Source organism: Acidaminobacter sp. (assembly GCF_030247605.1).
Lineage (GTDB): Bacteria > Bacillota > Clostridia > Peptostreptococcales > Acidaminobacteraceae > Acidaminobacter.
Genome location: NZ_JAOTSB010000005.1, coordinates 115344 through 161082 on the forward strand (window position 1 = coordinate 115344; position 45739 = coordinate 161082).

47 protein-coding genes (1 of these 47 running past the window's edge) are annotated in these 45739 nt (G+C 49.6%); 9 read left to right on the forward strand and 38 right to left on the reverse strand.

Annotation, left to right across the window (positions count from 1 at the left end):
• From OEL90_RS04120 to OEL90_RS04185, 14 genes are all read right to left on the reverse strand, one after another.
• On the reverse strand, positions 1-1117 hold the 5' portion of the coding sequence (locus OEL90_RS04120) for a V-type ATP synthase subunit A (RefSeq protein WP_291403129.1). 656 nt of this gene lie to the left of the window's left edge; the window shows 1117 of its 1773 coding nt (coding positions 1-1117); its start codon is at positions 1115-1117; the stop codon falls past the left edge of the window.
• A gap of 41 nt (positions 1118-1158) precedes the next feature.
• On the reverse strand, positions 1159-1467 hold the full coding sequence (locus OEL90_RS04125) for a V-type ATP synthase subunit F (protein WP_291403127.1): 309 nt from the start codon (positions 1465-1467) through the stop codon (positions 1159-1161).
• Complete coding sequence (locus OEL90_RS04130) at positions 1460-2461, reverse strand: V-type ATPase subunit (RefSeq protein ID WP_291403125.1); 1002 nt, start codon at positions 2459-2461, stop codon at positions 1460-1462. The genes OEL90_RS04125 and OEL90_RS04130 overlap by 8 nt, the downstream gene beginning before the upstream one ends.
• A gap of 3 nt (positions 2462-2464) precedes the next feature.
• Positions 2465-3067: a V-type ATP synthase subunit E gene (locus tag OEL90_RS04135; protein ID WP_291403123.1), complete on the reverse strand. Its 603-nt coding sequence runs from the start codon at positions 3065-3067 to the stop codon at positions 2465-2467.
• Positions 3068-3080: 13 nt separating this feature from the next.
• Complete coding sequence (locus OEL90_RS04140) at positions 3081-3569, reverse strand: V-type ATP synthase subunit K (protein WP_291403265.1); 489 nt, start codon at positions 3567-3569, stop codon at positions 3081-3083.
• A gap of 22 nt (positions 3570-3591) precedes the next feature.
• A complete protein-coding gene (locus OEL90_RS04145) occupies positions 3592-5514 on the reverse strand; it encodes a V-type ATP synthase subunit I (protein WP_300687226.1) in 1923 nt (640 codons plus the stop codon).
• Positions 5515-5826, reverse strand: a complete 312-nt coding sequence (locus OEL90_RS04150; RefSeq protein ID WP_300687228.1) for a hypothetical protein — start codon at positions 5824-5826, stop codon at positions 5515-5517.
• A gap of 89 nt (positions 5827-5915) precedes the next feature.
• Positions 5916-7778, reverse strand: coding sequence for an aldehyde ferredoxin oxidoreductase family protein (locus OEL90_RS04155; protein WP_300687230.1), 1863 nt, complete (start codon positions 7776-7778; stop codon positions 5916-5918).
• Between the two features lie 12 nt (positions 7779-7790).
• Positions 7791-8204, reverse strand: a complete 414-nt coding sequence (locus OEL90_RS04160) for a 4Fe-4S dicluster domain-containing protein (protein WP_300687232.1) — start codon at positions 8202-8204, stop codon at positions 7791-7793.
• Between the two features lie 128 nt (positions 8205-8332).
• Positions 8333-8563: a MoaD/ThiS family protein gene (locus OEL90_RS04165; protein ID WP_291403113.1), complete on the reverse strand. Its 231-nt coding sequence runs from the start codon at positions 8561-8563 to the stop codon at positions 8333-8335.
• Between the two features lie 394 nt (positions 8564-8957).
• Complete coding sequence (locus OEL90_RS04170; RefSeq protein WP_291403111.1) at positions 8958-9470, reverse strand: SOUL family heme-binding protein; 513 nt, start codon at positions 9468-9470, stop codon at positions 8958-8960.
• A 62-nt stretch (positions 9471-9532) separates the two neighbouring features.
• Positions 9533-10969 carry a peptidoglycan D,D-transpeptidase FtsI family protein gene (locus OEL90_RS04175; protein WP_291403110.1) on the reverse strand — a complete coding sequence of 479 codons (1437 nt, stop codon included), beginning with the start codon at positions 10967-10969 and terminating at the stop codon, positions 9533-9535.
• Positions 10947-12236: an FtsW/RodA/SpoVE family cell cycle protein gene (locus OEL90_RS04180; RefSeq protein ID WP_300687234.1), complete on the reverse strand. Its 1290-nt coding sequence runs from the start codon at positions 12234-12236 to the stop codon at positions 10947-10949. The genes OEL90_RS04175 and OEL90_RS04180 overlap by 23 nt, the downstream gene beginning before the upstream one ends.
• On the reverse strand, positions 12236-12682 hold the full coding sequence (locus tag OEL90_RS04185; RefSeq protein ID WP_291403106.1) for an FHA domain-containing protein: 447 nt from the start codon (positions 12680-12682) through the stop codon (positions 12236-12238). The genes OEL90_RS04180 and OEL90_RS04185 overlap by 1 nt, the downstream gene beginning before the upstream one ends.
• 304 nt (positions 12683-12986) lie before the next feature.
• Here OEL90_RS04185 and OEL90_RS04190 point away from each other — a divergent pair, with 304 nt between their 5' ends.
• Positions 12987-13526, forward strand: a complete 540-nt coding sequence (locus OEL90_RS04190) for a GNAT family N-acetyltransferase (protein WP_291403104.1) — start codon at positions 12987-12989, stop codon at positions 13524-13526.
• Positions 13527-13630: 104 nt separating this feature from the next.
• Here the strand turns inward: OEL90_RS04190 and OEL90_RS04195 are convergent, their stop codons facing one another.
• From OEL90_RS04195 to OEL90_RS04255, 13 genes are all read right to left on the reverse strand, one after another.
• On the reverse strand, positions 13631-14401 hold the full coding sequence (locus tag OEL90_RS04195) for a nitroreductase family protein (RefSeq protein WP_308207476.1): 771 nt from the start codon (positions 14399-14401) through the stop codon (positions 13631-13633).
• A 338-nt stretch (positions 14402-14739) separates the two neighbouring features.
• Positions 14740-15135 carry a hypothetical protein gene (locus tag OEL90_RS04200; protein ID WP_300687238.1) on the reverse strand — a complete coding sequence of 132 codons (396 nt, stop codon included), beginning with the start codon at positions 15133-15135 and terminating at the stop codon, positions 14740-14742.
• Positions 15136-15357: 222 nt separating this feature from the next.
• Positions 15358-17238 (reverse strand): molecular chaperone HtpG, encoded by a 1881-nt coding sequence (gene htpG, locus OEL90_RS04205; RefSeq protein WP_300687240.1) that lies wholly within the window; start codon positions 17236-17238, stop codon positions 15358-15360.
• A gap of 282 nt (positions 17239-17520) precedes the next feature.
• Positions 17521-17973: an Hsp20/alpha crystallin family protein gene (locus OEL90_RS04210; RefSeq protein WP_291403096.1), complete on the reverse strand. Its 453-nt coding sequence runs from the start codon at positions 17971-17973 to the stop codon at positions 17521-17523.
• A 386-nt stretch (positions 17974-18359) separates the two neighbouring features.
• Complete coding sequence (locus OEL90_RS04215) at positions 18360-18995, reverse strand: cyclase family protein (protein ID WP_291403094.1); 636 nt, start codon at positions 18993-18995, stop codon at positions 18360-18362.
• Positions 18982-20433, reverse strand: coding sequence for a glucose-6-phosphate dehydrogenase (gene zwf, locus OEL90_RS04220; RefSeq protein ID WP_300687241.1), 1452 nt, complete (start codon positions 20431-20433; stop codon positions 18982-18984). Before zwf ends, OEL90_RS04215 begins: the two co-directional genes overlap by 14 nt.
• A 5-nt stretch (positions 20434-20438) precedes the next feature.
• Positions 20439-21335: a phosphogluconate dehydrogenase (NAD(+)-dependent, decarboxylating) gene (gene gnd / locus OEL90_RS04225; protein ID WP_291403090.1), complete on the reverse strand. Its 897-nt coding sequence runs from the start codon at positions 21333-21335 to the stop codon at positions 20439-20441.
• 55 nt (positions 21336-21390) lie between these two features.
• Complete coding sequence (locus tag OEL90_RS04230) at positions 21391-21753, reverse strand: YccF domain-containing protein (RefSeq protein ID WP_291403088.1); 363 nt, start codon at positions 21751-21753, stop codon at positions 21391-21393.
• Positions 21754-21788: 35 nt separating this feature from the next.
• Complete coding sequence (locus OEL90_RS04235) at positions 21789-22811, reverse strand: pirin family protein (protein ID WP_300687243.1); 1023 nt, start codon at positions 22809-22811, stop codon at positions 21789-21791.
• A 92-nt stretch (positions 22812-22903) separates the two neighbouring features.
• A complete protein-coding gene (gene glyA / locus OEL90_RS04240) occupies positions 22904-24163 on the reverse strand; it encodes a serine hydroxymethyltransferase (protein ID WP_291403084.1) in 1260 nt (419 codons plus the stop codon).
• A gap of 88 nt (positions 24164-24251) precedes the next feature.
• On the reverse strand, positions 24252-25028 hold the full coding sequence (locus tag OEL90_RS04245) for an ADP-ribosylglycohydrolase family protein (protein ID WP_291403082.1): 777 nt from the start codon (positions 25026-25028) through the stop codon (positions 24252-24254).
• A gap of 170 nt (positions 25029-25198) precedes the next feature.
• Positions 25199-27589, reverse strand: coding sequence for a trans-4-hydroxy-L-proline dehydratase (gene hypD / locus OEL90_RS04250; RefSeq protein WP_331488104.1), 2391 nt, complete (start codon positions 27587-27589; stop codon positions 25199-25201).
• 4 nt (positions 27590-27593) lie between these two features.
• Entirely contained in the window at positions 27594-28493 is a 900-nt protein-coding gene (locus OEL90_RS04255; protein WP_291403080.1) for a glycyl-radical enzyme activating protein, read from the reverse strand.
• A 235-nt stretch (positions 28494-28728) separates the two neighbouring features.
• On the opposite strand from OEL90_RS04255, the gene OEL90_RS04260 reads away from it, so the two are divergent.
• Together OEL90_RS04260 and OEL90_RS04265 are read left to right on the forward strand one after the other, a co-directional pair.
• A complete protein-coding gene (locus OEL90_RS04260) occupies positions 28729-28953 on the forward strand; it encodes a hypothetical protein (RefSeq protein ID WP_291403078.1) in 225 nt (74 codons plus the stop codon).
• A 44-nt stretch (positions 28954-28997) separates the two neighbouring features.
• Positions 28998-29273, forward strand: coding sequence for a DUF1294 domain-containing protein (locus OEL90_RS04265; protein ID WP_291403076.1), 276 nt, complete (start codon positions 28998-29000; stop codon positions 29271-29273).
• Between the two features lie 118 nt (positions 29274-29391).
• Here OEL90_RS04265 and OEL90_RS04270 read toward each other — a convergent pair whose 3' ends face one another.
• From OEL90_RS04270 to OEL90_RS04305, 8 genes are all read right to left on the reverse strand, one after another.
• Positions 29392-30219 (reverse strand): YihY/virulence factor BrkB family protein, encoded by an 828-nt coding sequence (locus OEL90_RS04270; RefSeq protein WP_291403074.1) that lies wholly within the window; start codon positions 30217-30219, stop codon positions 29392-29394.
• A gap of 53 nt (positions 30220-30272) precedes the next feature.
• Complete coding sequence (folK, locus tag OEL90_RS04275) at positions 30273-30758, reverse strand: 2-amino-4-hydroxy-6-hydroxymethyldihydropteridine diphosphokinase (RefSeq protein WP_291403071.1); 486 nt, start codon at positions 30756-30758, stop codon at positions 30273-30275.
• On the reverse strand, positions 30758-31117 hold the full coding sequence (folB, locus tag OEL90_RS04280) for a dihydroneopterin aldolase (RefSeq protein ID WP_291403069.1): 360 nt from the start codon (positions 31115-31117) through the stop codon (positions 30758-30760). Before folB ends, folK begins: the two co-directional genes overlap by 1 nt.
• Positions 31118-31119: 2 nt before the next feature.
• Positions 31120-31890, reverse strand: coding sequence for a dihydropteroate synthase (gene folP / locus OEL90_RS04285; RefSeq protein WP_307730849.1), 771 nt, complete (start codon positions 31888-31890; stop codon positions 31120-31122).
• A gap of 97 nt (positions 31891-31987) precedes the next feature.
• Complete coding sequence (gene folE, locus OEL90_RS04290; protein WP_291403064.1) at positions 31988-32566, reverse strand: GTP cyclohydrolase I FolE; 579 nt, start codon at positions 32564-32566, stop codon at positions 31988-31990.
• A gap of 144 nt (positions 32567-32710) precedes the next feature.
• Positions 32711-33565 carry an aminotransferase class IV gene (locus tag OEL90_RS04295; protein ID WP_291403062.1) on the reverse strand — a complete coding sequence of 285 codons (855 nt, stop codon included), beginning with the start codon at positions 33563-33565 and terminating at the stop codon, positions 32711-32713.
• 26 nt (positions 33566-33591) lie between these two features.
• Positions 33592-34974 carry an aminodeoxychorismate synthase component I gene (gene pabB / locus OEL90_RS04300; protein ID WP_291403061.1) on the reverse strand — a complete coding sequence of 461 codons (1383 nt, stop codon included), beginning with the start codon at positions 34972-34974 and terminating at the stop codon, positions 33592-33594.
• The gene (locus OEL90_RS04305; protein WP_291403059.1) at positions 34971-35564 is read right to left on the reverse strand and encodes an anthranilate synthase component II; all 594 of its coding nucleotides are present in this window, start codon (positions 35562-35564) and stop codon (positions 34971-34973) included. Before OEL90_RS04305 ends, pabB begins: the two co-directional genes overlap by 4 nt.
• A 131-nt stretch (positions 35565-35695) precedes the next feature.
• Here OEL90_RS04305 and OEL90_RS04310 point away from each other — a divergent pair, with 131 nt between their 5' ends.
• A complete protein-coding gene (locus tag OEL90_RS04310; RefSeq protein ID WP_291403057.1) occupies positions 35696-36601 on the forward strand; it encodes a TIM barrel protein in 906 nt (301 codons plus the stop codon).
• 178 nt (positions 36602-36779) lie between these two features.
• Here the strand turns inward: OEL90_RS04310 and OEL90_RS04315 are convergent, their stop codons facing one another.
• Positions 36780-37298 carry a DUF2179 domain-containing protein gene (locus OEL90_RS04315; RefSeq protein ID WP_291403055.1) on the reverse strand — a complete coding sequence of 173 codons (519 nt, stop codon included), beginning with the start codon at positions 37296-37298 and terminating at the stop codon, positions 36780-36782.
• A gap of 167 nt (positions 37299-37465) precedes the next feature.
• Here OEL90_RS04315 and OEL90_RS04320 point away from each other — a divergent pair, with 167 nt between their 5' ends.
• Complete coding sequence (locus OEL90_RS04320) at positions 37466-38089, forward strand: NUDIX hydrolase (protein WP_291403053.1); 624 nt, start codon at positions 37466-37468, stop codon at positions 38087-38089.
• Between the two features lie 387 nt (positions 38090-38476).
• Here OEL90_RS04320 and OEL90_RS04325 read toward each other — a convergent pair whose 3' ends face one another.
• A complete protein-coding gene (locus OEL90_RS04325; RefSeq protein ID WP_291403050.1) occupies positions 38477-38866 on the reverse strand; it encodes a hypothetical protein in 390 nt (129 codons plus the stop codon).
• Positions 38867-39114: 248 nt separating this feature from the next.
• Here OEL90_RS04325 and OEL90_RS04330 point away from each other — a divergent pair, with 248 nt between their 5' ends.
• On the forward strand, positions 39115-39840 hold the full coding sequence (locus OEL90_RS04330) for an HAD family hydrolase (RefSeq protein ID WP_291403048.1): 726 nt from the start codon (positions 39115-39117) through the stop codon (positions 39838-39840).
• Positions 39841-39946: 106 nt separating this feature from the next.
• Here OEL90_RS04330 and OEL90_RS04335 read toward each other — a convergent pair whose 3' ends face one another.
• Positions 39947-40966 (reverse strand): lytic transglycosylase domain-containing protein, encoded by a 1020-nt coding sequence (locus tag OEL90_RS04335; RefSeq protein WP_291403046.1) that lies wholly within the window; start codon positions 40964-40966, stop codon positions 39947-39949.
• Between the two features lie 258 nt (positions 40967-41224).
• Between OEL90_RS04335 and add the strand changes: the two genes are divergently transcribed.
• The 3 genes from add (at position 41225) to OEL90_RS04350 (ending at position 45611) form a co-directional block, all read left to right on the forward strand.
• Positions 41225-42235, forward strand: a complete 1011-nt coding sequence (add, locus tag OEL90_RS04340; RefSeq protein WP_300687251.1) for an adenosine deaminase — start codon at positions 41225-41227, stop codon at positions 42233-42235.
• A 149-nt stretch (positions 42236-42384) separates the two neighbouring features.
• Positions 42385-43584: an FprA family A-type flavoprotein gene (locus OEL90_RS04345; protein ID WP_291403043.1), complete on the forward strand. Its 1200-nt coding sequence runs from the start codon at positions 42385-42387 to the stop codon at positions 43582-43584.
• A 14-nt stretch (positions 43585-43598) separates the two neighbouring features.
• A complete protein-coding gene (locus OEL90_RS04350) occupies positions 43599-45611 on the forward strand; it encodes an alpha/beta hydrolase family protein (RefSeq protein WP_300687252.1) in 2013 nt (670 codons plus the stop codon).
• The last annotated feature ends 128 nt before the right edge of the window (positions 45612-45739 follow it).

The following is a 45739-nucleotide window of genomic DNA, read 5'->3' on the forward strand; positions in this document are numbered from 1 at the left end:
AAACGACCTTGCCGGCCCGTTCGTAGAAGTCTGCGAGTCTTGAACCCAAATAGGCCGGATAACCCTCTTCCCCCGGCATTTCTTCCAGGCGTCCGGACATTTCCCGCAGTGCTTCAGCCCACCTGGAAGTCGAATCCGCCATCAGCGCTACAGTATAGCCCATATCCCTGAAATATTCCGCAATTGCCATGCCCGTGTACATTGAAGCTTCACGCGCCGCCACCGGCATGTTTGAGGTGTTCGCGATCAATACCGTTCTGAGCATCAGCGACTCACCCGTCCGAGGATCCTTCAGTTCAGGCAGTTCATTCAGCACGTCCGTCATTTCGTTGCCGCGCTCGCCGCACCCTACATAGACGACAATGTCCACATCCGCCCACTTCGCAAGTTGATGCTGCACCACCGTCTTTCCGCTTCCAAAAGGTCCCGGAACACAGGCCGTACCACCCTTGGCAACAGTAAAAAAGGTATCAATGACGCGCTGACCGGTAATCATTGGCTCACTGGGACTGAGCTTGTTCGCGAAAGGCCGCCCTAGTCTGACCGGCCATTTCTGCATCATGCAGATCTCTCGGTCTCCGCCCTCTGTCATTATTGTGCCGATGGTTTCCTCAACCGTAAACTCTCCCGAGCTCAGGCTTTTCAGTTCCCCCTGCACACCAGGCGGTACCATGATTTTATGGGTCACCAAAGCGGATTCTACGACCTCTCCCAGGATGTCCCCGCTTTGAACCCGTTCCCCCGGGCTTTTGGACGCGGCAAAACTCCAGCGCTTGCTTCGGTCCAGCGCCGGCGCTTCAACGCCGCGTTCTATAAAATCCCCGCTCTGAGCCTGGATTCGCGTCAGCGGCCTCTGAATCCCATCGTAAATAGAAGCGATCAAACCTGGCCCAAGCTCAACGCTCAGAGCTTCGCCTGTCGTTTCGACAGGTTCTCCCGGACCCAGACCTGTCGTCTCCTCATAGACCTGGATCGACGCTTTATCGCCCCTCATTTCAATAATTTCACCAATCAGCCGCTTATCGCCAACGCGGACAACGTCTGACAGACTGGCGTGTGCCATATTTTCCGCTACGACCAGAGGGCCTGAAATTTTTAGGATTCGACCTGTTTCCAATTCTATCAACCTGCCTTTCAGTCAGAACAGGAGTCGTTTACTCACAATAAGTTAACGCCGACCGCTTTTTCCATATTATCTTTAATGCGCTGAAGTCCTAAATGCTGACTGCCGTTTTGACCCGGAATTAAAATGATGGCCGGAATCGATTTGCTTTGACCCGCTGCCAATAAGTCCTCCAGGTCGCCGGCGAAATTCTCCGTCACAAACACGACCGCATAACTTCCATCAGACATGTCTGCCAGCGCACGACGCGCTTCCTCACGTCCTTTGGGGCAAACCCCGTGGATCCCGGCGGTTTTGAAGGTCAGCACGGTGTTATAGTCTCCTATGACGCCCAGTTTAAGCATTCGGCATCCTCAACCTTTCCATTATTTCGTCCGCGGAAGAACCAACCTGAAAGCCCAGTAAAATCATTCTCAGATTCCGTAGTTCCGCTTCTTTGTTCAGCAGGTATGAAAAAAGCGGTTCTGGTCCAAAACTGATTCGGCTGGCAGCCTGAAGCTTGGCCAGTGTCAGCTTTTCACTCTGATCTGCGAGGCAGGTGGAAAGATCACCATCGGCTAAAGTATTGGAACAAACCTTAAGGAGGGCGCCAAAGTCCGTATGTGCCAATTTTTTGATCAGGCTTTCAATGGGCTCACGGTACATGCGGTGAAGCCACGCCTTGTCCAGTCGGCCACCCGGCACGAACCGCCCATCCATATCAGCTTCCGGATCTCCCCGTCTCTGGCCGCCAAGCAGCACCGTCAGATGGTACAGGTCAATCTTCTGCAGGACCCAGTCTTTGATGAGGTCACTATTGTAGCTCTCGACTTCGGACAACATATGACTCAGCTGCGACCTGGTAATAATCCAATCCATCTCAAGTGGATCCCGGTTCAGCTCAAACTGCTTTAAAGCTTCAACCGCGGTCAGGCTCAGCTGTTCGGGCCAATCCCTCAGCGCGCCGCGCTCCAAATCCCTCTGCAATACAGAAGGCGGCAGGTTGCCTGCCTGAACGCAAAGATCCGCGCGCTCCTCTCCCCCCAATTTCGACTTAATGAGGACCATCAGATTGTGATAGTCATATTTCAAACCGAGGAGTGTGGTAATTTGGGGCTCAGGTGATATTGATTTTACCAACTCGTACTCTGAAGCCAGAATCAGGTTAAGCGTCTTCTCGGGATCGCTGCCTTGGTCAATGGCCGCGAGCAAAGACGAATAATTTCTGTCCTGCAGCCAGCGTACCCATTCCTTTTCTGAGTTCAGACCAATCAGCTGCTCATAATTCGACTTGTCCAGCAATCGTTTTTCGAGCACCCGGATCCTCGCGACCGCTTGTGCAAACTCAAGCCTTTCCATCTCTCACACGCCCTTAAAAAGCTGCTGCGCCAGTTGAGGTTCAACAGACTCACGCACCTCGGCCACGAGCGCCGGGTAGGTGAAATCATAAACCACACCGCCCTGAATCAGCTGAAATCCATTCGAAAGCTGCTGCCGCCGCTGTTCCTCAAGCTTAAGTGTCACGCCTTCTTTTTGGTAAGCCTCGAGAAGGCGGTCTAAATAATCCATTGGAAGCTGTCGGGCAGTTTGATCGTTTAAGGCGATCACCACATCCCCGTTTTTGATGACAGCTTGAAACCGGCGAAGCAAAAACTCAAACAGCGCCTCACCTTCTAACGCTTCCATAATCCCGATCATGCGGGTGTAAACGGTTTCGAGCGCTTCCCGTTTCGCAGCCAGAACTTCATCCCTGGCTGTCAATGCCGCCCTTGAAACCTTTCGATCACGAATGCCCTTCACTTCGACTTCCAGTTGGCTCATAAGTTGCCTTTTCTTATCTTCAGCTTCGATTTCCGCCGACTCCAGAATGCTTGAGGCTTCCATTTTTGCAGCCTCAATAGTTTTCGCAGCCTGGTCTTTGGCTTCCGCTTCAATTCTTTGAATCAGACGTTCCAGGCCGTTCATGGTCAAGCCTCCCCTATAGTGTAATGCCGGTGATCATGATGATGGAGGTGACCAGCGCAATAACCGCGTAAGTTTCAACCATGGCTGCGAAAAGAACTGCCTTGAACATATGCTCAGGTTTTTTAGCAAGGATCGCAACCCCCGCTGCCGCGGTTTTCCCTTGAGAAATCGCGGAGCCCCAGCCGGCAATGGCGATTGGAAGCGCTGCCATGAAAATGTAGAAGCCCGCTTGAAGGGACACCATCATTGTCTCTCCGCCCAAAATGCCAATTTTATTTAAAATAATTAACGAAGTGACAAAACCGTAAAACCCTTGTGTGCCTGGAATAACCTGCAGAATCAGGGATTGGCCAAACTTCTCAGGCTCTTCGGTAATCAGACCGGAAGCCGCCTGTCCAACCAACCCTACACCTTTCGCTGAGCCTATCCCCGGCAGGGCAGTCGCCACTGCTGCACCTAAAAGTGACATTACCAGACCGCCATAGTTTGAAAAGAACTCCATGAATTCCACTCAATCCACCCTCCTATTTAACAAATTGGCAATATTTCGACTCTGTTGCAAAAGGCGCGAACGCGCGGCCGCCACCGGTGTAAAATTTTCCAAAAAATTCAAGGTACTGCAGTCGCACAGCATGGACATAGGCGCCCAGAATATTGATGAGCAGATTGAACGTGTGCCCGCCTAAAAAAATCAGAACTGCAAACACAAAGGTCAAAGGACCAAAACCAATCAGTCGAACCATCAGGTTGAAGGCTGAACCGATCAAACCTGTCGCAAGGCCAAGCGCTAACAGACGGGAATAGGACAAGACGTCGCCAAGGTATCCCGTGATCCCGTACAAGCCAAAAAGTCCACTGGCCAGTCTGGGCACTATTCCTTTTTTGTCCCTGCCCTGAGTCAGCACCAGACCAACTGCGCCAAGGATTGCAATAATTTTGCCGATAGTCTCAATTCCCAGCAACATCATTATAATCCCGGAAAGTGTCACAACCCAAAGACCAGAGTCGTAAACCGCATCCATAATTTTGCCGTTTCGGATCAAGTTCCAAGCTTTTATGCCCAAACCCACATAAATGTGGATCACACCCATCCCAATGGCGACATACAAGACAGACATTGGATTCGATGATGGATCCAGCCAAACCGGTGTGATTTGAGCGGAGAACAAATCGCCAAAATAACTGCCGTAGAGAACGCCAAAAAACGCAGTCGACAATCCCAGCCATAAAAACAGCTTCGCAAATTTGCGCTGCTTAAGGTCGAGATTCAATGCTTTCAGCGCCCATAAAGAGAGGCTGCTCATCACAATTCCATATGCCGCGTCCGAGAGCATCATCCCGAAAAACACGAGCATAAACGGTGCGTACACCGGTGTAGGGTCAGTTTCGAAGTAGGACGGCAGGCTGTACATGGCTGTTACCGGCTCGAACGCTTCAGCGAAGGCGTTGTTCTTTAATAGAACCGGGACGTGATCCTCCTCATTGGGATCCCGACTCGTCAAGGCCGCTGCGCCGCCACAAGTGTCCATGACAATCTTTTCAAAATCAGAAAAAAGCGGTACTGGCACCCAGCCTTCCAGCAAGAATGCCGACCGCGTCGAACCCAGCAGCGCCGTGGCATCGCACTTCTTAATTTCTGAAGTGATCATGTCAGATGCCGCTCTGAGCTCTTCCAGCGCGCCTGCATGTTGTTCGATCTGTGCGGCCAGATTGCCTCGAAGTTGATCCAGTTGAATCAGGGCCTCGCGGATCTCCGGTATTTTTTGCGTCGGCGCAGTTTCGAATTCAAGCTGGACTCTGCTGTACCTGAGGGTATGCAGGAATGTCTGAAGCGCCACTTCGTCTTTGGTGTGCGTCAGGAGCAGCACGAGAATGCCATCCTTTTCAATACCCAGCTTTTCGAAATGGGCCTCAGGCAATGTCTGTGCCATAAAAGACTCAAGCATTCCCAACTGATCCTTATGCAGGATGCCAAGCTCTGCCGCTGCGTAATGGAATGAACTCAGCATTTCCCCAGAAAATTCAATCCCTTTTACGGGCTGCAGCGCCGAAACTTCAGCTTCAAGAGCTGTCTTTTGGGATTGAAGCTTTCTGTCCTCATCATCCCATTTCTTGATTGTGTTATAGAGGGGGATCCACCATTTATCCTGACAGCGATCATAATAGTGGGATTGCTTTAGAATAGGCCGCCCTTCCTTAAGCATGCGCAGTTTTCCTTTTGCGGCTTCATAAGGCTCCAAATGCTGCATGCAAAACCTGAGTTGTCGAAGGGATTCCTCATAACCGTGTTTCAGCGAGGACGGATCAAGATTTTGAAGAGATTCAAGCACTTGAGGTTCAAGCTTTGTCACTTCGATGCCCGAAAACTGCTGAAGCGCTGACATCAAGGCTTGAAGCTCAGACTGAAGTGCTGCGACGGTCACCTTTTTCATTGGAACTATAGCCATCTATCTCACGATCCTTTCAGCTGCCCACTCTGCAGCTGCTTCAACGCGATCCTGAAGTGACCTTCGAATCTCCTCCGACTGGTGACGCGCGGCTTCAAGAACAGGACCAGACAGGTGCTCTGCCTCCTCTTCAGCTTTTAGACATGCGTCAGTCCGAAGCTTGACATGCTGGACCGAAACGTCTTTGACCATAGCTTCTGCTTTCAGCTTTGCGGCTTTCAGTATGGCTTCCGCTTCGGTCCTCGCTTCGGAAAGCCGACCATCAGCCAGGGCTTCTGCAGCTTTAACACGCTCCAATACATCTTGGATCATCTGGTATTCACCTCCGGTGAATCAACTCGGAAAGTCGGTGTGAAACTGGGTGTCAGACACCCAGTTTTCAATTTCAAGCTTTCAAACTTCTATGGCTTCAACTTTCTATAAACGTCTCCCATCCCCAGCTTTTCAAAGGTTTCTTTGGTAGGCACGGCTTTTTCGCGATCGTAGCCGCAGGCCTCGTAATAACGGTCCAGTGCGGTCTCCATATCCACTACGCGCCCAGCAGGAGGGCCGGACTGCGCCGGTTCATGCATGAAGCGTTTTGGAAGTCGGTCATCCGTACGCCTGAATCCGCGTTTGAAATTGAGGGCACGTTCCAGGGCTATGACGCGCTCTGCTTTTCTCAGGAGCTCCAGCTTGTCGGTTTCAATGCCCGTCACTGCTGAATAGAGGGCCGCCAGGGTCGTCGGATGCATCTCCGTGTTGATAACGTTGAAATCGCAAATGCCAATCAAATTTGTCACCACGAAGTATTCTTTGACTGCTTTGAGCCAGACTTTGGATTCATTGTCGTCGAATGGATTCTTTGGCTCGTTGATGTCCAGGTCTGGGAAAAGATAGCCAAAACCGTCTATAGTGGCGGCATATGGCCTCATGTGACACGCGCCGCGTTCGGAGGTTCCAAAGGCAATGCTCATGGATGAGGAGCCCCTTGGATCTGTAGCTGAAATTTCCATGCCCTTGACCGTCATGGCAAATTTTTCAGCCTCTTGGCCGATGCGCTTGGCGGCGTGCCAGGAACCATCTGCAAACAAATCTCCGCTGACGCCTTCCCTGAGACCCATGCGCCTCACAAGCTCGGCCATAGCTTCGCCATTTCCAAACTTAAGATCCAGGCCATCCGTCTCCTTAAGCCCAATCAGTCCCTCTTCAAAGAGCTCCATGGCGGCTGAAACCGTTGCCCCCGCCGAGATGGTGTCAATACCATAAAGGGTCGCATAATAATTCGCCATGGCAATGGACGGGTAATCGCTGACGCCGCAGCGCGGTCCAAAAGCGGCGATAGTCTCATACTCGAGCTCGCCCACTTCGACGTCGCCCATAGTCACATACTTGTGGCACCCCAGCTGGCAGGCGTAGCACGCTCTCCGCCGTACAGTGAACCGCCCGGTGTCATTCCACAGATTATGCGGCATCAGCGGCTCCATGTCTTCGAAAACGTTGGAGCGGAAATTCCGGGTCGGCATCAGACCATACTCGTTGACGCCGCCCAGCCACGCAGGTGTGCCATAGCCATGGACCGGTCCCCAGGTATAGACTTCTGAGCGCAGCTCCTGAATCGCCGTTTTGTTGAATTCCAGAAAAGCGTCCTTGTCCGCGACCTCCACGGAGCCAGTTCCCCGCACTGCGACCGCTTTCAGGCGCTTGTGACCCATGACCGCGCCGGCACCGCCGCGGCCGGCGAAGCAGTCGTCGCTGAAAATGCAGGCCAGCTTAGACAGCATTTCCCCTGCCTGACCTATGCAGCTGATCTTGAACGACTCGCCCAGGGCTTCCTTGAGCTTTTCGGTCGTCTGTCTCGTATCAAGTCCCCAGAGGTGGTCCGCCGGGCGGAGCTCCACTGTGTCATTGTCTATGACTAAATAGACCGGCGTATTGGACTGACCGGTGAACACAATGCTGTCATAGCCCGCGAACTTGAGTTCCGCCCCAAAATGGCTGCCCATGTTCGCCGCGCCTATAGTATGAGTCAGCGGTGACATAAAGACAACAGAAGTTCTTGAGGCCGATGGTGTCGGTGTCCCAGTAAGCGGCCCGGTATTAAAGCTGAGTATATTCTCCGGGCTGAAGGCATCTGCCCCATGAGGCATTTCATCCCACAGCAGCGCGATTCCGTAACCTTCCCCACCCAGATATTGCTTTATGTAGTCTTGATTTAAAGATTCTTTGGTTATGTTTTTTGACGCCAGATCCACGCGCAGAACACAATCTTTGTAGCCTTTCACGCTCTCCACCTCCTACCAGCTCAGTGCCTGACGCGGACAAATTGAAACGCACTCGGGAATACCACCGCAAAGATCGCATTTAAACGCCCGAACCTCACCCGTAACATGCGTCATTTGGATGGCCTGGATTGGGCAGGCTTCAACACACGCCCCGCAGCCGGTGCAGGTGTCCAGGATCACAACGGCACCAGTAAAGCCGTCTCTCTGTATGGCTTCAACCGGGCAAACAGACGCGCATGGCATATCGATACACTGCTGACAGACGGTTTGGGCAAACTTGCCAGGTTCTTTGCTTTCCTTGATCTTGACGCCAGTCGATTTGGGATTGACGGCGCCGAAGTGCTTCAGCGAGCACACAGCTTCACAGGCACGGCATCCCTGACATGCCCTCGCGTTAGTCAATACTTTCACGACACCTGGAATCACGTTGTCACGACCTCCTTCAAGGGTCTTGAGTTGTGGATAAAGTCTCATTTTGGTTAAATTTAAGACACAAAACTGATAACTGTGGCCGATGGTCAATAGACTGCCAACTCATCTTTACCGCTTTATGTCTAGCCGCCACCACCAAGCGGCAAGACCAGCACCTCATCCCCCTCCTTCAGCAAGGTGCGTCTATCCCTGAGTCTTCCAGCGATACTGACAGCGATCCAGCTTTGGCTGACCGGCAAGTCAAGCATCGACAAAAGATCCTGTACCGTAGTCAAAGGCCCAGTTTCAATGGTCTTTTCTCTGTAACCAAGACTTGCAGCTATATAGCCGGAGAACTTGACATGAATGAACATTCAATACCCCCTCCGTTTTATGAGTCTCAAGCCTAAAATATTTCCGCAAAAAAAACAGCAAAGTCCACCCCCCGATTCAGCGCATTTATAAACGCCAACGAGAATGGACTCCTTTGCTGTATGCAGGCGGACGAATTACTTCGACCACCCATTGGTCTGTGAAACCTTCTGCACCCTATAAATGCTAAAACTGATACATGGTCTTTGCAATAGGTTATTAGGTTTTAGTGTTTATAGTGCACACTGACAAGGCCCCGCAAACTCGGAGCTCGCAAACTCAGTTCAACCCAATGATACCCTAATTATCTCACAAATAACGATCTCTCGTGCATCTTGAAAAGGATGTTTGACGCCAAACCATACAACCCCAATCGAAGGTTGAAGACGCACCTGTTTATTCAGCGCTAACCTGATACATGATTTCATTTCGTCTCATAAACGCCGGCGTAAATGGCGGATTATATCTCGCTATAGTCAATTCAGAGAGGATCTTCCACCCGTGAAGGCGGATCCAGTCCTCAAGCTGCCTCTGATGCGACTTGAATCTCTCTTCACTCCAGCTTCCTGAAAACCTGATCACCGCGAAAGTACCTCCAACCCGCTCTTTGACGCTCACATTTGGATCCTTGGGCTTTGGCAGTGTTTCCAGTGTGTACTGTGACGGCATTACAAAAGCCGTGGTGAAATAGTCATCTCCCTGGCGGTTGATGACGGGGGAAGTCATAGAAATTTTCTGCTCTGTCTGATTTTGGCCACTAATGTAATTGAATATTTCCTGAAAACCGGAATTCAAATCACCGCTTCGACCTCTGACAACTTCCGCTACGATCAGTGATGGATATCTTCTTAGCTCCAAGGCGCCTTCTGAAAGAATCACTTTATAATCCGGCTGCTCGATCCATGACATCTGAAATCACACTCCCCAATACTCAACTACAGAAGGTAAGGTGCGTTTACAAGAACTGTTAATTACTCAGACTCTGACAGCTTCAGCCAGGCGGACATCACTTTTGCCGCCACCGGGGCTGCTGCCCGACCTCCGCCTTCACCGCGGTATTCCAGCAGAACCGCCACGGCAATTTGTGGATCCTCTGCAGGCGCGAAGCCAATAAACCATGCATGGTCCTTGCTGTCACTCTCTGTACTTTTTTCGTTTTGAGCAGTGCCGGTTTTGCCGGCCACTTGAACACCGGAAATCTGAGCCCTTGTTCCGGTGCCTTCCTCGACGACGCTGACCATCATAGCTTTAAGTTCGGCGGCCGTCTCAGCGCTGACCATATCATAGAGGCTCTTCGCATCTGTCGTTCTTAAAAGGCTGCCTTCCTCTTTTTCTACTGATTTGACCAAATAAGGCTGCATAATCGTGCCATTGTTCGCAATACCGGCGGCCACCATGGCCATTTGCAGCGGTGATACCAACAGCTTGCCCTGGCCTATGCCGGTCGCGGCCAGCTCAGTTTTGCCCATGCTTTTATCGCCAATCCGGCTGTCTGTCCGCGGCAAATCAAACTCAAAAGACTTGGTGATCCCTGCGTCTTTTGCCTTATCTATTAAGGCTGAAGCGCCAATCTTCTGAGACAATTCAGCAAAATAGACATTGCTTGAAACAGTCAGGGCCTTATGAAGATCAACGTCACCATGGGCCTTTTCACCGGCGTTGGAGAACGTCATCCCGTCAATGACTGTAGTCCCCAGATCCTCGGTCGTATAATCCCCCTTGCCGGCTTCAATCGCCGCCGCGGCTGTAATGACCTTAAAGATGGAGCCGGGCGGATAAAGTCCCATAGTTGCTCTAGGCAGCAGCGGACTGTTTTCGTTTTCAATTAACGTCTTCCAATTTTCTTCAAGTTTTGAGGCATTGGGATTGAAATCCGGGGTGGAGACCATAGCCAAAATCTCTCCCGTTTTGGGATCCAGCGCCACAACCGCGCCATGACGGTCTCCAAGCTGTTCTCTTGCAACAACTTGAAGTGCATGACTGATGGTCAGGCGCAAGTCATAACCTTTTGGGGTTTCTTCCGACAGCATCTTCTGGATTTGCTGAAAGAATTCAAGATTTGACTTCCCAATAAGTTCGCTATTATACTTTGCTTCCAGCAATGTTTTCCCATACACTGCAGAGTTATAGCCAATGATATGTGCATAAAGCCTTTTTTCCGGATAATTCCTGATCTTTGAATTTTCTGAAGGCAGGGTTTCCGCAAGGACTTCACCCTTTCGGTCTACAATTCTGCCCCGCAGAACCTCCTCTTCCTCTGCGATCAGACGTTTATTAAAAGCGTTTCCCATGATGTCATTTTTGCCTCTGAGCTCAAACCAAGTCAAAGAGGTGATTAAAAGACCAAAGAGCACACCCGCCAAAACCAGACTGTGCAGGATTCGGCTATTGATTGTATCCAGTTTCAAGTTGAGCCGCCTCCTTGCGCAGTATTTGGCCGGACAACGCCTGCAGAAGTCCCAAGGTCGCAAAGCTCGAGACCATGGATGAACCTCCATAACTCAAGAATGGCAAAGTAATGCCCGTCAGCGGGATCAGCTTTATGACGCCGCCTATGATGATAAACGTCTGATAGCCTATTGTCATGGTCAGTCCAAAGGCGACCGCCTTCATGTATCTGTCTTCAATCCTGAGGGCAAGCTTCATGCCTCTGTACAAGAGGATAAAAAACAGCATGATGACGGCGATCCCGCCCAATATGCCCAGCTCTTCGCAGATGGCCGCGAAGATAAAATCTGTTCTGACTGCAGGAATGAATTTGGGATACCCCATTCCCAAACCGCTTCCGAAAAAGCCGCCTGATCCAATGGCAAAAAGTGACTGTGTAATCTGATAGCCTGTTCCGCCTATATCGATCCACGGGTCAAGCCAGGTATCAACGCGAACTTCAATATGGCTGACCGTTTTAAAAGCGACAAATCCAAGCACTGAAACAAGCCCCAAATTATAGACCGTGAAGAGAATGTCGCGTTCAAAGACATATATAAAGGTCAGGTAAACGCCAAAAATCAGCATGGCAGTCCCAAACTCCCGTTGAATCGCAAAGAAGCCCATGAGGACGTAGACTAGACCCATCATGACAAATTTGGGATCAATCTCACGGCCGGACCATTTGACTCTGAGGCGCTCAGGGGTTGTCACACACGCAGCCATGAAAAAGACAAACACGATTTTACCGAGCTCGGAGGGTTGAAATGTATGACCGCCAAGCTTCAGCCAGTTTCTCGCTCCATTGATCTCTGTGCCAAAGATCAGGGTAATCGCGAACAAAGCTATCAGCAGACCGTAGTGGAAGAAGACAGACCTGAAGCGTCCATGGAGCGTTGCATACAGGACGTAAACCATAAGATAGACTAACACACCAATAAGAATCCAGTTGAACTGTTTGACGCCATTGACCGGTGAGAGTCGATACTGCATGGCTTGACCAAGGCTTATCAGCATGGCCACAATGGTCCAAAGATAAGGATCCCCAAGACGGTTGAAACGGATTACCCAACCGACAAAATATATAAGCAGCAGCAGCGAGGCCCCCATAATCAAGGGGATAAAATCTATGGGGCTTCCCATCAGTGTAAGCTGACCGAAAAGAACCAATATGGTCAGCGCGACCAGGTGAAGAGGTCCCCAGAAGTGAGTATACAGCGATGTTCCGGTTTTCGCCTTCATCCCCATCACCTTCCGCCTTCAGAAAAGACGAGATCTATCCTGCCCAGTGAGACCTTGTCACCGTCTTTAAGTTCGATGCGTCTTTCCAGTTTTTTGCCGTTGAGCAACGTTCCATTGGCGGATTCGAGATCCTCAACAAAAAATTTGTCCCCGACTTTGTCTATGCGTACATGCTCTGACGACACGTAAGGGTCCGGCAAAATAATCAGACATTTTTTGGATCGACCGATCAGGGACTCCGGTCTCAAAATAGGATAAATCTCAGCTATGGATTGAGCGCCTTTTGTGCCCATGGGCGTCATAAGCTTCAGATGGGGCAGCAGAGCCGCAACCGAGTCTCTGCCCATCAGCATGCGGATGTCCGTGTAAATTAATTGAACAATTTTATAGATAAAGACGTATATGATCACAACCAGGACATATTTTGCAGCCATTGAGATTAATTCGACCATATCAACACCTCACTTTCCTAAATTTCTCATAAGTCGTGTTGGCCTATGGCGAGCAGACTTATCCTGACTTCATTATATCCTATTCCTTGAAAACAGAAGTGAAGAATTTACAACAGAATTTCTACATTCTCGAAATTCTTCTTAATGAGTTCATGTGTATTTTGGTATGACACAAAATATTATTTCTCTATTAAATAATCTAGTTCATATTGTTTAAATTAAATGTGGTATTTGAGGCTAATTTGCATATTTTTTATCACTAGTGTATAATGTATTTAATTGCATTAAAAGGAGTGTGAAATTTATGTTAGAAGAAATCAGAAAACTACCCCAAAAAGTGGTCGAAAACCTGGATGGTGACATAGGCAATCTCAAAGTATATTTAGTGCAGGATTATGACCTTCAATTTCTGAAGCGTATGGTGACCTTTGGTCTTGGCATATTTGGAGATTTGGGGATGGACGAGTGGGGATTGGTGCCTCAGGTCCGTCACGGCAACGTTTTCGTTCTTAAAGAGGAAGACAAAAAGCGTCTGATTGGAATTGCGATCCTCATGAGAGATTGGGAGAATACAGATATGTGTTACCTCTTCGATTATGCTATTGCCGAAGATTTTCAGGGTCAGGGTCTTGGCTATCATTTCCTGGTATCAATATGCAAAAACCTTTACGAACAGGATTTCAAATCTATGAGTTTAACTGTTGACGTCGAAAATCAGCCTGCCATCAAGCTCTACAAAGACAAGATGGGCTTTGAAATAGCAGAGCACCGCAAAGACGAATACGGGAAAGGCCACGACCGCTACATCATGAAGCTGGACCTGAGTAAGTTTAAGAAGATTTAGTACCATGTAAAAAACCTCTCCGCATCACCTTGTCCCCAAGGTGATGCGGAGAGGTTTTCTCCATTTGAAGTGTCAGTTAACCTTGAAATATTCCAAAGACACAGCTAAAGCCTGCGTCCATCCCACTTCTTAAGCGCCACTCTCACGGAACGTGCCATCTCTTTACTGAACTGCGCCCCCGTCTTTCTGGCGTAAAACATCTGGGCAAAGTTCTCAGCGCCATAACGGTTTTTCTCGACAAACTCCTTTGCTTTGTCCTCGAACATCCTTTCAAGTTCCTCAGGCGTCAGTTTCCTGTACCGCTCCTCGAAAACAAGGAATTCGCGCTTGAACCGTTTTTGCTGAACCCTCACCGTGTGTGGCTCATAATACCCCAGACAAAGCATGCAGACCGGAAAAACCCAGTCCTCGAGACCTAGCAGTTCTTTATGATACTCATAATTCTCCATGATATCCCCAATATAACACGACCCAATTCCAAGAGATTCTGCAGCTATCACAGCATTTTGAGCCGCAATTAATGCATCCTCACAGGCCAGTATTAAATCAGACTCCTGAGGCGCTTCAAAGGACAGCCCCGTGTGCTTGGCAAACACCTTTACATCTTGCGCCGAGAAGTAGTCAAACCATTTTTGCTGATCCGCAGCAAAAATCAATATCACCGGTGCTTTGGCTATAAAGGGCTGAAAATCACAGCTTTCACTTAAAGTTTCCTTGGTTTTGGGATCTCTGATCATTATGATCGAATAGAGGCACTGATTTCCTGCCGTTGGCGCGGCAATGGCAGCCTCCAGAATCAAATCCAGGTGTTCATCTGAAATTGGACGATCTGCGTACTTTCTCAGGGAAACGCGGTTGTGAATAATATCAAGCACCGTATTCAAGAGCGCCACTCCTCTCTGATTAACCCCTCTTACAGGGGGATTGACTAGCTGTTATGATTGTATTCTGGGGGTTAATCCTATCTGCTGTCATACTGGAATTTCGAAATCCGGTTGGTATTTGGCTATCGCTTTTCAGGCTGGTCCTATTTATTGCTGCACTTAGCCTGCTCCTTCAGAATTTTTACGCCAACCGTACCTGGTGTACAACACTTTGCCCTATGGGGACACTCTACACAAAAACAATTCAACATTCATCCAATACCTAATTTGACCGTACTCAAACACATTTTGTGAGCTTCGACTAACCTGCCCAATCCTAATTCCAATGCTCACTTGTTGGAATACTTCAAGATCTCGTTCTCGATCAAATACCAGCGCTGAACCAAATTCTCGAGTCTGAAATAATGCAGCACATAGGCGCCTGTCAGAACAGACAAGATGAGTACCAAGATCCAAACTGATGCCTTCTCCGGCAGATAGAGCGCTGCTCCAAAAGAAAACAAAAGCGCTGTGACCGTCATCATGAGAACCAATAGATGCACCAGCCGCTCGTGCTGAAGCCATTTGAGCCGCTCAACAAATAGGGTGTAGACCTCAGCTGCAGGCTTGCCCGCTGCCAGCTCAGCCCTGAACTCATTCTCCCAGAGCCCGGCCTGCTTCAGCACGTCAATCCCAAATTTACGGCTTTTAAGCTTTGATTCTTTCTCATTATCAAGTCTAGACAAAGCCCTCACCCTTTCGCGGCACTCTCAAGTCAAAGCAGGCCTGTTCTCCATTCAATTCTATACCGAACTGCAGAGATTTCAAACATGGAAGATGGGGTCTGCGACCAACGCCTATCAACCTCTTCTTTCACCTCGACACCCTCTTCTACCCAAAAGGAGCAAAGCACCCACAGCGGGATGCCTTGCTCCTTTCATTATTCCAGTCTTTATCTCTTTCAAACCCTACTTCATGATCTTAATCATCTGATTCGTAAATTCCACCGGATCTTCAATTGGCAGGCCTTCGATCAGCCGCGCCTGGTTATACAAGAGACCGGTATAGAGTTCGAACTTCTCCTGATCTTCCTCAAAGGCCTTCTTCAGGGTCTCAAAGACCTCATGATGGGTGTTGATTTCAAGGACCTTGTCCGCCTTGATGCCTTCCTGGTTTGGCATGGCGCTCAGGATCTTCTCCATTTCAATGCTGAGTTCGCCATCACTGGCAAGGCAGACCGGATGATGCTTCAAGCGCTTGGATGCCCTAACCTTTGTAACTTTGTCGCCCAGCTGAGATTTCATGCTGTCGAACAGGGCGGAGAAGGTGGTGGTTTCGGAACCATCGGCAGACTGCTCTTCTTCGGTCTCTATGCCCAGATCGCCGCCGGAAACGTTCCTGAATTCCTTGTCACTGTAAGACATCAGAACGCGGATCGCGAATTCGTCGACGTCATCCGTGAAGTAGAGGATCTCATAGCCCTTGTCGGCGACGAGCTCGGTCTGCGGCATGCGGTCGATGCGCTCTGGCGCGTCACCCGTCGCGTAATAGATATACTTCTGGGAATCCGCCATGCGGCCCACGTATTCGGCAAGTGTCACCATTTTGCGCTCAGTGCTGGAATAGAAGAGGATCAGATCCTGGAGGTCTTCTTTGTTGATGCCAAAATCATTGTAGAGGCCAAACTTCAGCTGGCGGCCAAAAGCCTTGAAGAAGGTCTCGTACTTCTCGCGGTCATCCTTCAGCATGGACAGGAGCTCATTCTTGATCTTGTTCTTGATGTTCTTGGCAATCAGCTTGAGCTGGCGGTCGTGCTGGAGCATCTCTCTGGAAATGTTGAGGGAGAGGTCCTCGGAATCCACCATACCTTTGACGAAGCTGAAGTGATCCGGTAGGAGATCGTTGCATTTATGCATGATCATCACGCCGCTGGAGTAAAGCTCCAGGCCCTTTTCGAACTCGCGGGTGTAATAGTCAAACGGAATGCTCTCCGGAATGTAGAGAATGGCATTGAAGCTGACCTGGCCGGAGGCATTCATATGGATGTATTTCAGAGGCTTGTCAAAGCCGTAGTGCTTCTCTGAATAGAAGCTCTCGTAGTCCTCCGGCGTGAGCTCGTTTTTATTCTTTCTCCAAATTGGGACCATGCTGTTGACCGTCTGGAACTCTTTGTAGCTTTCATAGTCGCTCTCTGTGCCCTCTTTCAGCCGGCTGCGGGTGATCTCGAGCTTGATTGGATAGCGGATAAAGTCTGAGTATTTTTTGATCAGTGCACGCAGGCGGTATTCCTCGAGGTAATCGTCGTAGTGTTCATCCTCGGTATTGGCTTTGATCGTCAGGATGATCTCAGTCCCTGTAGTATCCTTTTCCGCGGCTTCAATGGTATACCCGTCCGCGCCTTTGGATTCCCACTTCCATGCCTCATGGCTGCCATAAGCGCGGCTGATTACTGTGACGTCATCCGCTACCATAAAGGCAGAGTAAAAACCAACGCCAAATTGGCCAATAATGTCATAGCCATCCTTGAGTTCATTCTCTTTTTTGAAGGCGAGTGAGCCGCTCTTGGCTATAACGCCAAGGTTTTCCTCCATCTCGTCTTTAGTCATGCCTATGCCTGTATCTTTAATTCTAAGAATGCGGTTTTCCTTGTCCGCGACAATTTCAATGTAATAATCTTCTTTGTAGAAGCTGATGGCTTCGTCCGTCAGCGCCTTGTAATACATTTTGTCAATGGCGTCGCTGGCATTGGAAATCAACTCTCGAATAAAGATCTCCCGGTGGGTGTAGATGGAATTGATCATCAGGTCTAAAAGTCGCTTCGATTCTGCTTTAAACTGCTTTTTTGCCACGGTTGAACGCTCCTTCTTCTCAATTGAATTTAACTTCTATTTCCTTCACTTGTCTTCTGCACTTGTCTTCGCAATTGTCTTCGCAATTGTCTTCTGCACTTGTCTTCGGACACGTCTTCGCACACGTCTTCGTACATGTCTTCCGCACTTGTCTCCTGCACTAATCTTCCCGCAATCGTCTGTCCACAATTGCCCACGCACGCACTCATTCTCCTGCTCCACCGCAAAACAAAGCGCCAAGGTGGGGCGACCCTGGCGCCAGGCTCATATTTCGGGCGTGCGCTATTCGATTTCGATTTTTTTTGAAACTTCTGTTTTCTTGACCTTTGGTACTATGATGTTCAGCACGCCATCCTCAAACTTTGCCTTGATGTCCTCCGTGCTGGCATCACCCAGATAAACCGTGCGCTGCATGGAGCAATAGCGGCGCTCTTTATGAACGTAGTTCTTCTTTTCTTCCTCTGTTTTTTCTTCGCGCTTGATGCCTATGGTCAGCCTGCCTTCATTCATATCCAGCGAGATTTCTTCTTTTTTAACCCCTGGCAGATCCGCATCAATTTTGTAGTGATCTTCCGCCTCTTCCACGTCCAATTTAAACGTGTCGCGCATCAGGCTGCGTGAAGGCATCCAGTTATCGTTAAAAAAGTCATCAAGCATGTTGGTGAAGTCATCTAACCCACGCGGCCTGAGCGTGAGATTCGAACGCCTTTGGTTGAAAGGAACGAGTCCTGACATGATTAACAACTCCTTTTTATTCAGATTTGTATTTAGAAGCTTTAGGTTAAGGTTTCAACTTCATGAGTGAGGTTGTTAGCACTCGCGCCCCTCGAGTGCTAATCTCTAATTATTATATACACCTTTTCGAAAAAAATGTCAATAATCCTCTGTTATTTTTACCCCACCTCACTTCATTTTTTCTTCCCTGGTTCTGCACCACAAAAAAGAAGCCGGTGTCGAGCCCAACGCACTTTGCGAGTTGTCTCCTCACCAGCTTCCATTCATTTGTTCTTCAAACTTCTGCGCTTCCAATTCGAAGCCAGCCCTTACACAGGCTGCTTAATCTAGATCCAGCCCTTTCCGTTTGCCGATTGTCGCAGCGCGTCCATAATTTGCATATTTGCTCACTCCGACACGCACCTTTCCTCCACCAGCACCGCCCTGACCGGCGATGCTTCAGCGCCAACAATCTTCAGCGGCAGGGCAATCAGCTTATACTCTCCAGGCTCAATATATTTCAGCATCAGACCCTCCAGCACCATGCATCCAGCTTCGAACAGCACTTTATGGCTCGGATGGCCCGCTTGTCCTCTTTCAATGCCTAGACCGTCCGTGCCTACCCCTTTAACGCCCAGTTCAGCCAGATAGGTCGCAGCCGCCTGCCCCAGATAGACAAACTCTTGATCAAAGGTTTCTGAAAAGCTGTTTTTTGTCTTGAACAGAACGAAGTCGCCCCTCTTGAGATCGAAGGGTATCAGGGTCTCAGGTGTAATTTCGCCTTCCAGAGAGGTCAGCGAGATCACGCGGCAAGCCGTCATCAGTGAGGCAAGCGAGACCTCATCAATGGAGCTCCCTCCCGCCAGCATATGCAGCGGTGCGTCCAAATGGGTTCCCGTGTGGAGATCCAGCTCCAGTGTGCTGCTGGTCACGCCGTCAGTCTCTGCTTTCTTGGTAAAGGTCAGTTTTGGCTGCCTGGCCTCGTCGTTCTTGTAAACCGGCATTCCAGCGCGTATGGGTATGGTGATGTCATAAAGTTTCATTCGCCTCCCCCTCTTCCTTTATTTGAGTTTCCGCGTGATCTGCACCAGGCTTCCCGGTGAGCGTTTCATTGCTTCCCGCCTCATAGCGCAGCAGCTGCTCTGGATTGTTTCGGATAAAGCTGACGACTGGATCCGTCAGCTTCCAAGCCTGCTCAATTTCACCCCAGGACGTAAACAAAGTCAAGTCATCATTCAAAGCGTCCAGCAGCAATTTTTCATAAGCTTCCGGCGAACGCTCGCCGATCAGGCAGTTCTGGCAATAATCCAGCTCCCGCTCAACCACCATAGCTTCCGCGCCGGGCTCAAGGACGTTGAACCGAATTTGAACGCCTTCCTCTGGCTGGACCTTGATCTCGATCAGGTTCGGGGCGATCTGATCTCCAAGCTGGCCCGCGAGCTTCGTCGCCTTCATTTTAATCTCAATTGACGTCCTTTTTTCACTAAGGCGCTTGCCTGTCACCAGCTTGAAGGGGACCCCGCGCCATCGCGGTGTGTCCAGCTCCATGACCAATTCAGCAAAGGTTTCTGTTGTGGACTGCGGCGTGATGCCCTCCTCCTCAAGAAATCCTTTGATCCCCTCTGAGGCAGCATACTGCCCGAAGCGGCAGCGCGCCGGATCCAGCTTCATCTGTGACATGGCCCTGACTTTAGATGCCCTGACCGCTTCCGGACCGAGGACTTCCGGTGCTTCCATGGCCACAAGCGCCGCCATTTGAAGCATATGGCTCTGGGCCATATCCCTCAGCGCTCCTGCCTGATCGTAATACGCGCCTCTGCCTTCTATGCCGATGGTCTCCAGCGCGACAAGCTTCACTTCTTCAATATAATCCTTGCACCACACGGCGTCGAAGATTGCGTTCGAGAACCTGAGGGTAAACAGGCTCCTCAGCATAGCCTTCCCTAAATAATGGTCAATTCTAAAGATGGACTTCTCGTCAAAATGCTCACGGACGCCCTCATTGAAAGCCACTGCGGATTCCAGGTCATACCCGAAGGGCTTCTCGAGCAGCAGCGCCGAGCCCGGTTCATCCGCAATCCCGCTTCTTTTAATGGCTCCTGCCACCTTTGCAAAAAATTCGGGCATAGTCGCCAGAATAAAGAGGGATCGCGTCGCCGGACCATAGATGTCTTCCAGTTCCGTTTTTAACGCAAAGAGGTCCGCCTGAGCACGTAAGGACGCCGGATCCTCCGGCTGACCCAGCGGTTCAAAATCCATTCTCACATAATACAGTCTTTCCAACAGGCCATCCAGATGAACGCCGCAGATCTGCTCACAGGTTTGGGCGACGTAGGTTCGGAAGACACTGTGTCTGACTTGCTTTCTTCCCACACCAATAACGATGAGCTCTCGCCCCTCCGCCATCAGCCTGGCCAGCGCAGGCAACAACTTTTTACGGCTCAGGTCTCCCGTCGCCCCAAAGATCCAGACATATTCCATAAGCCTTATTCCTCCTTACGCGCCTCATGTCCCCCAAACTCATACCGCATCCTGCTCAGCAGCTTGGCGCCAAAGCCCTGACTCTCCGTGGCATAGCGCTTAAACAAAGAAAGCGCTATGGTTTCGACAGGAACCTTGAGCCTCAATGCTTCTTCGACAGTCCATAAACCTTCCCCGCTGGATTTGACCACAGGCAGCAGCGACTCGATTTCCTCTGTTGACTTTAGTGCCCTGGCAGTAGTACCCATTAAAAAGCCTTCGATTATAGAACCTTGATCATAGACTTTAGCAATTTTTTGAAGGTCAAACCCATACTCGGATTTTTTTAAGAGTTCAAACCCTTCTGAAATGGCCTGCATCATGGCATATTCAATCCCATTGTGGACCATCTTGACATAATGTCCGGCACCGGACCGTCCAAAGTAACCATAGCCGCCCTCGACCGCCAAATCACTGAACAGCGGCTCCAGCCTGACATAAGCCTCCCGTGATCCGCCAATCATCAAACAGGCGCCATTTAGAGCGCCTTCAGTGCCGCCGCTTGTTCCCACATCCAAATAATCAATCCCTCTGGAGGCTAAAAATTCAGAGCGGCTGACGGAGTCTTCAAAATGGGAGTTTCCGCCATCAATCACTACATCCCCACCTTTTAAATGCGGCAGCAGCAGATCAATAGTGTCATCCACCGCGTCCCCTGCGGGAACCATCATCCAAATAATCTTGGATGGGTCGAGCTGCTGTACAAAGGCACCCGTGTTCGTAACCGCTTCGAGGCCTTCCAGCTGAAGTTCCTCCGCGCGCCGGGCTGCCCGTGTTAAGACAACCACGTCATGCCCATGTCGGATCATATTTTTCGCCAGTCCAATGCCCATTTTCCCGGCGCCGATCAATCCAATCTTCAACCTTAACCCCTCCTAAGTTGTTACTTAACCCCTCACACAAGCAGCACACACGAACTTACCTAACCACGGCGCCAAAGGGTACCAGGGACAGCTGGGCAAACTTAAAGTGCTGCAGTCCGAAAGGAATTCCTATCACCGTGACACAGAACAATGCGCCTATGACCAGGTGACCTATGGCCAATTCCCAGCCAAAGAGGAGCAGCCAGAGAATATTCATGATTAATCCGCCAAACCCAAAGTTTCCAATCACCACTTCCCGGCCAAAAGGCCAGAGGACCAGACCAGCGATTTTAAAGCACTGAACTCCAAAGGGAATGCCTATGACGGTGATGCAAAGGAGCAGACCTGCCAGTGTCCAGGCAATCGCGCCCAAAACACCGCCAAAAATCAGCCAGATCAAATTGCCTAAAAAACGCATCACGCCACCTCCTTTTTATCTATTCAATAAACGACTCACGGTGTTTCCACCGTGCCATCCTCATAGCGCGCAAACCGGCCAGAACTCTGCGGATTGACGGGATCAGAACGTTTCCATGGCCATCCGCCAAAGGCAGTGGCCTGATAGTCTCTGGACGCCGCCACAATTTCTTCCCTTGTATTCATGACAAACGGACCGTATTGAACTACGGGCTCGTTGATAGGCTCCGCTTCGAGGAGCAAAAACTTGGCTGGGGCTGTGCCATTGACCAATTCAACCACTCTGCCGCCATCCAGCGTACATCCATGATAGGAGGGCAATGCAGCCCCATCAAGGCTCAGGCTCTCACCTTCATAGAAATAGAGCGTCCGGTTCAGGGTCTCAGAGACCGCCGGCAGGGTGTACACCGCGCCCGGCGCCATTTCCGCCAGCCAGATGGAGACGTGGTTGGCTTCTGACGACGCCCAGGAATCCGGTGTGGGCTTCAGACTTTTGATGTTTTCAACTTGACCGCTGATCAGGCGGATTGTGGTTTCACGACCACGGGTATCCGTCTTTGTGATTATGGGTATTTGCTCTGACCACAGCATCTTATAATTCGGTTTGACGAACTTGTCCTTCGCCGGCAGGTTGAGCCAGATCTGAAAGAGTTCAAGAGGATTGGGCTTGTCCTGATGCACCATAGGGAACATCTCGGCGTGCTGCATGCCGCTGCCTGCGGTCATCCACTGGACGTCGCCGCCTCCATAGCGGCCTGTGGCGCCGCTGGAATCCGAATGGTCCACGAGACCTTCGAGGACTACAGTTACCGTTTCGAAGCCTCTGTGGGGATGCTCGGGAAAGCCGGGAACGGTGCGGCCGTGGTACATGCTCCAGCCGCTCGGGTTCTGAAAGTCGCTGCCCAGGCTTCTATTTCCCAGCTGCCTGGCCGATGGTCCCTGGTCCTCATTCCCCTGAGGATAAGCATCCTTATGGTGAACACAGAACAGGAAGGGGTCCTGCACCGGCCAATTGAATCCTAGAGGGAAGGTTTTAAGAGTCTCTTTTTTTTGTATCATCTCAGTCCTCCATACTTTTAAGTTTAGTTTCAGACGCGTTAACGCACAACGGCTTCGAGTCAGTGACCTCAAGCGCAGGGGGCTTCAGTCCTTCAGTCAAGGAATCCCTCATAGAGAGGAAAGCGCTCAGCCAGAGCCTCTACAGCCTGACTGACTTCGTTCAGGACTTCCGGATTTTCATGATGGTCTGCCACCCGCGTCATTAACTCCGCTATCTCACGCATTTCCGAACCTCCCATGCCCTTGATGGTCATAGCCGTCACGCCGACGCGGACGCCGCTCGTCACCATAGGTTTTTCCGGATCCTGGGGGATCATATTTTTGTTGACCGTAATGCCGACGCTTTCCAGTACCTGTTCAAACCGCTTGCCCGTCAGCTTCTTGGTTCTGAGATCCACCAGCAGCAAATGGTTGTCCGTTCCACCGGATACCAGTCTGAAGCCTTTCTCCTCAAGGGCTTCGCCCAGCGCGGCGGCGTTTTCAACGACTTGCTTCGCGTAAGTCTTAAACGCGTCCGTCATGGCGTAACCGAAAGTAAAAGCCTTGGCCGCCATGGTGTGCATGTGCATGGAGCCCTGTATGCCCGGGAACACGGCGCTGTCAACAGCCTTGGCATACTTCTCTCTGCAGAGGATGAAGCCGCCTCTGGCGCCTGCCAGAGTCTTTGTCGTCGTAGAGGTGACGAAATCCGCGTGTGGTACCGGGCTCGGAATGACACCTGCTGCAATCAGCCCCGCAATGTGGGCAATGTCCACAAACAAGTACGCATCTGCGGATTTCGCTATGCCGGCCAGTCGTTCATAGTCAATCAGCCTTGGATAAGCGCTGGCGCCGGCGACGATCATTTTTGGCCGGTGCAGCTGCGCAAGACGTTCAACGCTCTCATAATCTATAGTCTCCGTGACCGGATCAAGCCCATAGTCAAAGAAGGTATAGGTTCTGCCGGAGAAGTTCATAGAATATCCATGTGTCAAATGGCCGCCCTGATCCAGCTTCATGCCCAGAATGCGGTCACCGGGCTGCAGGACTGAGAAATAGACCGCCTGATTGGCGCTGGACCCCCCAAGTGGCTGAATGTTGGCATGCTCTGCGCCAAAGAGGACTTTCGCCCGCTCCACCCCCAGGCGCTCCATGTCATCCATGACGGCGCAGCCGGCATGATAGCGCTTTCCCGGGTAACCTTCCGCGGTCTTGTTGGTGAGTACAGACCCCTGGAGCTCCAGAACTTCTGCAGGTACAAAGCTTTCTGAGGCGATCAATTCAAGACCTTTTCTCTGGCGCTGTAGTTCTCGCTGGCATATGTCGTATAGAACGGGATCTGAGTGCTTCAATCTTTCAAGTCTGTCTGACACGTGCTGACACCTCCGCAGAATTAAGGTTTACTTATTTGGCAAAGCGCGCAGACTTCGCTTCAAAACGTTTTATGCGCGAGCCGGCACATTAAAGTCCCGCTTGTACAAAGCGCTGATAGAACGCCTTCACAATTTTGCTCAAGGCCGGATCCAGTCTCGAGAAAACCCTGTGACGCTCGTTGTCAGTCAGGCCAAACTCAGCTTCTGCAATGGCGCCGGCCATGCAGGCAATTGTGTCACTGTCTCCGCCTATGGAAATCGCGTTTCTTATGGCGTCCTCAAGGCTCTCGGATTCCAGCCAGGCTCGGATGGCTTGCGGCACTGAGCCCTGACAGGAGACTTCAAACTGATACCAGCCGCGTATGCTGTCAATGGATTCGCTGAGATCATAGTTAAACGCCGACTCTATATAGGCGCGGACAGCGGCCCTGTCATTGCCGGTTCTGGTCAGATAAACTGCGCTGGCTATGGCCTGTGCGCCCTTGATCCCTTCCGGGTGATTGTGAGTCACTTCAGCCGTGGCCTTTGCAACCTTCAATACCTCTTCCAGGCTCCCAAAAGCCCAGGCAACGGGACTGACTCTCATAGCCGCGCCGTTTCCAAAGCTGTTATAGGGTTGTTCGGAATTTGACATTGCCCATTTCGCGAAGCCGGAACCAAAGCCGGCATGAGGATATCTAAGAAAGTAACTCCTGTAGCGTTCAGAAAAAGTTTTGTTTTCGAGAAGCGCTTCCATGGTCGCCACCGTTAAAACCGTGTCATCCGTGAACCGGCTGACATGGGTCCACAACTCAACATTTTTGGATTTATGATTGTGGTGTTCGAAAAACGAACCGCACATGTCACCGTAAATAGCCCCCAGCACAGAATCCCACCCCCACATTTCTCATCACTTCTCAGCGAAAGCTGTTTTAGCCGATGGTCACTGAACCACAACCGAACAGCTCAACACCTTGCATATGTTTGGAATGATACCCTTCCGCAAAAAAAATACACTCCCGAATCCTTTCAAGGGGAGTGTATCTTCCATAGACTCTAGAATTCATGGTGCTCAGTTCTGGCAATGATCTCATCCTGGAGGCTCTTGTCCAGGTTATTGAAGTAATCGCTGTAACCTGCGACGCGAACGATCAGGTTATTATATTTTTCAGGATCGAACTGGGCAGCTTTGAGCGTATCCGCGCTGACCACGTTAAATTGGATGTGATGCCCATCCAGCTTAAAGTAGGACCTCACCAAATCCTTCATGTGCCCAAGACCTTCTTCACCGGCGACGACTTGAGGCGTAAACTTCTGATTGAGCAGTGTGCCGCCCGTTCTAAGGTGATCCATTTTGGAAGCGGACTTAATGACTGCTGTAGGTCCTTTACGGTCTGTGCCCTGCACCGGAGAAATACCCTCGGAAAGCGGCATGCCTGCCTTCCTGCCTTCCGCAGTCGCGCCTATGACAGAGCCAAAATAGACGTGGCAGGTCGTCGGCAGCATTTCAATGATGTATTTACCGCCCGTGACAGTAGGACGGCCTGTGACTTCATCATGGAAGGCATTGAACACCTGGAGCATGATTTTATCTGCCCGGTCGTCATCATTGCCGTAGCGCGGCGTTTTGTTGAGCATAATCTGATGGGCCACCGGATCCTCTTCAAAATTCTTGGCAAGCGTATCGAGAAGACTTTCCATAGTAAAGGTCTTATTTTCAAAGACATGATGGTTGATCGACGACAAAGTATCTGTAATGCTGGCTATACCGACACCCTGAATATAGCGCGTATTGTATCTGGCCCCGCCATTATTGTAATCCTTGCCTTTTTCGATGCAGTCCTCAACGACAATGGAGAGGAACGGCGATGGCATCATCTTGGCATAGAGCGACTCAATGACATTGTTGCCTCTGATTTTGATGTCGACGAAATGATGGAGCTGTTTCTTGAAAGCTGCCATAAGGTCGTCCAGGTTCTTAAATTCGAGCGGACTTCCTGTCTCATTGCCTATTTTTTTTGAAGTTCTTGGATCGACGCCGTTGTGCAGGGTAATTTCTAGAATCTTTGGCAGATTGAGATAGCCGGTTAAAATGTAAGCCTCCTTACCAAAGCAGCCTACCTCGACACAGCCGCTGGTCCCGCCAACCCTGGCGTCCTCAATGGCCTTTCCCTGGCGCATCAGCTCTTCCACCACCGCATCCGTGTTGAAAACAGATGGGAAACCCATGCCTTCACGTATGACTCTCGAGGCCTCAATGACAAAACGATCCGGATTCTTGCGGCTGATTTGTACATTCGTACTTGGCTGCAGTGTGCGCATTTCGTCAATGATTTCAAGAAGAAGATACGAAATCTCGTTGACGCCATCAGATCCATCCGGTCGAATCCCACCTATGTTAATATTACAGAAATCCGTATAAGTGCCGCTTTCTTTTAAAGTAATCCCGACCTTTGGCGGTGCGGGCTGATTATTCGCTTTGACCCAGAAGCATTCCAGAAGCTCCTTAGCGCCCTCCCGGTCCAGAGTCCCTTCAGCGACCTCCTTCAAATAGAACGGCTCAAGATGCTGATCGAGCTTGCCCGGACAAAAAGCATCCCAGGTGTTGAGCTCTGTGATGACCCCAAGATGGACAAACCAGTACATCTGCAGCGCTTCCTGGAAGGTTCTTGGCGCATGGGCCGGAACGTGGCTGCAGACTTCTGCGATCTTCTCCAGTTCTGCTTTTCTTACCAGGTCATTTTCTTTTTCAGCAAGTTCCAACGCTTTCTCCGCGTGACGAATGCCAAAACGTATGATGGCGTCACAGGAAACCGCCATGGCTTTGAGCTGCTCCCGTCTGTCATAGGCGTCCATCTGGGTCAAATCGTTTAGTTTTTCAATTTCCTGCTCAATTTCCTTTTTGAAATCGAGGAATCCTTTTTTGTAATATTTGTCATCCCCTACCGTGTGACCCGGTGCCCGCTGCTCCATGAACTCCGTGAAGATGCCTGCCTCGTAACAGTCTCTCCAAGAAGCCGTCATGTTGGCAATGAGATGGTCCCGCATGGATTTGCCTCTCCAGAATGGGATGATCTCATCCCTTTGAATAGCTTTCGTCTGATCATCCACCCTAAAAAAGATTTTTTGACGCAGATCAATGACGTCAAAGTCTTCTGTGGTATGGCAGCAGAGCTCCGGGTAGGTCGGCGCGGACTGTGGCGCAGTACCTCTTTCCCCAACAATCAGCTCACCAGGATTGATCACAATGGTTTTGTGCTCCATCAGATGCTTGAAGGTCAGTGCGCGCAGCATCGGGATCGACACTTTGCCTTCATACTGCTTGTACGCCTGGGTCACGAGCTGTGCCCGTTCAATGGACAATGTCGGTACAGTGTCCACACTTTGCTTTCTCAACTGGGCGATGCGATCGTTCATTCCAATTTCCCGTCTGATTACAGCTGGCATCTCATCATCCTCCAATTCGAACCGTCAGCCCGAAATTCTCAAGTCTATTTTTAATGCGCTCCATTTCCATTTGCGACGGCTCTGCCAGGCTATCCAAACTATATGCCTGACCCAGCCGTTCATATTTGCCGCGGGCTATGCCATGATAGGGCAACAGGAAAATCTTCTGTATATTTAGAGAAGACAGCAGCTTTCCGAGTTCATCAACATGAGTGTCGCTGTCATTGACCCCTGGAATCACTGGAAGTCGGAGGCCTATTGCAGCCTTTCGCGCCGACAGCTGTCTTAAATTTTCAATAATGATTTTATTTGAAACGCCTGTATAGCGTCTATGCATGTCTTCTTCCAGATGCTTAATGTCAAACAGGAACAGATCTGTATAGTCGATAATCCGTTCAAAATCCTGCCACCTCGCATGTCCGCTGGTATCCACTGCGGTATGCAGTCCTCGGGCCTTTGAAAGCTTCAGCAGCGCTTCCAGCGCGTCGATCTGCACCATGGGTTCCCCGCCTGAAAACGTCACCCCACCGCCGGATTGCTGGTAAAAGACAACGTCCTTGTCAATTTCAGTCATGATTTCAGCCAGAGTCATCTGCTTGCCTGCCATCTGAAGGGCTTCCGTTGGACACGCCTCTGTGCAGGCGCCGCAGCGCACGCACTTTCCGCGATCTATGTTGATCTTGTGACCATCGGCAGACAAAGCGTTTTGCTTACAGACCTTAACGCACAAATGGCAGCCAATGCATTTCTTGTTGAAGTAGACGAGCTCAGGCTGAGGGTGAATGCTTTCGGGATTGTGACACCAGGCGCAGGCCAGGGGACAGCCCTTGAAAAAAACCGTCGTCCGGATGCCCGGACCATCATTGACGGAAAACTTTTGTATGTTGAAGATCGTGGCGTTCAAGCTCTCACTTCCTTTTCTTACGAAGCCAGTGAAACTCTGATAAATCGACTGTCAATTATTAGTTTATCAGAAGTTTAGAGGAAAATGAACTTAGCTTCTTCTCAATTTTTCAGCAGTCTGGTGAGAGGCACGACATCCCAACCGCTCTTCAATCTGGACTTTTTCACCGGATCACAGTATGATAGAAGTCAAAAGAGCCTTACCTCTTAGTCAAACAAAAAGGAGACGTACCAAAATGGCACTTATTCAACTCATAAAAAAAATCGGTGTCGGCGCCGGTGTCGCTGTGGTCGCTGTCACTGCGCTGCCTGTTGCAGGGGCTGTGGGCACTATTACCGCAACCGGCGCTGCGGTTGCTTCCATTGTCGGTGGCATTGCCGGCGCAATTGACCATATCCACGAAGAACGAAGCGAACATTCCACCAAGAATTCAAGCAGCGGAAAGACTGTGCGTCGGTAGATCTTCGCACCTGAACCTTCGCTTTAGAGAAAGGACACTCTGAAATGCTCAAATACTTTTTGTATTATCTCCTGCTCATAAATCTGATCTCACTGAGCTTATGCTGGTACGACAAGCGCGCAGCGATCCGCCAGAAATGGCGCATCAAAGAAAGCACACTGCTGTTGTCAGCGGCCCTCGGGGGCTCAGTCGGATTCTACGCGGGCATGAAAGCCTTCCGCCACAAAACCAAGCACCTGAAGTTTACCGTACTCGTGCCATTGCTGATTGTGCTGCAATCGGCAGGGCTGATCTGGTTCTTTTTCTTCAAAAACGCGTAAAAAGCTGCCTTTCAAAAACGAAAGCAGCTTTTTTTATTGGCGAAAATAAATTTTTATGCCCGCGTGAGGACAGCATTCCAATCCTCAAAAACAGCTGCTATGTGAAGAAGCAGCGTTATTAGGCCTTGCCAGCTCTATAAGTTTTGGTGATCGAAATCACTTCACCGCCCAGCATCAAAATCATGCCTGTAAAATAGAACCAGATCATCAGGACGACGACCGCCGCCAGCGAACCGTAGACCAGTGAAATATTGCTGAAATTTTGGATGAAAAATGAAAACAGAAATGAAATCCCAATCCATCCAAAATAGGAGAATATGGTGCCCGGCAATATTTCAACGAATCGAAGCTTTAAGTTCGGCAAATGCTGATACATCTGTGACAGAACCAAAAACGGCACCGCGATCACCAGCGCCCAGCGCACAATCATAAACAAAGTGACAAACGCTTCCGGTATTGGAATGTAAAGCCTGAGCGCGTCAATGACGCGGCTGCTGAGGCTCGGAAGAACCAGCATGACAACCACCGCCAGGGAAAGACCCAGAGTAAAGACCAGGCTAAGCCCTATGGCAGTTACCGGCGACTTCCTGCCTCTGACCTCAAACGCGGCGTTCAGGGCCCTCTGAAGGGATCCGACCGCCTTCGAAGCGGACCATAAGGCCGCTAGTATTGACACGGACAAGACACTCCCGGAATTCGCCGCCAGATTATTTTTGATATAGCCCTGCACAATTTCGAGCGCCGCCTGCGGAATAAATTCCAGAGTTGATGAGCTCATAAAGTCGTAGGCGACTTCCAGCCTAGACAGTATGGCAAATAAAAATATCAAAAACGGAAATATGGAGAGCACAAAGAAATAGGCCATCTGAGCGCTGAATGCCGTCAGGTGATGACGCCCCACTCGTTTTAAGAGTTCCTTGAAAAAAAAGCTGAAATAGGGCTTCATTACCATCCCTCCTTTCAGTGGCTCATACCGGCAGGCTTGAACCGCAGATGTCTTTAGAGAATTTCTTCGAGCCTTTGAATGTCGCCGGCCTCTAGGCCGACAAGCCACGCTTCAACGGTTTTCCCGGAGACTTCCAGACCGGCGTCAAGCTCTGCCAGCGGCACCAGGACAAACGCCCTTTCGTGCATCCGCGGATGCGGCAGTGTCAGAACGGGATCCGAGCTGACAACGCCTTGGTATAAGAGAACATCCACATCAATGGTCCGCGGCCCCCAGCGGATCAGCCTCACCCGTCTCAGAGACTGCTCAACGGACTGGCAAAGGGCTAAAAGCGCCTCAGGTGTCAGCCCGGTCTCGATCTCAATCACACCGTTGACAAAGTCATCCTGATCCAAATAGCCCACAGGTGCTGTAGCGTATAATGAGGACTTTGCCACCACCTGGGTCTGCGGTCCCTCGCCAATGAGTCTGACCGCCTCCCTGAGATTTTCAACCTTGTCTCCAAGATTGCTGCCAAGCCCAAGATAGGCCCGAGCCATTATCTCGCCCTCCGGATCTCAACGCCAAAATAATCAAAAATACCTCTTACAGGCGCCTCCGGTTTTTTGACGCGAACCAGAACCTCCGCCACCACGCCGTATTTCGCCAAGATGCGCTGGGCAATATTTTCTGCCAGCGCTTCAATCAGATTATAACGGGCAGACTCAGCGAAATATTTCACATCATCATAAACCTCTGCATAACTTACAGTTTGGGCGACATCATCAGACGCGCCCGCCCCGGAGAGGTCCAGAGACAACTCCACATCAATAAAAAACTTCTGGCCTATAGCGCGCTCTTCGTCAAGCACGCCATGGAAACCATAAAACCCCATGTGACTCATTAATATTTTATCCATGTCTAACGCCTCCGGGTCATGGCATCCATGACTTTGACCGCGCGCAGATTTTCTTTGACATCATGGACCCGGATCACCTCAACGCCTTGAACGACGCCAAACACGCTTGTGGCTACCGTGCCTTCCATCCGTTCCTGGGGCGGAAGATCGAGGATCTTGCCTATCATGGACTTTCGCGACGTCCCAAGCAGCAATGGATAACCGAGCACGTGGAGCTCATGGAGACGGGGCATCAGATCAATGTTCTGCTCTGAGGTCTTTCCAAAGCCAAATCCAGGATCCAGCATAATAGACTGGTCGGGGATCCCCGCAGCCTTTGCAATGGCAATAGACTTTTCAAAAAACTCAATCATGCTGTCCACGATATCCGTTTCATAATGGGTGCCATTCTGATTGTGCATTATAATGACCGGCGCGTCAAACTGAGCGGCAACCCGGGCAATTTCCGGCTCCCGCTGGAGGCCCCAGATATCGTTGACAATCTCAGCGCCGGCCATCAGTGCGCAGCGCGCAGTCTCCGCTTTATAGGTGTCAATAGAGATAGGGATGTCAAATTCAGGGTGTGCCACCAAAGCCTCAATGACCGGCAGCACTCTCGAAATCTCAAGTTCCAGCGGTACCTCCGCAAATCCCGGACGCGTCGACTCGCCGCCAATATCAATAATATCCGCGCCTTGATCCGCCATTTCGAGGGCCTGTTCAATGGCATGCTCAATAGTGTCGAACTTCCCGCCGTCCGAAAAGGAATCCGGGGTCACATTCAAAATACCCATGACCAGCGTCCGCTTTCCAATTTCCAGGGTGTGCTGCTTCAAACGCCACTCATAGGGCTCATATTTCGGTAAATGATAAAGTCTGCTGTGCACTGCTTCACCCCCTGCTGCCAACACCCATGCCTATCAGCGACATCGCTTCAGCTCTGGATTTGGCATCCACTTTGAAAATTCCGCGGACCGCAGAGGTCACCGTCTTGCTGCCCGGTTTTTTGACACCGCGCATAGTCATGCACATGTGCTCCGCCTCGACCACGACTATAACGCCATAGGGGTTCAGCTTCTCCATGATCGTGTCCGCCACCAGCGACGTGATGCGTTCTTGAAGCTGCGGACGCTTGGCAATGGTTTCTACGACGCGCGCCAATTTGCTGAGCCCTGTCAATCTGCCGCCGCGTGGAATGTAGGCGACATGAGCCTTCCCAAAAAAAGGCACCAGGTGGTGCTCACACATGGAATAGAAGGAGATATCACGGACCAGAACCAGTTCCTCGTGAGAATCCTCCTGGAATATGACATCAAGGTGCTTGCCCGGATCTTCACCCAATCCGCCAAAAATCTCTTCATACATTCTGGCGATCCTGTCAGGTGTCCCTTTAAGTCCTTCACGGTCGGGATCTTCGCCAATCGCGATCAGCATTTCTCTGACGGCGTCCTCTATACGCTTATTATCCATATCTTCTCTCCTATTCTCGAGGTGTTGCCTCCGCCGTTATGGGCTGAGGCTTTCGCAATCTTCCGCTTTGTCTTTCAACTAATTTGGTTCAATTACTTTTCTACCCAATTCCAAAGGCTTCACACGTGAAATCCCGGAGTGCCCTTATTCTGCTTCCTTCACAAGGTCCAGCACAGAAGCCTGAAGCATCTTAAACAAGTCCAGTGCAGGGGACTGTGCCGATGGTCTCTGCCACACAACCTCTTCAACCCTGTCAACATATCTTAACCGCATGAGACTGTTGGTGACGAAAACGAGCTCCGACGTCAGCAGCGCTTCCAGCGGAAATCGCCCCTCGACCGCACTGATGCCGGCAAGCTTTGCTGCCCTCAGCACATTTGCCCGCATGATTCCAGGCAGAATGCCGCAGTCCAGCGATGACGTGAACAAACGGCCGCCCGCAATCCAAAATAGGTTGGCTACAGCGCTCTCCGCGACATAATCCAATTCATTCAAAAACAGGACGTCCTTAAAGCCCCGCGACATTGCCCGGTCCTTCTCAAGGAGGTGATCCGCATAGCCCTGCCACTTAAGGCCAGCGACAGGCGATCTGGAATTTTTGGCAAAAGCGCTGAGTCCCAGTGAATACGGCTTCTCCAGCCCGCCGTCCTGAAGTTCTCCATAGGGATTGGGGCGCAGATAGAGCTGCACGTCCACCTCAGCGTCAGAGGCAGGCGTCCCGCGCCGCATAGCCAGAAGCTTCAGTGCACCTGACTCACGGCCGGCAGCTGCCTTTGCCGAAGTGAAAGCATCCTTCAGTGCTTGAGACGACAGACTATAACTTAGACCTAATTTTGCAAGCCCTGCATTGAGTCGGTCCAGGTGGGCTGCAGACTGCTCAAGCACACCGTTATCAAATCGCAGGGTATCGAATATGCCATACGCGAACTGAATGCCTTCAGAAGCACAGCGGCTCTCAACCGCTTTGCCGTCCAGCCAAAATACCGATGGTCTGGTCACTTCCAGTCCGCCTCCTTCATTCGCAGCTAGCTGCTTAGGGCGCGCATCAGCGCCCGGGCTTTGTGCAAGGTTTCCTCGTATTCAGAATACTCGTCTGAATCCCAGACAATGCCGCCGCCTACTTGAAAGTAAGCTTTGCTGCCTTTCGCGACAATGGTCCGGATCACAATATTCAGATCAATATCACCATTAAAGCCAATATAGCCTATAGAACCCGTATACAGATTACGCTGGGTTGGTTCCAGTTCGTCAATGATCTCCATGGCGCGGATCTTTGGCGCACCGGTGATTGATCCGCCCGGGAAAGAAGCCTTCAGCAAATCAATTGGGGTCAGACCAGCTTTAAGTGTCGCCGTAACTGTAGATACTAAATGGTATACCGTTGGGTATTCTTCAATGACAAAGAGCTCCGGCACTTTGACAGTACCAACCTCCGCAACCCGGCCAAGGTCATTGCGCTCAAGATCCACTATCATGAGGAGCTCGGAGCGGTCCTTTTCGCTGGCCAGCAGCATGGCGCTTTCATAGGCGTCTTCCTCGGGGGTTTTCCCGCGGGGGCGCGTACCTTTGATGGGACGAGTCTCAATTTCGCCGTCTCTGATTTGTATGAATCGTTCAGGGGAACTTGAGAGGATCGTTGCCTCTTCAAAAGGCATATACGCTGAAAAGGGGGCCGGATTGATGATTCTGAGCTTTTTATAAAGCTCGAGAGGCTCATCTGTCATTTCAGTTTCGAAGCGCTGCGTCATATTGACCTGATACAGATCTCCGGAGCGGATATACCGTTTGATTTTACGGATGGACTCAAGGTAGTCTTCTTTATCAAAATTAGATTTGAATTCCGGAGAGGTTGTTTTCCAAGTCGGCTCCAGGTCGCGGCCGGTCTTTTCCACCTCGCGAATTCTTGCCTCAAGGGCGTCCAGTCTTGCTTCTGCCCCCGGACGACGGTCGAGTTCCGTCAGCCAAACCTCGTCCTCTTTGTGATCGACGAGAATTGCCGTTTCATAGAGTCCCAGGATGGCATCCGGTATGTCGACGTCGTCCACCGCGGTCCTCGGCAGTGCCTCTACGTGGTGGCAAAGATCATAGGCCAGGTAGCCCGCCATGCCGCCGCCAAAAGGAAGCTCAAAATCCGGTGTACGTTTTGTTTGATATAACTCGTATCTTTCCTTTAAAAAGTCAAAGGCGTTCCCGCTAAAGACTGTTTTAGTTCCCTCTAAGCAGTTTTCCAGCTCAATGTGCTCACCCTTGATCCGAATGCGCTCGAAGGGAGAGGCCATGATCAGCGACCATCGGCCCAAACGCTCCGGGTCCATACCGCTGTCCAGAAACAGCGGATGAGGGAGATCTGAGACAGCAAGAAAAAGCCTGAAACTGTCAAGGCCGGTCTGAAGCTTTCGCTTAATCATGCTTTCACCTGCTTTCGCCATTCATCTGCCAGCTTAAGGAAATTAGCCAGCATGTCGAGTCCGTGCTCCGTCAAGATCGCTTCAGGATGGAACTGCACCCCTTCGATGAGCTTGTCACGGTGCCTTAAGCCCATGATTTCGCCAGCTTCAGTCTCCGCGGTGATTTCAAGGCATGCCGGCAGCGTCTTTCGATCGACCACCAGAGAGTGATAGCGCGTGACATTGATAGGATTCTTCAAGCCGCTGAACACGCCCACATTTTTGTGGCGGATGGGATGCACCTTGCCGTGGACCGGCTCAAGACCCTCCTGAACGCTGCCTCCGAAAGCCTGGCCAATGGTCTGATGACCCAGACATATGCCCAGGATAGGGTATTCATCTTGAAGCTCCTGTACCACACTGAGGCAAATACCGGCCTCCTGAGGCGTTTTGGGTCCGGGTGACAGGACGATCATATCCGGATTCATGTCCCGGATGTCTTCAAGGGTCAAGGCGTTATTTCGCACCACCCTGACTTCACGTCCAAGCTGCATCAGGTACTGCACGAGATTGTAGGTAAATGAGTCAAAGTTATCAATCATGAGGATCATGGAATAGCATGCCCCTTTTCTAAAAAGTATATGCTGATTATACCTTCCGCTTTTGGTTAAAGTCAACAAGGTTCCCCTCATTGCAGGCTCTGTGATATACTGAGTTAGAAAAACCTTTGTGGAGGTATGACATGTCTTTCATTCTTGGCACAACTTATGACGAAAGTGCTGCTCCAATAGATAGGGATTACGAAATGCTTGAGCGCCTCTCCGAGGCGGGGTTTCGCTCACTGGAACTGGCGCTGCACCCTCGGGCTCTGGATCTTGGACGGGCTGGCGCGCTTAAGAATTATACACGCCAACCCGGATTTTCCTTCGCTTTTCACGCGCCGGATTTCGCTGATCCGGGCGCTTTTGATTTGAATCATATTATGGCGCCGGAAGGCTCACGAAACCCCTTTAAGGCATGGATGGATCAATGCGGCGACTTTGGTGAAGCGGTGCAGCTCATCTTTCACGGCGCTGCCACGGAAGCAGACACATTCCGGTTTGTGGATTTTGCCTTGGAGTGGATCGAACTATCCAGGGGCAGTCAGGTTCTGCTGCTTGAAAATACTTTTTCCCGTTCACCTGCGGACGCCCGGTTTGGAGAAACCCGTAGTGCACTGAGTAAGGTACTCCGGGCGTTTTCAGGTTCAAGGCTGGGACTATGTCTGGACACTGCCCATTGGCTGAGAACCATAAATCATGGGGTTTTTCCAATTTCACCGGAAAAAAATTTTAAATCTTCTCTGAGCGCCCCGGGCAGGGGTTCTGAAGGCTTTGAGATTCCTGAACTGCTCCTTGGGGATATCAGACGCGTTCACGTCCATAGTGTCGAACCACTTTCAGGGCGTGACCACCAGGGCGTGACCGAGCGGGATGAGGCGACGGCGTTCTTGCTTAAGCCATGGACAGCCACAAGGGCAGATCAGGTACATCAGGACTGTGTTCTTTCTGTAGAAGTACTGGCGGCGAACCTGCCGCAGCGTGAGGCTGCGTGGCTGGATGCCGTTCTCTCAAGCGGCGCGTGGCTGAAGAGACTATCAATTATGTAAGAACTTAGTGGGGGATGAAAGACGAACGCCGCTGAATCCGCCTTCTGACCACGCTGTCTAAAAGCCTATGATTAGCTCTTTAACAACATCAGTTGACTTAAGCAGGCCAACCGTCATCTTCAAAAAATACAAAAAGCACAGCCGTTTAGACCCCACTGTGCTTTAAGATTGCTAAATTCTACTTCCTCAGCATCCCGTAACCACCATAAACCGGCTTGATTTCCGACACCGTGATGACCGCGCCGGTTTCGGAATTCTGTATAAATTTAACCAGTGCCTTGACACGTTTTCTCGGGACAAACATAATGAGAATAGCCCTTGAATCGTGTCGTCCTTCGCCATGTACCTGGGTAACAGCAAAACCCTGCTCGCGTATTTCATCTGCGAGCATCAACCCGGCGTCTTCTTTGACAATGACCTGGACTTCAGAAAGTCCCAGACCAATTTTCTCTTCAAGAATACTGCCCAAATAGTTCCCCACGGAAAAGCCAATGGCATAAAAGACGCCTTTCAGCGGATCCTGAGAGATATTTTGTATGACATTACTGGCAATAAACAGCCACAAGAGGATCTCCACGAACGCGATGACCGCGCCAATAGTTTTTTCCCCTTTCGTAATCAGCACAATCCTAATCGTGCTGATACTGACTTCCACGATTTTGGCGAATAAAATAAAGAAATAGATTAGAAAATCCATATTTCAACCTCCAGGTCAATTTGACAAAATGATTCGAACTTTATCGATCATACCACAATAATCTTAACATAAAGATTAAAACATAGAAACATTCATGTGATACCCGTGCTATATTTGATGCCCGCCGGAAAGCCGCCTTTGACCCTTTTTATTTTGGAGGAAAGCCCATGAATACGCCCACAATTAAAAAAATATTGGTTAATTACAGGAAAAAGCAAGATGGTTATCGTCATTTTTCAGTGCTGATCCCCATTATTGAAATTGATGATGATCCCCATCTTCTTTACGAGGTCCGCTCCGAAGACTTGCGGTCGCAACCCGGAGAGATCTGTTTCCCGGGCGGTAAAGTCGAGTTGGGTGAGCACCATGCAGAAACTGCCATAAGAGAAACTTGTGAAGAGTTGAATATCGAACGCGAGGATATTGAAATCATCGGCCAAATTGACGACATTGTCACGCCTTTCAATATGTACATTCATGTCTATGTTGGAATATTGAATCTTGATCTCTATGACATTGAACCCAATGAAGGCGAGGTCAAGGAACTGTTTGCGGTGCCTATTTCTTACCTCTTTGAATGCGAAGTTCAGGAATTCAAGACAGAATCCCTTCTTCAAATGCCCCCTGATTTTCCTTACGAAAAAATTTCCAGTGGGCGGGCTTACAATTTCAGGGTTGGCAAATACCCGGTACTCTTTATCGATTTTGACGACAAGACAATCTGGGGCATAACGGCTCGCATTACTGCCAGCTTCATCAGAACATTAAAAGACCTATCCCAAGAATTCTAAGGATAGGTCTTTCAGCTCGATACAGCACGTTTTTTTGTATCATATTCAGTTGTATTGCGGTGTGAATCGTTAATAGCCATTCCTCCTAAAGTGGAGCTTGTTACGAATGGTTTTTTAACCATCAAGGGCAATTGTTTCAATTTCATTGCTTTGCTTTTGATGCAAAGTAGTGAAGGTGTTGCAGTCTAAGGCATCCGATAATTCCGTCTGCCTAAGCGGTGGTTTTTTACAAGCGGATGTCTGATGCATCCTGCTTTCGCCGGACGTCCTGTAGATCGAGCCTCTATATGAACCTCCCCAGTGAAAGGTAGGTTATATAGTTGTATTAACATAATACCCATCCTATCTTACATTATTCACTTTTTAAAAAATATTTTAAAAATAGACTTATTGCAGACGAACCTCTTCAAAAGGATTCTCCGTATATTCAAACTCGACGTCTTTAAACGACCAGCGATTATCCTCCAGAAACAGATCAATTCGCTGTACGGCGTGCCCTTTTCTGTAAGCAAGTCTGAGCTTGTTCTCAGTGAGCTTATAGACCTGAAATTCATCAATCCCGTAAACTTGGGTCAGCTGCACTTTGAGACTGTCTCTAAGCTGGTGTATAAAAAACAAATCTACATGACTTACGTCCCGCATGAGCGACGCAAGGATTCCATAGATCTCGTAATTAATAGATTTAATTTCATGAGCTACGCGTTTCGCTTTAACAGTTTCAATAAGATAACCAGTGACCATTGTGAAGAATAGAGCCAACAATACATAGAACCACATACACTCACCTACTTTCCGCAGTCTTTGGTCAATTTTGTCTTGAGTCTTCAATAAGTATTTGGTCTGTTAACTGTATATCCATAAAAAAAAGTTTTAAGCGCTCAATAGAGACATACGATAAAAAAAATATGAACAAAAGTGATCCCCTTGCCTGCATATCAAAAAATGGTTGCCGTTCGCAGGCAGTGGGTATTTGTAAAACACGCGAAATGACAGAGGAAAATAAAACTATTGAAGAGGTGAGCTTCATGGGGCCGGTTGGCGCATTCTTTGATATTGACGGTACTTTGTACCGAGATTCACTAATGGTGGAACACTTTAAGAAACTGGTCAAGTATGAAGTTGTTGATCCTGTGGTTTGGCACCGAAACGTTAAAAAAACTTACGAAGAATGGAAAAAAAGACGCGCGGAATATGATGATTATTTGATCGAACTTTCACAAATCTACATTCGTTCCTTAACCGGGCTTAATAAAGGCAGCCTTGATTTTATCGCAGATCAAGTCATCAAACTCAAGGGCGAAGAGGTCTATTCCTACTCCCGTCAGAGAATCCAATACCACCTGTGGGCCGGCCACAAAATTTTCTTTATTTCGGGCAGCCCGGATTTTCTTGTCGAGAAAATGGCCGAGAAATACGCGGCAACAGAATTTCGAGGAACGCGTTATGAAGTCAATGCGCGCGGTGACTTCACCGGGAACATTGTCCCCATGTGGGATTCCGAAAATAAGAATATGGCCATCCTGGATTTCGTCAAGCGGCACAATATTGACCTGAGCGCCAGTTATGCCTATGGGGATACCAACGGCGACTACTCCATGTTTCAGCTCGTCGGTCATCCTGTCGCCATCAATCCAACACGGGAATTAGTGCGCAACATTCAAAACGACCCGGTGATGATGGATAAGATCGACATTATTGTCGAGCGCAAAGATGTCGTTTTCAGATTGCCGGCCTCGGTGGAGATTCTTTAGACGCCAGCGTTTAACAAAATCCGAATTGTGGAAAAGGGTTTTGCAGGTTCTAAAACTATAAAAAAAGTCCTCCGTGAGGAGGACTTTTCAAGTGAATTCTATGTTCTTAAACTGCGTTTAAAAATGCCAAAACCTTTGCGCGCTTCGCTTCGACGCCATCCAGGTAATGGGTTGTGTAATCGCCTCTGTCGACGTTGTAGTAACCCTGGTTATAGGCTATCACAGCGCGTTCGATGCTGCCGTAGCGATCCAATTTCTGGCTCAGATATTTCGTCCCATACTCAATGGCGAGCTGCGGATCGTAAAGCTGCTCTATGCTGAGACCAAGTGCTCTGCCAGTGGAACCCATAATCTGCATGATCCCTATGGCACCATTATATTCACAATTCGCGTTAAAAGAACTTTCCTGCCAAATGACAGCCATCATCCAGGATTCGTCCATCCCATAACGATCACAGGCATCCTTTAACCAGACCACATAGTCATGCGCTCTGGATTCAGACAAGCTTGGATTCACTTTCCTCATAAATGCTGCGAGTCGTTCAAGATAAGCTTTGTCAGAAGCCTCAATCATAGTGTTAAGGGCTTCTTCACTCTCAGTGCTCAAATGGAATCCGGCGATGCGGTCATTTTTCGCATACCATCCGAGAGCGTCTTTTACGTGATACGTCAGCGGCAAGTAGATCATGTGGTTATGGACTAATAGCGGATAGCCCTGCGTATCCAGCGGCTCACCTTCGTAAAGAATCACGGCACTGTCCTCCAGGGCATAAGCCTGGGCACTGGTGGATGGATTCATGGTGGCTGCGGCATCAAAGATAAACGTTTCGCCAGGTTCAACCTTGGTCAAAACGCGTTCGTCTCCAATGCGAGTGTACTGATATCCCATTGACTTCATGAGATTCCAGTTAAGCGGCAGGTACTGGATGTCATTGTATCTCAGGATCGGAAAAGCCAGCGATCTATTTGATACAACATTTGAGTTTATCGTTATGCTGGAATCATTTATGCCTACATCCTTAGTTACCAGCCCGTCATCAGCAAAAACTGAATTTGTCTGGGATACGACAGCCGCCGCCATGATCAAAACGATCAGCAGGACCCGCATCCAACGGGGTTTAGTCATTGAATCACTCCTTATTAAAATTTAGAATCTTCGTCATTTTACCACAGAAACAAGCTCAGATCAAAGCACAATATAACACATTTTACTATTATTTACATTTAAATTTTTTCCAAATGGCTGCACTTATTGAAAGACAAGACTTAAAGCAATTAAAAAAAATGAAAGAAAAATGGTGTCAGACATCATTTCACCAACTTATAATAACTTATTTAGTTATATATTCCATTTTTGTTTATATATTTCATAGGAGGCGTAGATATGTTTAATATTGTCAATTTGCCCAAAATAGAACTGCACTGCCATTTAGATGGAAGCGTTCGTCTTTCCACCCTCAAAGAACTTGGTACTAAAGAAAATATTCTATCCCCGGACATTGAAGAGGACGAGCTCAGAACCTTGGCAGAAGTCCCGGAACACTGTCCTTCCCTCGTCGATTATCTCAAGCGGTTTGAACTGCCGCTCAAGGTCATGCAGACTGAGACTGCCCTTGCCAGAATCGCACAAGAGCTTGTTGAGGACGCATCCGCTGACGGCGTCCGGTACATTGAGATTCGCTTTGCGCCTCAACTCCATCAGTTGCAGGGTCTCAGCCTCAATGCCATCATTACCGCGGTGATCCAGGGCGCTAAGGCAGGAGAAGCCCTTACCGGCACCAGGAGCAACATCATTTTATGCTGCGTACGACATCTCTCTCCAGCTGCCTCAATTGAGCTGGTTGAAGCAGGCCGGTCTTTTCTCGGCCGGGGCGTCGTCGCTCTGGATCTCGTTGGTGACGAGCACAATTTCCCACCGGAGGCTCACGCTGAGGCTTTTAAACTAGCGAAGTCCTATGGTTATCACCGCACAGTCCACGCTGGAGAAACCGGCATAGTCGACAACATTCGCAAGTCTGTGGCATTACTGTATGCTGAAAGAATTGGTCACGGCGTCAGTCTGGAAAAGGATGCCGCACTCTACGCGGACATTAAAGCTGCAGGCATCCCACTGGAGATGTGCCCGACCTCCAATCTCCAAACGAAAGCCGCGGACAGCTACGAAGCCCACCCTCTCCACCGCTATCTTAATGATGGTATTAGAGTGACTCTCAATACGGATAATCGGACAGTTTCTAACATTACACTAAGCGAAGAGACACAAAACATCCTGAACGCAGGACTCAGTGCAACGCAGCTTAAAACACTTTATAGAAACGCTGTCAGCGTCATCTTTGACAGCGAACAGGAAAAACAGCGGCTCATGGCATTATGGCCGGACGAACATGGAATTTAAGCAAAAATCTGCATAATCGTTCTCATGAATTTTCTGACTTCTACTCTCCCCATTAATTTTCCAATATTTTTTATGTCAAGTATGGTCTGCCTCAATCAAATTGATTATACTGTTACTATGATTTTACATCAGAATTGGAGTGTGAACCTATGGACTGCAGATTATCCATCATGGACCGCGTACACTGGATTGGTGTCAACGACCGCGAAACTACGTTGTTTGAAAACTTTTGGCCACTGGACCGAGGTGTCTGCTATAACTCTTACTTAATTGACGATGAAAAAATAGCTGTCATCGATACTGTTAAGTTCAACAAAACTGAACAGTACCTCTCAAAAGTTAAGGAAGTCATTGGCGACAAAAAGGTTGACTACCTCATTGTCAACCACATGGAACCGGATCACTCCGGCTCTATGAAAGCACTCGTGGCGGCCTATCCCGACATGAAGATCGTCGGCAATAAGAAAACCTTCGATTTTATCCGAGGCTTCTATGACATCACAGAAAACTTCCTAGAAGTAGCTGAAGGGGATGAACTTGACCTTGGCTACCACAAGCTTAAATTCTTCCTGACTCCAATGATCCACTGGCCTGAGACCATGATGACCTATGATCAGACAGAAAAAATTCTGTTTTCCATGGATGCTTTCGGCGGATTCGGATCCCTTGACGGCGGTCTCTTTGATGATGAAGTCAATGTCGAGTTTTACGAGGACGAAATCAGACGCTATTACTCGAATATCGTTGCAAAATACAGCCCAATCGTTCAGCGTGCTCTCGGTCGCCTTGGCACCCTGGATATTAAAGTGATCGCACCCACCCATGGACCGATTTGGAGAACCAGTCCTAAAACCATTGTCGACTATTACGACAAATGGAGCCGCTACGAAGCGGAGGAAGGCGTCGTCATTGTCTACGGCACAATGTATGGCAACACAGCCAAAATGGCAGATTACGTCGCGCGCATCATCTCCGAAAACGGCGTGAAAAACGTTCGTGTTTACGACGCTTCTAAAACCCACCTTTCCTATATTCTGAGCGACATTTGGCGCTTCAAGGGTGTCATCCTGGGTTCCTGCGCTTACAATATGAATGTCTTCCCTGCCATGGAGCTGGTTCTGTCCAAACTCGAGCATACCGGACTCAAAAATCGTTACCTCGGTGTCTTTGGCAACAAATCCTGGAGCGGTGGCGGCGTCAGCGCCATCGATACCTTTGCAGAAAAGGTCAAATGGGAAAAAATTGGTACCTCCATTGAAGCGACTTATACACCAAAAGATGCTGAGTTTGAAGCGCTGATCAAGCTTGGCAAGGAAATGGCGCAGCGCGTCAAAGATAATCCGCTTTAATGGCCGTGGAACCCATGAACAAAGTAAGCCTGGATCACTTTGCAGCCTTGCGGTCCATCTCATCGCTCCAGGTCTCTGCCGATGGTCACGTTCTATGCTTTGCAGTGCACCAGCCGGATCTGGAAAACAACCGCAACCGCAGCGATCTATGGCTCTATGACCGCGAAGGCGGCACCCGTCGTCTGACGACATCCGGATCAGACAGACACCCCCGTTGGCTCAGCGACAGCGAACTGGTCTTCCTTTCAAACCGCGATCAAAGCGCAGAAGCGGATCAAAAGGAAAAAAATATTCCTAAAACTATTTTTTACCAAATTAACTCTCATGGGGGAGAAGCGCAAAAGCTCATGGAAATCCCCCTGGAAGTTTCTAAGTTTGAGCCCCTGTCTGATGGCAGGTGGCTCATAGAATTCACTTACCACCCGGAGTGGCATCATTTGACTGAGGAAAAGGATATCCTCGAAAAAATGGAGCAAGCCTCCTCTGTTCAGGTCATTGACGAAATCCCGTTCTGGCAGAACGGCTCCGGTTTCACCAACAAAACCAGGACAGCACTGGGTCTGTACGATCCCGTAAAAAACGCATCGGAAATGCTCACCGACCAGCTCAGCAATGTGGAAGATTGGGTTTATGATGCGGAGCGACATAGGATTGTCTTGATTCAGTCCCAATTTAAAAATAAACAGGTCATTTACAACAGCCTTGCAATTTGCGACCTTACAGACCGGTCTGTCAAAGACATTTCTCACAGAGATGACTTTTACTACGAAATCTGCAGCGTTGCACCTGATGGCACCCTATTGTTTTATGGCTCTGACACTTCAAGGTACGGTCTAAATGAAAATGGATCCTTCTATAGTCTGGATCCTGCTGACGGGTCCGTCAAGCGATTGACTGAGACCTTTGACGGCAGCTTTGGCAACGCTGTAGGGACGGACATCAAGCTCGGCAGCAAAGGCAATTCTCGTCCGCTGTATTTTGGGGATCAGTGGTTGTTTGTCACGACCATCGGCTCAGAAGCGCCTTTAGTGGCTCTGGCACAGGATGGCAGCGTTTCGAGAGTGGCATCTGAGTCTTCCGCGTCAGCTTGTTATGAGTTCGCTATAGTTGATGGCCAAATCGCTGTGGTTGCCCTTTTGGATCAACAGCCTCAGGAGATCTATGCGCTGAAGGCTTGTGATGCGTTCGGGCCGCTTGGTTTCGATCCTCTTACAGCGTTAAATCATGTTGTCGCTCAAGAACATTTCATTTCTGTTCCGGAAGAAATTCGCGTGACGTCTAAGGACGGTACTGAATTGACAGGTTGGCTCATGAAGCCATACGGCTTTGATCCGCTCCGCCGGTACACAGGCATTCTCAACATTCACGGTGGACCAAAAACCGTGTATGGCCCGTTTTATTATCACGAAATGCAGCACTGGGCTTCTGAAGGCTTCGCCGTGATGTTTATGAATCCCCGGGGCAGTGATGGCCGCGGGAACGACTTCGCTGATCTGAGGGGCAAGTACGGCAGTGTCGACTATGAGGATCTCATGTGTTTTGTCGATGCGGTCGTGGAACAGCATACCTGGATCGACAATGACAGGCTCGGTGTGACCGGCGGCTCTTACGGCGGCTTCATGACCAACTGGATCATTGGACATACACACCGTTTTAAAGCAGCAGCCTCTCAGCGATCCATCTCCAACTGGATCTCGAAGTTCGGAACCACTGATATTGGCTATTTCTTTGTGACTGATCAAATAAGCGCTGACCCTTGGAGTGATTTTGAGCTGCTTTGGGACCAGTCCCCGTTGAAATACGCCGACAAAGTGAAAACCCCCACACTGTTTATCCATTCTGATGAGGATTACAGATGCTGGACCGCAGAAGTCTATCAAATGTTTACGGCGCTGAAGTACCACGGCGTCCAAAGCCGGCTGTGTCTGTTCCATGGAGAAAATCATGAGCTGAGCCGCAGTGGAAAACCTAAGAACAGAGTGCGCAGGCTCAAGGAAATTACGGATTGGATGCGGACTTATTTATAAAAGGCGCCTCGCTAAATCGAGTGGGTAAGGCCACTTTTGATTTCCAGATTTAGTCGGCCTCCTAACAAGTAAATCATGGTGGTAAACGTTTTTACGTTTCTATACCCACGAGCTCTGTTACGAGCTGA

What these genes read in the sequence shown, in the direction of transcription:
- OEL90_RS04330 (WP_291403048.1), top strand. Translation starts at nt 39,115, where the DNA reads ATGGGGCCGGTTGGCGCATTCTTTGATATTGACGGTACTTTGTACCGA.
- OEL90_RS04350 (WP_300687252.1), top strand. Translation starts at nt 43,599, where the DNA reads ATGAACAAAGTAAGCCTGGATCACTTTGCAGCCTTGCGGTCCATCTCA.
- OEL90_RS04135 (WP_291403123.1), bottom strand. Translation starts at nt 3,067, where the DNA reads ATGAACGGCCTGGAACGTCTGATTCAAAGAATTGAAGCGGAAGCCAAA.
- OEL90_RS04310 (WP_291403057.1), top strand. Translation starts at nt 35,696, where the DNA reads ATGTCTTTCATTCTTGGCACAACTTATGACGAAAGTGCTGCTCCAATA.
- add (WP_300687251.1), top strand. Translation starts at nt 41,225, where the DNA reads ATGTTTAATATTGTCAATTTGCCCAAAATAGAACTGCACTGCCATTTA.
- OEL90_RS04235 (WP_300687243.1), bottom strand. Translation starts at nt 22,811, where the DNA reads ATGATACAAAAAAAAGAGACTCTTAAAACCTTCCCTCTAGGATTCAAT.
- folB (WP_291403069.1), bottom strand. Translation starts at nt 31,117, where the DNA reads ATGGATAAAATATTAATGAGTCACATGGGGTTTTATGGTTTCCATGGC.
- OEL90_RS04145 (WP_300687226.1), bottom strand. Translation starts at nt 5,514, where the DNA reads ATGGCTATAGTTCCAATGAAAAAGGTGACCGTCGCAGCACTTCAGTCT.
- pabB (WP_291403061.1), bottom strand. Translation starts at nt 34,974, where the DNA reads ATGATTAAGCGAAAGCTTCAGACCGGCCTTGACAGTTTCAGGCTTTTT.
- OEL90_RS04215 (WP_291403094.1), bottom strand. Translation starts at nt 18,995, where the DNA reads ATGAAACTTTATGACATCACCATACCCATACGCGCTGGAATGCCGGTT.
- OEL90_RS04335 (WP_291403046.1), bottom strand. Translation starts at nt 40,966, where the DNA reads ATGACTAAACCCCGTTGGATGCGGGTCCTGCTGATCGTTTTGATCATG.
- OEL90_RS04345 (WP_291403043.1), top strand. Translation starts at nt 42,385, where the DNA reads ATGGACTGCAGATTATCCATCATGGACCGCGTACACTGGATTGGTGTC.
- OEL90_RS04180 (WP_300687234.1), bottom strand. Translation starts at nt 12,236, where the DNA reads ATGGGGATGAAGGCGAAAACCGGAACATCGCTGTATACTCACTTCTGG.
- OEL90_RS04190 (WP_291403104.1), top strand. Translation starts at nt 12,987, where the DNA reads ATGTTAGAAGAAATCAGAAAACTACCCCAAAAAGTGGTCGAAAACCTG.
- hypD (WP_331488104.1), bottom strand. Translation starts at nt 27,589, where the DNA reads ATGCCAGCTGTAATCAGACGGGAAATTGGAATGAACGATCGCATCGCC.
- OEL90_RS04325 (WP_291403050.1), bottom strand. Translation starts at nt 38,866, where the DNA reads ATGTGGTTCTATGTATTGTTGGCTCTATTCTTCACAATGGTCACTGGT.
- zwf (WP_300687241.1), bottom strand. Translation starts at nt 20,433, where the DNA reads ATGGAATATGTCTGGATCTTTGGGGCGACGGGAGACCTGAGCCGTAAA.
- OEL90_RS04315 (WP_291403055.1), bottom strand. Translation starts at nt 37,298, where the DNA reads ATGGATTTTCTAATCTATTTCTTTATTTTATTCGCCAAAATCGTGGAA.
- OEL90_RS04140 (WP_291403265.1), bottom strand. Translation starts at nt 3,569, where the DNA reads ATGGAGTTCTTTTCAAACTATGGCGGTCTGGTAATGTCACTTTTAGGT.
- OEL90_RS04270 (WP_291403074.1), bottom strand. Translation starts at nt 30,219, where the DNA reads ATGAAGCCCTATTTCAGCTTTTTTTTCAAGGAACTCTTAAAACGAGTG.
- OEL90_RS04320 (WP_291403053.1), top strand. Translation starts at nt 37,466, where the DNA reads ATGAATACGCCCACAATTAAAAAAATATTGGTTAATTACAGGAAAAAG.
- folP (WP_307730849.1), bottom strand. Translation starts at nt 31,890, where the DNA reads ATGGGTATTTTGAATGTGACCCCGGATTCCTTTTCGGACGGCGGGAAG.
- folK (WP_291403071.1), bottom strand. Translation starts at nt 30,758, where the DNA reads ATGGCTCGGGCCTATCTTGGGCTTGGCAGCAATCTTGGAGACAAGGTT.
- OEL90_RS04150 (WP_300687228.1), bottom strand. Translation starts at nt 5,826, where the DNA reads ATGATCCAAGATGTATTGGAGCGTGTTAAAGCTGCAGAAGCCCTGGCT.
- OEL90_RS04305 (WP_291403059.1), bottom strand. Translation starts at nt 35,564, where the DNA reads ATGATCCTCATGATTGATAACTTTGACTCATTTACCTACAATCTCGTG.
- OEL90_RS04130 (WP_291403125.1), bottom strand. Translation starts at nt 2,461, where the DNA reads ATGGAAAGGCTTGAGTTTGCACAAGCGGTCGCGAGGATCCGGGTGCTC.
- OEL90_RS04170 (WP_291403111.1), bottom strand. Translation starts at nt 9,470, where the DNA reads ATGTCATGGATCGAGCAGCCGGATTATAAAGTGATTCTTTCAGAAGGC.
- OEL90_RS04230 (WP_291403088.1), bottom strand. Translation starts at nt 21,753, where the DNA reads ATGCGTTTTTTAGGCAATTTGATCTGGCTGATTTTTGGCGGTGTTTTG.
- OEL90_RS04185 (WP_291403106.1), bottom strand. Translation starts at nt 12,682, where the DNA reads ATGGTCGAATTAATCTCAATGGCTGCAAAATATGTCCTGGTTGTGATC.
- OEL90_RS04125 (WP_291403127.1), bottom strand. Translation starts at nt 1,467, where the DNA reads ATGCTTAAACTGGGCGTCATAGGAGACTATAACACCGTGCTGACCTTC.
- folE (WP_291403064.1), bottom strand. Translation starts at nt 32,566, where the DNA reads ATGGATAATAAGCGTATAGAGGACGCCGTCAGAGAAATGCTGATCGCG.
- OEL90_RS04210 (WP_291403096.1), bottom strand. Translation starts at nt 17,973, where the DNA reads ATGTCAGGACTCGTTCCTTTCAACCAAAGGCGTTCGAATCTCACGCTC.
- OEL90_RS04265 (WP_291403076.1), top strand. Translation starts at nt 28,998, where the DNA reads ATGCTCAAATACTTTTTGTATTATCTCCTGCTCATAAATCTGATCTCA.
- OEL90_RS04165 (WP_291403113.1), bottom strand. Translation starts at nt 8,563, where the DNA reads ATGTTCATTCATGTCAAGTTCTCCGGCTATATAGCTGCAAGTCTTGGT.
- OEL90_RS04260 (WP_291403078.1), top strand. Translation starts at nt 28,729, where the DNA reads ATGGCACTTATTCAACTCATAAAAAAAATCGGTGTCGGCGCCGGTGTC.